The organism is Propionispira raffinosivorans DSM 20765 (assembly GCF_000381065.1).
Lineage (GTDB): Bacteria > Bacillota > Negativicutes > Selenomonadales > Selenomonadaceae > Propionispira > Propionispira raffinosivorans.
On record NZ_KB905845.1, the window covers coordinates 1 to 57,671 of the forward strand.

General features: G+C 39.1%; 64 protein-coding genes, 1 other RNA gene, 1 pseudogene and 1 riboswitch (1 of these 67 running past the window's edge). Of the genes and pseudogenes, 1 reads left to right on the forward strand and 65 read right to left on the reverse strand.

The features are described from left to right. From F606_RS20715 to folP, 61 genes and pseudogenes are all read right to left on the reverse strand, one after another. A pseudogene (locus F606_RS20715) lies at nt 1-127 on the reverse strand (IS200/IS605 family transposase); the annotation flags it as partial. 182 nt (nt 128-309) lie between these two features. Next, a complete protein-coding gene (locus F606_RS0106915; protein ID WP_019553154.1) occupies nt 310-2,019 on the reverse strand; it encodes a proline--tRNA ligase in 1,710 nt (569 codons plus the stop codon). Then, nucleotides 2,019-3,086: a flavodoxin-dependent (E)-4-hydroxy-3-methylbut-2-enyl-diphosphate synthase gene (ispG, locus tag F606_RS0106920; protein ID WP_019553155.1), complete on the reverse strand. Its 1,068-nt coding sequence runs from the start codon at nt 3,084-3,086 to the stop codon at nt 2,019-2,021. Before ispG ends, F606_RS0106915 begins: the two co-directional genes overlap by 1 nt. 39 nt (nt 3,087-3,125) lie before the next feature. Further along, nucleotides 3,126-4,145 carry an RIP metalloprotease RseP gene (gene rseP / locus F606_RS0106925; protein WP_019553156.1) on the reverse strand — a complete coding sequence of 340 codons (1,020 nt, stop codon included), beginning with the start codon at nt 4,143-4,145 and terminating at the stop codon, nt 3,126-3,128. 26 nt (nt 4,146-4,171) lie between these two features. After that, nucleotides 4,172-5,320, reverse strand: coding sequence for a 1-deoxy-D-xylulose-5-phosphate reductoisomerase (locus F606_RS0106930; RefSeq protein ID WP_019553157.1), 1,149 nt, complete (start codon nt 5,318-5,320; stop codon nt 4,172-4,174). A 12-nt stretch (nt 5,321-5,332) separates the two neighbouring features. After that, nucleotides 5,333-6,160: a phosphatidate cytidylyltransferase gene (locus F606_RS0106935; protein WP_019553158.1), complete on the reverse strand. Its 828-nt coding sequence runs from the start codon at nt 6,158-6,160 to the stop codon at nt 5,333-5,335. Between the two features lie 21 nt (nt 6,161-6,181). After that, nucleotides 6,182-6,958 carry an undecaprenyl pyrophosphate synthase gene (locus tag F606_RS0106940; protein WP_019553159.1) on the reverse strand — a complete coding sequence of 259 codons (777 nt, stop codon included), beginning with the start codon at nt 6,956-6,958 and terminating at the stop codon, nt 6,182-6,184. Nucleotides 6,959-7,021: 63 nt separating this feature from the next. Beyond that, a complete protein-coding gene (locus F606_RS0106945) occupies nt 7,022-7,192 on the reverse strand; it encodes a 4Fe-4S ferredoxin (protein ID WP_019553160.1) in 171 nt (56 codons plus the stop codon). 1 nt (nt 7,193) lies between these two features. Then, nucleotides 7,194-7,397: a hypothetical protein gene (locus F606_RS0106950; protein ID WP_019553161.1), complete on the reverse strand. Its 204-nt coding sequence runs from the start codon at nt 7,395-7,397 to the stop codon at nt 7,194-7,196. A 4-nt stretch (nt 7,398-7,401) separates the two neighbouring features. Beyond that, nucleotides 7,402-7,959 carry a ribosome recycling factor gene (gene frr, locus F606_RS0106955; protein WP_019553162.1) on the reverse strand — a complete coding sequence of 186 codons (558 nt, stop codon included), beginning with the start codon at nt 7,957-7,959 and terminating at the stop codon, nt 7,402-7,404. Continuing rightward, nucleotides 7,959-8,699 (reverse strand): UMP kinase, encoded by a 741-nt coding sequence (gene pyrH / locus F606_RS0106960; protein ID WP_051083324.1) that lies wholly within the window; start codon nt 8,697-8,699, stop codon nt 7,959-7,961. The genes frr and pyrH overlap by 1 nt, the downstream gene beginning before the upstream one ends. A gap of 95 nt (nt 8,700-8,794) precedes the next feature. After that, nucleotides 8,795-9,445, reverse strand: a complete 651-nt coding sequence (gene tsf / locus F606_RS0106965; RefSeq protein ID WP_019553164.1) for a translation elongation factor Ts — start codon at nt 9,443-9,445, stop codon at nt 8,795-8,797. 89 nt (nt 9,446-9,534) lie between these two features. Continuing rightward, nucleotides 9,535-10,272: a 30S ribosomal protein S2 gene (gene rpsB / locus F606_RS0106970; RefSeq protein WP_019553165.1), complete on the reverse strand. Its 738-nt coding sequence runs from the start codon at nt 10,270-10,272 to the stop codon at nt 9,535-9,537. Between the two features lie 295 nt (nt 10,273-10,567). After that, entirely contained in the window at nt 10,568-11,104 is a 537-nt protein-coding gene (locus F606_RS0106975; RefSeq protein ID WP_019553166.1) for a DUF6115 domain-containing protein, read from the reverse strand. Between the two features lie 27 nt (nt 11,105-11,131). Next, nucleotides 11,132-11,473 carry a hypothetical protein gene (locus F606_RS0106980; protein ID WP_211210042.1) on the reverse strand — a complete coding sequence of 114 codons (342 nt, stop codon included), beginning with the start codon at nt 11,471-11,473 and terminating at the stop codon, nt 11,132-11,134. A gap of 22 nt (nt 11,474-11,495) precedes the next feature. After that, nucleotides 11,496-13,202: a flagellar assembly protein A gene (locus tag F606_RS0106985; RefSeq protein ID WP_019553168.1), complete on the reverse strand. Its 1,707-nt coding sequence runs from the start codon at nt 13,200-13,202 to the stop codon at nt 11,496-11,498. Between the two features lie 110 nt (nt 13,203-13,312). Then, nucleotides 13,313-14,074 (reverse strand): FliA/WhiG family RNA polymerase sigma factor, encoded by a 762-nt coding sequence (locus F606_RS0106990; RefSeq protein WP_019553169.1) that lies wholly within the window; start codon nt 14,072-14,074, stop codon nt 13,313-13,315. Nucleotides 14,075-14,096: 22 nt separating this feature from the next. Then, entirely contained in the window at nt 14,097-14,468 is a 372-nt protein-coding gene (locus F606_RS0106995; protein WP_019553170.1) for a hypothetical protein, read from the reverse strand. 10 nt (nt 14,469-14,478) lie between these two features. Next, nucleotides 14,479-14,964 carry a chemotaxis protein CheD gene (locus F606_RS0107000; RefSeq protein WP_019553171.1) on the reverse strand — a complete coding sequence of 162 codons (486 nt, stop codon included), beginning with the start codon at nt 14,962-14,964 and terminating at the stop codon, nt 14,479-14,481. A 2-nt stretch (nt 14,965-14,966) separates the two neighbouring features. Continuing rightward, entirely contained in the window at nt 14,967-15,584 is a 618-nt protein-coding gene (locus F606_RS0107005; RefSeq protein WP_019553172.1) for a chemotaxis protein CheC, read from the reverse strand. A 24-nt stretch (nt 15,585-15,608) separates the two neighbouring features. Next, nucleotides 15,609-16,088: a chemotaxis protein CheW gene (locus F606_RS0107010; RefSeq protein ID WP_019553173.1), complete on the reverse strand. Its 480-nt coding sequence runs from the start codon at nt 16,086-16,088 to the stop codon at nt 15,609-15,611. A 19-nt stretch (nt 16,089-16,107) separates the two neighbouring features. Next, the gene (locus F606_RS0107015; RefSeq protein ID WP_019553174.1) at nt 16,108-18,192 is read right to left on the reverse strand and encodes a chemotaxis protein CheA; all 2,085 of its coding nucleotides are present in this window, start codon (nt 18,190-18,192) and stop codon (nt 16,108-16,110) included. A gap of 26 nt (nt 18,193-18,218) precedes the next feature. Beyond that, entirely contained in the window at nt 18,219-19,313 is a 1,095-nt protein-coding gene (locus tag F606_RS0107020; RefSeq protein ID WP_019553175.1) for a protein-glutamate methylesterase/protein-glutamine glutaminase, read from the reverse strand. 13 nt (nt 19,314-19,326) lie between these two features. Next, entirely contained in the window at nt 19,327-20,004 is a 678-nt protein-coding gene (locus tag F606_RS0107025) for a flagellar brake protein (protein ID WP_019553176.1), read from the reverse strand. A gap of 40 nt (nt 20,005-20,044) precedes the next feature. Next, entirely contained in the window at nt 20,045-20,950 is a 906-nt protein-coding gene (locus F606_RS0107030) for a MinD/ParA family protein (protein WP_019553177.1), read from the reverse strand. A gap of 4 nt (nt 20,951-20,954) precedes the next feature. After that, nucleotides 20,955-22,214, reverse strand: a complete 1,260-nt coding sequence (flhF, locus tag F606_RS0107035; RefSeq protein WP_019553178.1) for a flagellar biosynthesis GTPase FlhF — start codon at nt 22,212-22,214, stop codon at nt 20,955-20,957. Further along, nucleotides 22,215-24,281, reverse strand: coding sequence for a flagellar biosynthesis protein FlhA (gene flhA / locus F606_RS0107040; protein ID WP_019553179.1), 2,067 nt, complete (start codon nt 24,279-24,281; stop codon nt 22,215-22,217). A 37-nt stretch (nt 24,282-24,318) separates the two neighbouring features. Next, a complete protein-coding gene (gene flhB / locus F606_RS0107045) occupies nt 24,319-25,470 on the reverse strand; it encodes a flagellar biosynthesis protein FlhB (protein WP_019553180.1) in 1,152 nt (383 codons plus the stop codon). Continuing rightward, nucleotides 25,424-26,206, reverse strand: coding sequence for a flagellar biosynthetic protein FliR (gene fliR, locus F606_RS0107050; protein WP_019553181.1), 783 nt, complete (start codon nt 26,204-26,206; stop codon nt 25,424-25,426). The genes flhB and fliR overlap by 47 nt, the downstream gene beginning before the upstream one ends. A 15-nt stretch (nt 26,207-26,221) precedes the next feature. Further along, on the reverse strand, nt 26,222-26,491 hold the full coding sequence (fliQ, locus tag F606_RS0107055; protein ID WP_019553182.1) for a flagellar biosynthesis protein FliQ: 270 nt from the start codon (nt 26,489-26,491) through the stop codon (nt 26,222-26,224). Between the two features lie 11 nt (nt 26,492-26,502). Then, a complete protein-coding gene (fliP, locus tag F606_RS0107060; RefSeq protein ID WP_051083327.1) occupies nt 26,503-27,234 on the reverse strand; it encodes a flagellar type III secretion system pore protein FliP in 732 nt (243 codons plus the stop codon). Between the two features lie 44 nt (nt 27,235-27,278). Next, nucleotides 27,279-27,839: a flagellar biosynthetic protein FliO gene (gene fliO / locus F606_RS0107065; protein WP_026329292.1), complete on the reverse strand. Its 561-nt coding sequence runs from the start codon at nt 27,837-27,839 to the stop codon at nt 27,279-27,281. Continuing rightward, nucleotides 27,839-28,201, reverse strand: a complete 363-nt coding sequence (locus tag F606_RS0107070; RefSeq protein ID WP_019553185.1) for a response regulator — start codon at nt 28,199-28,201, stop codon at nt 27,839-27,841. The genes fliO and F606_RS0107070 overlap by 1 nt, the downstream gene beginning before the upstream one ends. Before the next feature lie 106 nt (nt 28,202-28,307). Then, nucleotides 28,308-29,489: a flagellar motor switch phosphatase FliY gene (gene fliY, locus F606_RS0107075; protein WP_019553186.1), complete on the reverse strand. Its 1,182-nt coding sequence runs from the start codon at nt 29,487-29,489 to the stop codon at nt 28,308-28,310. Then, nucleotides 29,482-30,489: a flagellar motor switch protein FliM gene (fliM, locus tag F606_RS0107080; protein ID WP_019553187.1), complete on the reverse strand. Its 1,008-nt coding sequence runs from the start codon at nt 30,487-30,489 to the stop codon at nt 29,482-29,484. The genes fliY and fliM overlap by 8 nt, the downstream gene beginning before the upstream one ends. A gap of 60 nt (nt 30,490-30,549) precedes the next feature. Continuing rightward, on the reverse strand, nt 30,550-31,029 hold the full coding sequence (locus F606_RS0107085) for a flagellar basal body-associated FliL family protein (RefSeq protein WP_019553188.1): 480 nt from the start codon (nt 31,027-31,029) through the stop codon (nt 30,550-30,552). 90 nt (nt 31,030-31,119) lie between these two features. Next, the gene (locus tag F606_RS0107090) at nt 31,120-31,317 is read right to left on the reverse strand and encodes a flagellar FlbD family protein (protein ID WP_019553189.1); all 198 of its coding nucleotides are present in this window, start codon (nt 31,315-31,317) and stop codon (nt 31,120-31,122) included. A 68-nt stretch (nt 31,318-31,385) separates the two neighbouring features. Continuing rightward, the gene (locus F606_RS0107095; RefSeq protein WP_019553190.1) at nt 31,386-33,170 is read right to left on the reverse strand and encodes a flagellar hook-basal body complex protein; all 1,785 of its coding nucleotides are present in this window, start codon (nt 33,168-33,170) and stop codon (nt 31,386-31,388) included. Nucleotides 33,171-33,250: 80 nt separating this feature from the next. After that, nucleotides 33,251-33,649, reverse strand: a complete 399-nt coding sequence (locus F606_RS0107100; RefSeq protein ID WP_019553191.1) for a TIGR02530 family flagellar biosynthesis protein — start codon at nt 33,647-33,649, stop codon at nt 33,251-33,253. 52 nt (nt 33,650-33,701) lie between these two features. Next, entirely contained in the window at nt 33,702-34,175 is a 474-nt protein-coding gene (locus tag F606_RS0107105; protein ID WP_019553192.1) for a flagellar hook capping FlgD N-terminal domain-containing protein, read from the reverse strand. A 15-nt stretch (nt 34,176-34,190) separates the two neighbouring features. Next, entirely contained in the window at nt 34,191-35,702 is a 1,512-nt protein-coding gene (locus F606_RS0107110) for a flagellar hook-length control protein FliK (protein ID WP_019553193.1), read from the reverse strand. A 140-nt stretch (nt 35,703-35,842) separates the two neighbouring features. Continuing rightward, complete coding sequence (locus F606_RS23140; protein ID WP_019553194.1) at nt 35,843-35,980, reverse strand: hypothetical protein; 138 nt, start codon at nt 35,978-35,980, stop codon at nt 35,843-35,845. Between the two features lie 37 nt (nt 35,981-36,017). Next, entirely contained in the window at nt 36,018-36,674 is a 657-nt protein-coding gene (locus F606_RS20720) for a MotE family protein (RefSeq protein ID WP_019553195.1), read from the reverse strand. A 28-nt stretch (nt 36,675-36,702) separates the two neighbouring features. Further along, entirely contained in the window at nt 36,703-37,275 is a 573-nt protein-coding gene (locus F606_RS0107125; protein ID WP_019553196.1) for a lytic transglycosylase domain-containing protein, read from the reverse strand. A gap of 17 nt (nt 37,276-37,292) precedes the next feature. Beyond that, entirely contained in the window at nt 37,293-37,742 is a 450-nt protein-coding gene (locus tag F606_RS0107130; RefSeq protein WP_019553197.1) for a flagellar export protein FliJ, read from the reverse strand. Between the two features lie 25 nt (nt 37,743-37,767). After that, nucleotides 37,768-39,078: a flagellar protein export ATPase FliI gene (gene fliI / locus F606_RS0107135; RefSeq protein WP_019553198.1), complete on the reverse strand. Its 1,311-nt coding sequence runs from the start codon at nt 39,076-39,078 to the stop codon at nt 37,768-37,770. After that, nucleotides 39,075-39,851 (reverse strand): FliH/SctL family protein, encoded by a 777-nt coding sequence (locus F606_RS0107140; protein WP_019553199.1) that lies wholly within the window; start codon nt 39,849-39,851, stop codon nt 39,075-39,077. Before F606_RS0107140 ends, fliI begins: the two co-directional genes overlap by 4 nt. After that, nucleotides 39,844-40,860 (reverse strand): flagellar motor switch protein FliG, encoded by a 1,017-nt coding sequence (gene fliG, locus F606_RS0107145; RefSeq protein WP_019553200.1) that lies wholly within the window; start codon nt 40,858-40,860, stop codon nt 39,844-39,846. The genes F606_RS0107140 and fliG overlap by 8 nt, the downstream gene beginning before the upstream one ends. A 25-nt stretch (nt 40,861-40,885) precedes the next feature. Continuing rightward, nucleotides 40,886-42,469, reverse strand: a complete 1,584-nt coding sequence (gene fliF, locus F606_RS0107150) for a flagellar basal-body MS-ring/collar protein FliF (RefSeq protein ID WP_019553201.1) — start codon at nt 42,467-42,469, stop codon at nt 40,886-40,888. A gap of 34 nt (nt 42,470-42,503) precedes the next feature. Further along, entirely contained in the window at nt 42,504-42,803 is a 300-nt protein-coding gene (gene fliE / locus F606_RS0107155) for a flagellar hook-basal body complex protein FliE (RefSeq protein ID WP_019553202.1), read from the reverse strand. Between the two features lie 15 nt (nt 42,804-42,818). Then, nucleotides 42,819-43,262 (reverse strand): flagellar basal body rod protein FlgC, encoded by a 444-nt coding sequence (flgC, locus tag F606_RS0107160; RefSeq protein ID WP_019553203.1) that lies wholly within the window; start codon nt 43,260-43,262, stop codon nt 42,819-42,821. Between the two features lie 20 nt (nt 43,263-43,282). Beyond that, nucleotides 43,283-43,699: a flagellar basal body rod protein FlgB gene (gene flgB / locus F606_RS0107165; RefSeq protein ID WP_019553204.1), complete on the reverse strand. Its 417-nt coding sequence runs from the start codon at nt 43,697-43,699 to the stop codon at nt 43,283-43,285. A gap of 293 nt (nt 43,700-43,992) precedes the next feature. Then, complete coding sequence (gene codY / locus F606_RS0107170) at nt 43,993-44,772, reverse strand: GTP-sensing pleiotropic transcriptional regulator CodY (protein WP_019553205.1); 780 nt, start codon at nt 44,770-44,772, stop codon at nt 43,993-43,995. A 158-nt stretch (nt 44,773-44,930) separates the two neighbouring features. Further along, on the reverse strand, nt 44,931-46,316 hold the full coding sequence (gene hslU / locus F606_RS0107175) for an ATP-dependent protease ATPase subunit HslU (protein WP_019553206.1): 1,386 nt from the start codon (nt 46,314-46,316) through the stop codon (nt 44,931-44,933). A gap of 13 nt (nt 46,317-46,329) precedes the next feature. Then, the gene (gene hslV / locus F606_RS0107180; RefSeq protein ID WP_019553207.1) at nt 46,330-46,863 is read right to left on the reverse strand and encodes an ATP-dependent protease subunit HslV; all 534 of its coding nucleotides are present in this window, start codon (nt 46,861-46,863) and stop codon (nt 46,330-46,332) included. A gap of 46 nt (nt 46,864-46,909) precedes the next feature. After that, entirely contained in the window at nt 46,910-48,220 is a 1,311-nt protein-coding gene (gene trmFO / locus F606_RS0107185) for a methylenetetrahydrofolate--tRNA-(uracil(54)-C(5))-methyltransferase (FADH(2)-oxidizing) TrmFO (RefSeq protein ID WP_019553208.1), read from the reverse strand. Nucleotides 48,221-48,245: 25 nt separating this feature from the next. Further along, the gene (gene topA / locus F606_RS0107190; RefSeq protein WP_019553209.1) at nt 48,246-50,525 is read right to left on the reverse strand and encodes a type I DNA topoisomerase; all 2,280 of its coding nucleotides are present in this window, start codon (nt 50,523-50,525) and stop codon (nt 48,246-48,248) included. Then, on the reverse strand, nt 50,522-51,607 hold the full coding sequence (gene dprA / locus F606_RS0107195; protein WP_322786210.1) for a DNA-processing protein DprA: 1,086 nt from the start codon (nt 51,605-51,607) through the stop codon (nt 50,522-50,524). Before dprA ends, topA begins: the two co-directional genes overlap by 4 nt. 281 nt (nt 51,608-51,888) lie before the next feature. Beyond that, on the reverse strand, nt 51,889-52,374 hold the full coding sequence (gene folK / locus F606_RS0107200; protein WP_019553211.1) for a 2-amino-4-hydroxy-6-hydroxymethyldihydropteridine diphosphokinase: 486 nt from the start codon (nt 52,372-52,374) through the stop codon (nt 51,889-51,891). Continuing rightward, a complete protein-coding gene (folB, locus tag F606_RS0107205) occupies nt 52,375-52,737 on the reverse strand; it encodes a dihydroneopterin aldolase (protein WP_019553212.1) in 363 nt (120 codons plus the stop codon). Next, nucleotides 52,737-53,942 (reverse strand): dihydropteroate synthase, encoded by a 1,206-nt coding sequence (gene folP / locus F606_RS0107210; RefSeq protein ID WP_245542094.1) that lies wholly within the window; start codon nt 53,940-53,942, stop codon nt 52,737-52,739. The genes folB and folP overlap by 1 nt, the downstream gene beginning before the upstream one ends. Before the next feature lie 119 nt (nt 53,943-54,061). Between folP and F606_RS0107215 the strand changes: the two genes are divergently transcribed. Beyond that, on the forward strand, nt 54,062-55,114 hold the full coding sequence (locus F606_RS0107215; protein WP_019553214.1) for a nicotinate phosphoribosyltransferase: 1,053 nt from the start codon (nt 54,062-54,064) through the stop codon (nt 55,112-55,114). A gap of 204 nt (nt 55,115-55,318) precedes the next feature. On the opposite strand, the gene F606_RS0107225 is transcribed toward F606_RS0107215, so the two are convergent. From F606_RS0107225 to thiF, 4 genes are all read right to left on the reverse strand, one after another. Further along, nucleotides 55,319-55,981: a C40 family peptidase gene (locus tag F606_RS0107225; RefSeq protein WP_019553216.1), complete on the reverse strand. Its 663-nt coding sequence runs from the start codon at nt 55,979-55,981 to the stop codon at nt 55,319-55,321. Between the two features lie 5 nt (nt 55,982-55,986). Continuing rightward, nucleotides 55,987-56,148: riboswitch (cyclic di-AMP (ydaO/yuaA leader) on the reverse strand. 198 nt (nt 56,149-56,346) lie between these two features. Then, an RNA gene (gene rnpB / locus F606_RS22255) (RNase P RNA component class A) lies at nt 56,347-56,700 on the reverse strand. Between the two features lie 66 nt (nt 56,701-56,766). Beyond that, nucleotides 56,767-57,420 (reverse strand): thiamine phosphate synthase, encoded by a 654-nt coding sequence (gene thiE, locus F606_RS0107230; RefSeq protein WP_026329293.1) that lies wholly within the window; start codon nt 57,418-57,420, stop codon nt 56,767-56,769. A gap of 13 nt (nt 57,421-57,433) precedes the next feature. Then, nucleotides 57,434-57,671: the final stretch of a sulfur carrier protein ThiS adenylyltransferase ThiF gene (thiF, locus tag F606_RS0107235; protein ID WP_019553218.1), read on the reverse strand. It continues 365 nt past the right edge of the window; 238 of the gene's 603 nt are visible here — the last part of the coding sequence; its start codon lies off the right edge, out of view — the gene reads right to left on this strand; its stop codon occupies nt 57,434-57,436.

Sequence of the window (57,671 nt, forward strand, 5' to 3'; positions counted from 1 at the left end):
ATATCCAACCAATATCTTTTTTCAGTTCTCCATAAATTTCCATCCGACGATATTTAGGCGCAAAAACAATATGATATTGACATCTCCACTTAGTATGTTCTAAACTTTGTATATCTTTATCTTGCATGATAAAGACCTCCCTGTTATTTTTTATGCGGTTGGCTAGACCTGCATTTATTGTAACAGGGATTTTTTTTCGACTAAAGTCAAAACCGTCGATTCCGCCGGCTAAGCCGGTGGTTTATTTCGAACAGTTAAATAAAATCAAAAAATACGGCTGGGAGACTTAAATCTCCCAGCCGTATTTTTTTATAGATTTCTCAACATACTCAAAACATTTTCGAGATAATCCACTTTCCCATATGTAAAGACTTCACCAGAACGCCTTATTTTTATCTCAATCGAATCTTCTTCAACAGATTTTGGTCCAACTGTAATGCGAATTGGATAACCAATAAGATCCGCATCTTTAAACTTTACACCAGCACGTTCTTTGCGATCATCCAAAACAACTTCCACTTTTGCCGCCTGAAGTTCTTGATATAAAGTTTCGGCAATACTAAACTGTTCCGTATTTTTTGCATTAACAGGTACAACTACCACTTGATATGGGGCAATCGCAGCTGGCCATACAATACCATACTCATCATTGTTCTGTTCGATCGCTGCAGCCATAGTACGACTTACACCGATACCATAACAGCCCATAACGAGGGGTTTTTCGCGACCATTTTCATCAAGGAATGTAGCTTTTAATGATTCACTATACTTCGTACCGAGTTTAAAAACCTGCCCGGCTTCTATGCCACGAGTCATTTTAACAGCTGCACCACAATGCGGACATGGGTCGCCTTCGCACATCAAACGAAGGTCAGTGACCAAACAGTCTGTAAAATCACGTTTTGGATTCATATTACAATAATGTTTATCAATTTGATTGGCTCCGCCAATGGCATTTGTCATTTCCATAACAGATAAATCAACAACAACTTTCGCATCTTTTGTAAGACCGATCGGGCTCATAAAACCAGGAACGCCGCCTACAGCCTTAATTGCTGTTTCATCGGCCATGCGAAGAGTCACGGCTCCCACTGCATTTTGAAGCTTAACATCATTAACATCATGATCGCCACGTACAAAAGCCAAAATCACTTCATCTTTTTCATTTTGAAATGCCACAGCCTTAATGCTTTGCGTGCTGTCCATCCCCATAAAGTTTGTCACAGCTTCAATCGTTTTCATGTCTGGCGTATCAACCAATTTCAAAGGAAGCTCCGCTGCGATATTTTCCTGCACACTAGCTTTTAATTCGGCTTTTTCCACATTCGCCGCATAATCACATTTCGAGCAATAAACAATTTCCGATTCACCTGAATCTGCAAGTACTGTAAATTCGTGGGTAAATCCACCACCGATAGATCCACCATCTGCTTCGACTGGTCGAAAAATCAACCCACAACGCGTAAAGATATTAGTATAGGCGTCATACATTTTTTTATAAGAAACATCTAACCCTGCTTCATCTTTATCAAAAGAATATAAGTCTTTCATAATAAATTCGCGCCCACGCATAAGTCCAAAGCGAGGCCGGATTTCATCACGATATTTATTTTGAATTTGATAGAGCATGAGTGGCAATTGACGATAAGAACGCACTTCATTTCGAATCAAAGACGTAATCATTTCTTCATGTGTTGGTCCAAGACAAAAACTGCGATCATGCCGATCTTTCAAACGAAACATTTCTTCACCAAAAATATCCCAACGCCCTGTTTCATGCCATAATTCAGCTGGTTGAATTATGGGCATCGACAGTTCCTGTCCACCAGCAACATCCATTTCTTCTCTGATAATCGTTTCAATTTTTCTAAGCACTCGCCAAGCAAGTGGCAAATAAGTATATACACCACCAGCTGCTTTTCGAATCATACCCGCCCTGAGCAAAAGCTGATGACTCATTACTTCCGCTTCAGCCGGCGTTTCGCGCAGCGTCGGCGCATAAAGTTGTGTTGTACGCATTAATTCTTGTCCTCCCCTAAAATGTCATCAATCTCTTTAAATAATTCTTCGACCAAAATAGCTTCTGGTACCTTACGAAGAATCTGCCCTTTTCTGAAAACAAGCCCTTCGCCTTTGCCTCCAGCAATGCCAACATCAGCATCACGAGCTTCGCCAGGGCCATTGACCACACAGCCCATAACAGCCACCTGAATAGGACGCTTGACATCACTGAGTTTTTTTTCAACCTGATTCGCAATTTCAGCTAAATTAATATTGCAACGTCCACAAGTCGGACACGAAATCAACGTTGGACCATATTCTTTCAACCCCAGTGATTTCAATATTTCATTCGCAACCTTAACTTCAACAACAGGGTCCCCCGTAAGTGAAATACGGAAAGTATCTCCTATGCCTTGTGTTAAAAGCGAACCAATTCCTACAGCTGATTTAATGACGCCGCTCTTTACTGTTCCTGCCTCCGTAATGCCCAAATGCAAAGGATAATCCACCGTTTGTGACATTAATTGATAGGCTGCAATCGTAAGTGGTACATCATGCGCTTTTAAAGAAATCTTCATATCATAAAAATCAAGTTTTTCCAATATACGTACATGCTGCATCGCGCTTTCCACCATTGCCTCTGGCGTAGCATGCCCATATTTTTCCAATAAAACCTTGTCAAGCGATCCTGCATTGACCCCAATACGGATTGGAATATGATGCTGCTTTGCTGCTTGTACAACAATCTTAACCTTCGTTTCATCACCGATGTTCCCAGGATTTAACCGTAATCCATCGATTCCTTGCTCTATAGCTTCCATTGCTAACCGATAATCAAAATGAATATCTGCCACAAGTGGTATATTTACCGCATTTTTAATATTTGCCAAATTTTTAGCTGCATCCATATCAGGAACTGCCAGCCGAACAATATCACACCCAGCAGCTTGCAAACTTTGGATCTGGGCTACGGTCGCCAAGGTGTCTGTCGTTTTTGTATTCGTCATCGACTGCACAGCGATTGGTGCACCCGCACCAATCTGTACGGAACCAATCTTAATTGCCCGTGTTTTTTTTCGTTCCATCTATTTATTCCCCACAATCAAATGCAAATTTCCCTATCCCTATCGAGTAATATCATTCAACGTTGCAAAAATCATCAAAGCCATTAATAAGGCAAACCCAATGATTTGGGCATACTGGATAGCTTTCGGCTGCAAGGGTTTACCACGCACGGCCTCTATCAGTAACGTAATAAAATGACCACCATCAAGAGCTGGAATTGGAAAAAGATTAATAATCCCCAAATTTATGCTTAAAAAAGCTGCAAATTGCAAAAGTGGAACAAAACCAATTTGTGCAACTTCACCTGCCATTTGTGCAACGCCAAGTGGTCCTGCTAAATCAGCCGCCGTCTTTCCCATAATGATCGAACCAAGTGTTTCAATCATTTTGTAAGTCACAAATCCAGTATTCTTAACAGCTAATACACCTGCTTCAAAAAATCCTGGCTGATATGTCGTAACTGAAGAAACAACACCGATCATAGCCCGTTTTGCAGTATCATCATATTCAGGAATTAAACTTGTTGCCAATTGATTTTCATCACGCTTAAAATCTATCTTTAAAACTTTTCCATCACTTACTTGCACGATCTCAACAAATTGCTGCCACGAATCTATAGCCTGATCATCAATTTTTAAAATACGATCACCCTGCTTAAGTCCAGCCTCTGCCGCTGGCTTATGTGCCATCACTTCACCTAATGTTGGATCAACGGATGGTGTATGAATTCCAGAAAAAAAATATATGCCAAAAAATAAAAGAATTGGCAAAATGAAATTCATTACAGATCCAGCCAATATTACAATCATTCTAGCCCAAACAGGTTTACTCGAATAAGAACGTTCATCAGGCTCGTCTTCTGGGTCCATACCAGCAATTTTATTAAATCCTCCTAGAGGAAAAACTCTAAGAGAATAACTTGTTTCACCATATTTTATGCCGACTAATTTCGGACCAAACCCAATTGCAAATTCATCTACACGCATACCAGTCATTTTTGCTGTAATAAAATGACCTAATTCATGAAATAAAACCAACAACCCAAAAACGAAAACTGCTGAAACAATTGTAAGCAGCATCTGCTCACCTCCACACTTTGTATTTTTTACTTACTAAATAAATCAGCTGCATAGGATCGAGCCCAGCTATCATTTTCATACAAGTCTTGTAATGTCGGATTCATTTTCACATGATGCGCCGTCATTGTTTTTTCAATTATATCATAAATCTGCAGAAAAGATATTGATTCCTTTAAAAATGCATCGACAGCAATTTCATTGGCAGCGTTAAATGCACACGGCATCGTTCCACCAATCCGACCAGCTTCATAAGCCATTTTCAATCCCAAAAATGTATCCATATCCGGTTTTGAAAAAGTTAAGTCCTTACAGTTCCAAAAATCGAGTTTAGGGAAGGTTGCGTCAATTCGCTGCGGATATGTCAAAGCATACTGAATAGGAAGTCTCATATCGGTTGATCCGAGCTGTGCCATAACAGTACCATCGATGTATTCAACCATTGAATGAACAATACTCTGCGGATGAACAACAACTTTGATTTGATTATAGTCAACACCATAAAGCCATTTTGCCTCAATCACTTCAAGTCCCTTATTGACAAGGGATGCTGAATCAATACTGATTTTCTTCCCCATAGACCATGTGGGATGGTTAAGACAGTCTTTTATTGAAACTGCCGCTAACTCCTTGCGTGTTTTACCACGAAATGGTCCTCCTGATGCTGTCAGTAGGATTTTATGAACCTGACGTCTATCCTCACCTTGCAAACATTGAAATATTGCACAGTGCTCACTGTCGACTGGTAAGATGGATACGCCCTTTTCTTTAGCAAGTTTCATTACCAGTTCACCAGCAACAACTAGTGTTTCCTTATTGGCTAAAGCAATATCTTTTCCAGCCTCAATAGCTGCAATCGTTGGTTCTAGTCCAGCAAAACCGACCATCGATGTAACGACGGTCTCCACGACTTCATAGGTTGCTGCCTCTAGCAGCCCCTCCTGCCCAGCCAAAATTTTTGTTTTTCCGACAAAACGTTTTTGCAAGCGTTTTGCTGCTTCCAGATCAACCAGCACGGCAAGTTCCGGTTCAAATTCTTTAATTTGTTGTTCAAGTAGTTGATCATTCGTATTTGCCGCTAATGTCATAACTTGAAACTTGTCACGGTTAGCTGCAACCACAGCAAGCGTTTGTGTACCAATAGATCCTGTTGACCCTAATATTGCTATTTTTTTCATTACGGATGCCCCTTAAAAAATCTTAAAGATTTGTACATAATAATAAACAAATGGAACTGTAAACATTATACTATCAAACCGATCTAATACGCCACCATGCCCTGGTAATATTTGTCCAGAATCTTTAATACCAGTGAACCGTTTAAAAGACGATTCTACCAAGTCGCCAACTGTAGCAACCAATGCAATCAAAACACCTAAGATCGCCATATGAATAAGTGAAAAATTAAACAACATGCCAAGCCCCATTAATGATAAAGATGTCCCTAAAACACCCCCAATAAAGCCTTCCACAGTTTTTCCGGGGCTGATCTGCGGACACAATTTTGTTTTTCCAAAAAGTGACCCCGCAAAAAAAGCAAACGTATCACTTGCCCACGTGCCAATAAATGCCAACCATATGAAAGAGCAACCTAATGATACATTCCCTAATGTACTATGTACGAAAACTTCCGAACCCGTAAAACGCAATAAGATTAAGTGTGAAAAAGATAAAGCAACATAACAAATTCCAGCAATGGAAATACAAGCCTCCTGTATCGTAAATTTGTCATGGTATAAAACAGCTTTACTTAAAATGAGCAAGGTAGCAAACATTATTACTGCCAATAATTCATCCGAATTCCCCTGCCAGGCACAGGCAAGCGTAAAGAAAACCGCCGCCATACCACCAAAATAAGTAAGTTTCATTCCCATATAGGAAAATGCCCGATAATATTCATGCCAAGCAGTCAATGCTAAAATCACAATAGCTGCACTAAAAACCCAATCACCAAAATTTATCACATACACGGCCATAATCATGCCAATGAGTCCGGTAATGATTCTTTTAACTAACAATACTCCACCTACTATGCTATATTATTTTTCTGACAAACCGCCAAATCTTCGATCACGATTCTGAAAATCAAGCACGGCTTGAAAAAAACAGTCTGGTGTAAAATCTGGCCAATTGACCTTTGTAAACCAAAACTCAGCATAAGCGGCCTGCCATAACAAAAAATTGCTCATTCGCAAGTCACCGCTGGTGCGAATCACTAAGTCAACAGGTACCTGTCCACCCGTATATAAATTATCATCAATTATTTCTTCTGTAATCTCAGTTATAGGTAACTTCTGATCAAGCACTTTTTGCGCTATTATTTTAACAGAACGCGTAATTTCATCGCGGCTGCCATAATTGACAGCAACATTAAATTGAACTCCTGTATTCGACTTGGTACGTGTCTGAGCATTTTCAATCTGATCATACAATGTAGTAGGTAATTCATCAAGTCTCCCCAAAAATTGTATTTTTACATTATCTTCATCCATTTCATTAATTTCGCGTTCTAGGTATTCCGCGAATAACGCCATTAAAAAATCAACTTCTTTATGAGGTCTCTTCCAGTTTTCTGTAGAAAAAGCATATACTGTTAGAACCTTCACATTCAACTTAATGGCCGCCTTCAAAATTTTTTTCAAAGTATCCACACCAGCTTTATGACCAAATGTACGCATGAGACCTTTATTTTGAGCCCATCTGCCATTTCCATCCATGATAATCGCTATATGAGCTGGTAGCCGCTTCTGATCAATTTGGTCATATAAATCTGTTGAAGTTTCTTTTTTTACGGTACCAAATATTTTTTTCCACATAACGTACCTCCAATTATAAAATATAAGAAACAAACCCCCTCTTCTAGCAAGAGGGGGCTTAAATCAAGGAGCTGAAATAGCACCTACCGGGCACACTGCTGCGCAAGCACCACATTCAACACAATCATCAGCTGAAATCTCATAACGAGAATCGCCTTCAGAAATAGCACCCACTGGACATGTTCCAGCACAAGAGCCACAAGAAATACATTCTTCACTTATTGTGTAAGCCATATTAAGACACCTCCTTTCGCATTTTTGCTGCAACAATAAACTGCCATGAGCCGTCTTCGAGTTCTTTTTGACGAACTACATACAAATTATCTTCATCAACCTTGAAAAAATCACGCGTAGGAAGTGTATTTTCAACTGTATATTGACAGTTTGCAGCTATTAATTCATTTTTTACAACCTCAAATCGGCGTCCCACAGCATTCATTTGGTTATACTTCCATGATTTCTGTTTCTTTAGCTGCACGTATTCGATCAATATCTTTAATGTATTGGTCTACCAATTTCTGCATATCTTCTTGAGCTTTTTTATTTTCATCTTCCGTGATTTCCTTGCTTTTTTCTAATTTTTTAATGGCTTCATTTGCATCACGGCGAATATTGCGAATAGCTATCTTAGCATCTTCGGCTTTTTTATTGACAGACTTCACTAAGTCTGCACGTCTTTCCTGTGTTAATTGCGGAATTGACAGGCGAATTGCCGTACCATCACTATTTGGATTAAGACCAAGATCCGACTTCATAATAGCCTTTTCGATATCATGCAGCAATGCTTTTTCCCACGGTTGAATCACAATCATTCTAGGCTCTGGTACGGACACATTAGCCACCTGATTTACTGGTGTAGGTGTACCATAATAATCAACCATAACACGATCCAATAACGCTGGTGTAGCACGTCCAGCACGAAGCGAACTATATTCACGCTTCAATGACTCCATCGACTTAGTCATACGATCAGTATGAGAAGCAAAAATTTCTTTTACCATTATGCTTTACCTCCTACTGTAGTACCAATATTCTCACCAAGTGCTACTTTTAAAATGTTTTTATGATCATCAATATTAAATACAACAATTGGTATATGGTTATCCATACATAAACTAGTTGCTGTTGAATCCATCACAGCAAGTCCACGCTGCAACACTTCAATATACTCCAAAGTATCAAATTTCTTCGCATCTGGATTATGATTTGGATCTGAATCATAAACTCCATCCGTATTTTTTTTCGCCATTAAAATTACATCAGCTTCGATTTCAGCGGCACGAAGAGCAGCTGTAGTATCTGTTGAAAAATATGGATTACCCGTTCCAGCTCCAAAAATAACAACTCTGCCTTTTTCCAAATGGCGAATTGCCTTACGTCTGATATAAGGTTCTGCAACCTGTCTCATTTCAATAGCACTTTGCACTCTGGTATCAACATTCAGTTTTTCTAAGGCATCCTGCAATGCCAGTGCATTCATAACCGTTGCAAGCATTCCCATATAATCAGCCGTAGCACGATCCATACCATTTGAGCTTCCAGCAAGACCACGCCAAATATTGCCACCGCCAACCACTGCTGCAACATCAATATTTTGCGCTCTAACAGCTTTTATTTGTAATGCAATTGATTCAACCACTGCTGGATTAATACCAAATCCTTGATCGCCGGCGAGAGACTCCCCACTTAATTTCAAAACCACACGTTTATACTTCGCTGTTTCCAAAGACAAAACCTCCATCCAGACTATGTACTACTTTGCTATAGTTCGACAAGAACATCAATATTCCTGTCATTATATATTTTTAAAAAAGAGAACACAAAGTGTTCTCTCTATTATTTAGCTGCAGCCATTACTTCGGCAGCAAAATCATCTGCTTTTTTCTCAATACCTTCGCCTAATTGATATCTGACGAATCTTCTAATGGAGATGTTTTCACCAACTTTAGCAATTTTAGCATTTACTAAAGCACTAATCGTCTGATCAGGGTCTTTAATAAAGCCTTGTTCCATTAAGCAAACTTCTTTATAATATTTTTCAATACGACCTTCAACCATTTTTTCAACGATTTTTTCTGGTTTACCTTCGTTCAACGCCTGTTCCCTTAACACAACACGTTCATGTTCGATATTGGCTTGATCAACTTCTTCACGACGAATGCAAAGTGGATTTGCCGCTGCAATCTGCATAGCAATATCACGCGCAAAGTCTTTAAATTCATCTGTGTTCGCGACAAAGTCAGTTTCACAATTGATTTCAACAAGAACACCAATTCTTCCACCAGCATGAATATACGAAATAACCGTACCTTCAGCTGCGACACGACTTGCCTTTTTAGCCGCCGCTGCTAACCCTTTTTCACGTAAGAAATCAACTGCTTTATCTCTATCACCATCGGTTTGAGTCAACGCTTTTTTACAATCCATCATACCTGCGCCAGTAAGTTCACGCAGCTCTTTTACCATTGCAGCTGTAATATTTGCCATATGAATCCTCCTATTGACTAAAGGAATGGTAAGGGAAAAAGATCCCTTACCATTCTTTACTTATTTAAAATTATCCAATAAATTATAATTTATTCAGCAGTTTTTTCTGCGATAGCTTTTTCTGCTTCTTCTGCTTCGCCAGCTTCACCTTGACGACCTTCAATAACTGCATCAGCCATTCTAGCCGTAAGAAGTTTCACTGCACGAATTGCATCATCATTACCAGGAATTACATAATCGATTTCATCAGGATCACAATTTGTATCCACGATGCCAACAATTGGAATACCTAATTTTTTAGCTTCTGCTACAGCAATTCTTTCTTTACGTGGATCTACGATAAACAAAGCTCCAGGAAGCTTGCTCATAGTTTTGATACCACCCAAAAACTTCTGTAATTTTTCCATTTCATGACGAAGAGCCAAAACTTCTTTTTTCGTCAAAACTTCAAATGTACCGTCTTCTTCCATTGCTTCCAATTGTTTCAAACGAGTAATACGTTTTTGGATTGTCTGGAAGTTTGTGAGCATTCCGCCCAACCATCTTTCATTAACAAAATACATATCAGCTTTGAGAGCTTCGTCTTTTACAGCTTCTTGCGCCTGTTTTTTCGTACCTACGAAAAGAACAGTTTCGCCTGCTTCAGCGACAGAACGAAGAAAATTATAAGCTTCATCCACTTTTTTAACTGTTTTCTGTAAATCGATAATATAGATACCATTACGTTCTGTAAAGATATACGGAGCCATCTTAGGGTTCCATCTTCTTGTCTGATGTCCGAAATGGACACCTGCTTCCAATAATTGTTTCATTGAAATAACTGCCATATTGGTGCACCTCCTGTTTTTTATTCCTCCGCATTTCTCATCGTTTGTTTTCACCATAATAGGCACAGTACAAACATCCAAACGCGTGCGTTTTTTACACCGTTTTAAATTATATCATACTTGTTTTATGATTACAATGATTTTTTAAGTGGCCATTCGATTAGATCTGCTATTGCTCCTGATCGATAAAAAATAAAGATTAAAATAGAACCCAAATTCATACAACAAAATAAGCCGCACAAATGCATCCACAATTTGAAACGGCTAAGCAATACTATGTAATATTTTTCTATAGTTAGACTTTTTTTTGCAATTTATACATTTCTCTAATCAAATTAATTGCACCTTTACCAATTCCAGTTTTTTTTGCAATCAATTCAATCGACTCACCCTGTTCCAGCATTTCAAATACTATTTTATTTGTTTTAGAAACTTTCAATTTAACTTGTTTAGGAAAGACTTCTTGTACCGAATCTTCTGCAATCGTTTCACCATCGCGTGTGCTTTCTTGCAAAACTTCTTCAAAACTCTTCGTTTGATTTTCTATCGGCTGTGTAGCTGTCATGTTTTGCTGAGAGTCCAAGACCTTGAGTTTTTGATCCAATTGAATTATTTTATCATCCGCTGCCTGAATCAAAAACTCCAAACGATCAATTTGACTGCCAATTCGCTCAATAATTTGATCAGCAGTCTCTTCAAACTGTTGCTGCATCTGAGTCGCGGCCGTCCCAAAATCATTTTTTTCTAATTGTTTATTAAAAAACTGACGACGAATAATAACGACAATCATCACACCGATGATAATCAAAAAACCTATCCATTCTGTAAACATAGTACACCTCTGTTAAATCTAAGACTATTACAATTTTATATCAATTTTGCGACCACGAAATGTGTCGATTGCTAAGGGAATATTTTCCTCGTCTTCCGCTGAGTCACTGAGGGTTTTTGCTTGTTTTTGGCTATTTTGTCCTTGTCTTTTTTGATGTTCTTCGTCTTCTTTAATTTTGCCGCCTTCAGCTTTGTCGCGTGATTGAACCTGCATTTGTTTTAAATTTGCTTCCTGCTTTGTTTGCAACATTCCCATGTCCTGCTGCACACCTTCCTGACGATCCCTATTATGCTGAATTTGGGCAGCATCTGTTGTTTTTGGAACAACAATTTGTAAATTCATCGGCGTGATATTCATTTTTTTCACCATCCAAAAAATTTAATTTTTAAAATCAATAAGCACCGGTCTTAATCGTCGCATCTTCTTCATCTACATAAAACACGCAGTGCTGGGCTTCGTTTTGAATATTTTTCACCAAAGATCCCATGACCAGTTTTGCCCCAGGATAAATTTTATCCAAAATCCTGATTTTTCCGCTTTTCATAACTTCAAAAGCATTTTGCATCGTAACAAGTTCCTCTTCGTACCGCTGCAATTTTCCTGCCAAAGGAAATTGTGACTGAATCAATTGTGCCAATTTTTCTTTTTTATCTTGTGACAATTTACTCTTATCGACTTGCTGCATAACAGCTAGAGCTTTTTGCACTTTATCCAGTTGTTTTTTTGTATTGCTTATATCTATTTTAACTTTTTGGTATTTCTCCCTTAGCATAGGGTTCACACCGACTTCTAATTTGGTGGCAGTATTCATAGGATTCCCTACACATTTTGCCCTAATTTCTTCACCAGCAGCAATAGAACCGCCATTAATCAGGCCCCGATGCTCTTCTACAAAAATTTTTCCACCAGCACTTAGGTTTGAGTGTAATATTACATCGCCAATATGAATATCTCTTCCAGCAATCATTTTTGCATTTTCGGCAAATGTAGCCCGAATATCTTCCTGCGCTGTTATAACCCCGCGATTCATTCCTTGAACTCCACCAAATACAGTAATATTTTTAGCTTCTACATTTCCACCACTAATCGTGCCGCGAATTTCAACATCACCATCAGCACGAACTGCAAAACCGGCTTGTACACTACCTTTAATAAGCACACTACCATTAAAATCAATATTGCCTGTTGATAAATCTACGTCGCCTTTAACTTCAATTGTCGGATCTACCATGATTTTATTACCAGTTTCCACAAGCTGCCCGTCTAAATCAGCCACAATGATATTTTCATCTACAATTTTTGTGTTTTTCCCATTTGGCAGTGGTTTTGGTTTACCGGATTTTGCTGGAACCACCCCTCCCAGAATATCCATTCCCGGAATACCGTGTGTATGGGGAATTCGTTCAGCCAAAACATCTCCCTTTTTAACAACAATAAACCAGTGCAAATTTTTATAATCAACCCGGCTGTATTCCAGATCAGATGGTTTACCGCGGTCTGCCATATTATTTTTCTTTTTAATCACAGCATCGATGCCATTAACTGGTGGATTTCCTACCGCTACAATTGCATCGGTTAGAGTTCCCTGCACAAGCTGATTAAGTGCCTCCATCTTTATGCCAAAAACAATACCAGCCTTTTGGATTAGTTCCAGTAGCATATTTTTATCTGGTTTCTTTGAATTTTCTTTCATTTCAATACGCATAGAAGCTTCCATTTTATTCTTGCTGATATCAAGCTTGACTTGTGAGTCTGCAAAATCTTCTTTTTCTGCTGCAACAATAGCTTCAGGAAGATTCAACTCTTGGCCAGTTGTTTCACGGATCATTTTGATGAGCATCTGCTCATCAAAATGATCCGCTATTTTAACTGGCAAACTCAAAGCCTCACGAATCGTCTTTGTCAACAATTCTATTTCATAAACTTTAACACCATATGCTTTTAATAATTTTTGAATATCTGTAAGCTCAAACAAAATCTGTGTATCCGAGTATGGATACACTGTGAAAAATACACCCATTGGAAAAAATTCAAATAAATAACCCTTCTCTTTGCCACCAACGGAAGCCATCGGCAAATTCATATTTTTCTCGTCCATGAGGATAACCTCCTTTTTAACCTTTTACGCATTAGTAAAATTATTCTTTTGTATATTTTGTTGTTCTTATAAATATACATACTAAGAGTATAGCAATCCAGCTGCTCTTATTATAATAAACTAGATTTTATCCTAGATAAATATCCACGTAAACGAAAAACCGCCTTCGTATGAAGCTGCGATATACGTGCCTCAGACAATTTTAAAATTAAACTAATTTCTTTCAATGTTAATTCCTCATAATAATATAAAGAAATTACTAATTTTTCTTTTTCTGGCAGTTTTTCAATAGCCGTTGCTAAACATTGCTGCATTTCTTTATATTCAATGTTTTCAGAAGGGCTAGGAATTCCATTAGAAATTGATTCAAACTGAGCGTATTCCTCTAAAGGAATGACTGTTGCAATATTCAAGTTACTTAATAAATTACTCAAATCAGCGACAGTTATTTCCAATGAACTTGCAATTTCTTGATCGTTTGCTGCCCGGCCTAATTTTGCTTCCAAACTACTGACTGTTTGTTCGTATTTTCGTATTTTTTGACGAAGCGATACCGGCATCCAGTCTTTTGACCGAAGATAATCCAATATAGATCCTCGAATCCTTACGCCTGCATACGTTTCGAATTTATTGCCCCGTACCGGATCATAACGTTCAATTGCATCCAGCAAGCCAAAAAATCCACTACTAATCAAGTCGTCGCGATCTACATGCGACGGTAAGTTAATAGCAATACGACCGGCAATTGTATTTACCAAAGACAAATAATTTTCTACTAACTTTTCCCGAATTTCAGGGCTTCTATTTTTTTGGTAAGCATTCCATAAGAGATCTATATCTACAGCAATTTTTTTTGCATTTGATCCCAACATAAACTATACCTCCACTTACCAATTATCCTCGCGGTGTTGAAACTTGATCTAAATCCTCTTTGGTCAAGGGGGCAAATTCATTGACCGTATCTGTATCCAAAACAGCTTCACTTACTACTTCTTCTGAATTAACCAAATTTTGCTGAATGGAGGCATCACTATTTTCTACTTGAGCATCTTGCTGCTGCCCCTGGTTTTTTTTGAAAAAATAAGGGACAACATACAGTATAAGAAACGATTCCACAAGATACCATAAAACCCCAATAAGAAAAAATGTGATCGCAGTACGATACAATATAACTTCGATTCTAGCCTGATGCAAAATCCCCATAAATATTACGATCAAGGCCGTAACGGAAGCAAGACCCACAGCAAGCCATATTTTAAACACCATGATCACCTGCTTAAATTTCTTTTTCACCTTTATCAATTGTTTTAATTCGATACACACCCGTGTCTAATTGGAGCTCAACAGTTCGTCCATAGTTACCGCCAGTATCATCGGCTATGATTCGAATATTTAAGTCTTTCAATACAACTTTCACTGCTTGTGAATTTCGTTCTCCCACACGCATAATATCCGTCGCATTCGCAAATTTAAACATTTGCGAGCCACCGGCAATTTTAGCTATCACCCGAGAGCGCACAGCGCCTAAGGCTATAATTTCCTTAAGCATTAATGGTATTCCAGTATCAGCAAATTTAGCTGGATTTTCATTGGATCGTGCCTGTGTACTATCTGGAAGCATGATATGCAAAAGTCCTCCGACTTTCATGGCTGGATCATATAGCGTAACACCTACACATGACCCCAGTCCATAACTAATGAGCGATGCTGGCGCGCGTCCAACTTTATAATCAGCCATCCCTACCCGTATCAATTCTGACATATTTATTTCACTCCTACCGCGCCCAAAATCGTATCTAATGATCCAGGGTCAGGGACCAAGAAAAAATGCCCTTTTATGCCATCATCTTCTGATAAGAATTCAGTTTCAATAACCAGTGCATGATCTCCCATTTGTCCAAGCTGTACTAATACAACACTCAAAATAGCCCCAGCCATATCCATTGCCAATGCAGGAATTGATGGTAAAAGCGTCAACTTCGTAAAATGTGATAACGCGTTTAAATACGCTCCCGCCAAAATATTCCCGATTTCCATCAAAGCAGATTCATCCATAAAATCCAAAGTTTTGGTAACGCCGCGTTCTTTTCCCATCAGCGTATCGACTAAATAAAATGCACTATCCTTGGGAAGCAAAAAAAGAACGCTTCCTGGTGCTTTCCCATATACTCTTAAAAAAACACCTACGACCATAGCATCAGCGCCACCGACAACATCCGGCACATCCCCAAGTGGTAATATAGCCACTTTAGGCACATTCATATCAATCTTACGATTGATAATTTGGGACAGCGCAGTGGCCGAATTACCGGCCCCTACATTGCCAATTTCCCTGAGTGCATCCAATTGCATCGCTGATAATTTCAATACATCCTCTGACACTATTGACACCTCATTTATTTCATCCTATTTTGATTCTCCAGTCAATCCAACAATCTCATTCAAGTTCAACATGATTACCAACCGATTATCAAGATTACCGACACCACTAATAAATTTACCATTTTCTTTACTATCTGAGCTATCACTGACTGTTTTTGGTGCATCAATATGATCTATGCCAATCGTCAACACTTCTGTAACCGCATCAACAATCATCCCAATGGAAATTTCTTCAACTTTAACAATAATAATTCGCGTATCTTCAGAATAGTCCCCTTCGGGCAGACCCAAGCGTTTTTTTAGATCAATAACTGGCAAAACACTGCCGCGTAAATTCATGACGCCTTTAAAAAAGTCAGGCGTGAATGGAACACGGGTTATATCAGTCAATCGTTTGATTTCCTGTACATTTAAAATACTTACACCATATTCTTCACGTTTTAACTTAAACGCAACCATCTGGATTTCCTGATTCACAGAATCTGTTTTTTCCATTTTTTCCATAATAGCATCCCTCCTCAACTTATTGCATTAAAGTTCCAACATCCAGAATCAATGCAACTTGTCCGTTGCCTAAAACAGTTGCACCCGAAATCACTTTGAGACCTGATAAAAGCTTACCTAAAGTCTTAATAACAATTTCTTGCTGCCCAATCAGATTGTCGACAATAATCCCTGATTTACGTTCACCCATATGAACAACAACAACAAATAAATCTTCTCCGGATTTTTCTTGTGTCTGAGGAACATTTAATACATTATCCAGCCGAACAATCGGGATGATTTGACCACGCAGCAAAATAACTTCCTTATTTTGTACCGTCTTAATATCATCTGGCGTAATGTTAATCGTACTATCAATAGAGCCAAGTGGAATCGCATAAATTTCTTCTTGTACTTTGACCAGCAGTGCTTGGATGATTGCTAGTGTCAATGGTAATTTTATTTTGAAAATACTGCCTTCGTCAATTTTTGTTTCAACATCAATTAAACCACCCAAAGCTTCAATTTTGCTTCTAACAACATCCATACCGACACCACGGCCTGATACATCAGTAACAACATCCGCCGTTGAAAAACCTGCTAAAAATACAAGCCGTACAGCTTCTGCATCATCCATAGCATCCGCATCTTCTTGTGTAATCAACCCTTTTTCAGCAGCTTTATTTTTAATGACTGTTGGATTAATCCCTTTACCATCATCCGTTACCATTATAATAACATTATTGCCTTCATGACGTGCAACTAACCCAACTTCACCAACTTTTGGTTTACCTTTCGCTTGACGGTCTTCCGGATGTTCAACACCATGATCGAGCGAATTACGAATCAAATGAACCAGCGGATCGCCAATTTCATCGATAACAGTCCGATCCAGCTCAGTCTCTTCTCCCTCAATTGTCAAATTAATTTCTTTATTTAATTCCTTAGCCAAATCACGAACCATCCGAGGAAAACGATTAAAGACCTGACCTACTGGAACCATCCGAACTTTCATAACAACGGACTGCAAATCTGTCGTAACACGATCCATTTGTTCAATTGTTTCTACCAATTCCGTTATACGATGTGTATTACCAATTTGTTCCAGTCTGGTTTTATTGATTACCAGTTCTCCAACTAAATTCATTAAGGAGTCAAGTTTATCAATATCTACCCGTACGGATTGTCCACTTTTTAATTTTTTATCATGAGCTCCATTATTAGAAGAATTTGCTGTCACCTTTTTTTCAGTTGATTTTTCGACCGTTTTCGCAGCCAACTTTTCGGGTGTCGGAACAGCAGTAACGGCTTTATCGACGGAATCTATCGCTGTGGATGAATTAACTTCGATAATTTCCGTAGCAACAGTTTCAATTTCGGAAATAGATAATAAGATATCTTCAATTTTTTTTGTCTCCATGCCAGTTAAAAAGACAATATCAAAGCTATGCTCAAATTTTTCTTGTTCAAGATCATCAGCTGGGGGAACCGATTTAACGACTTCGCCCACTTCATCCAGCGCATTCATGACCATATAAGCTCTGGCAGATTTCAAAAGACAGCTTTCTGCTAAAGTAACTGTAATATGGACTGCCTGTAGACCAGATATATGTGCACTGTTAATCACAGCAAGATCCGTTGTATTTAAACTGATCGTATTTTGATTGCTTGTAGTTTGTGCTAAGACCGAAGCTGCAAATGCAGCTGAATCAGCTGGTGATACAGTTGCTGCTTTAGGAGCTGCTTCTCCATTGGCTATTGCATTTAATTTGTTAACCAAAGTAGACACATCAACTTTACCATTTTCTCCACCAGCAACATTTTCAATCATTTGTTCCAGCGTATCCACACATTTAAAAATAGTATCTACAATATCTTCATCGGCTTTCAACTGCTCTTTACGAAGCAAATCCAAAACATTTTCCATCTCATGAGTCAGCTCTGCAATTTCAGTAAAACCCATAGTAGCCGACATACCTTTAATTGTATGAGCACTACGAAAGATTTCATTTAAAACCGCTGCATCCTCAGGGTTATGCTCGAGCTCAAGCAGACAGTCATTCAGTGATTGTAAATGTTCACGAGACTCTTCCAAAAACATTTCCATGTACTGATTTGTGTCCATTTCTATTCCCCCTATTTTCTACTTCATTATTTTTTCACTACATTGACTAACACATCAGCAATTTGGTCCACTGGTAATACCTGATCCGCTATACCAAGTTCAACAACAGCTTTTGGCATCCCATAGACTACAGACGTTGTTTCATCTTCAGCGATTATATAACCGCCAGTCGATTTTATCTTAGTCATACCTTTGGCACCATCTGATCCCATCCCTGTCAAAATAACCGATACAACCCGATTGCCAAGTTTCGCAACAGAATCAAACAAAATGTCTACAGCCGGTCTATGACTAGATAGTGGTGGGTTTTGATTTAAAGCAATAACCCTTGACCTGCCTTGCAGTTCAACGGTCATGTGATAATTCCCCGGTGCTATATAAACTTTTCCCGGAGCAACGACATCATTATGTTCTGCCTCTTTCACTTCGACATCTGAAAGTGAATTAAGCCGCTCTGCTAAAGATTTTGTAAAACCAGCCGGCATATGCTGGACAATCACTACCCCGCAAGGTAAATCACGAGGTAATTTTGTAATAACCTGCTGCAAAGCTCTTGGTCCTCCTGTAGAAGTACCAATGGCAATTATTTTTTCACCATCCAATCCATTAACACCCTTTTTAAATATATTTACATCAACCGGAAATTTAGTATAAGTTGGATTTGGTGGTTTTAGTACAGCAGCTGGAGGATACAAACGTAAGCTGCTTGCTTGCAAATAATTTCTTACATTTGCCGTCACTGCAGCTCTGCATTTTTCTAAAATCTCAGTTTGAATCTTTGTTATACTCGAAATTGGTCCGGAAACTTTCTCTATAAAATCAACGGCTCCAAGTGACAGAGCTTTAATTGTTGCATCAGTCCCTGTCTTCGTTAAGCTGCTAATCATAACAACTGGAATTCGGCACTCTTTCATCAATATTTCAAGGGCTTCCAATCCATCCATTATCGGCATATTAACATCCATCGTAACTAAATCAGGTTTAAGTTCACGAATCTTTTCAATTGCTTCTTTACCATTGCGAGCTGTATCTATAACCATAAAATCCTTTTGCTGTGTGAATAAATCCGACAATAACTTCCTCATAAAAGCCGAATCATCCGCAATTATCATTTTAATCATTTGCTCACCCCATTTACTCGCTTATACCTTTTGCAATCATTTCTCGTTGTTTTTGAAAAATAAAGCGAATCAAACTCAACTGCGTTTTTTTTGGCAATGATATGAACTTACTGGCTATCCAAAAAACAGGTTCATCAAAACGTGGTTTTTCCGAACGTACCACTTCGCAGCAAGCTTGGACAGAGCCTACAATAGGCAAATCTTCCGTTTTAATCAAGACTTTTGTTCCCTGCGAAATATGGCGATTCATAAAAAATCGAATTCCATTGCCACTAACATCGATACTCTTTGTACGATATGGGGGCATCCAGTCACCACTTTCAACATCTTCCACCTGAACTTGCAGGGGAAAAGTTATCGGAATCCTGACAAATTCTCTCGTTTGATGTTTTTCAATTTTTTGCGGCATAGAAACAATCCATACGGGAATCGGCTCAGATGCTTTATCCTGATATACAGTATTAAATTTATACATACTGTATTTTGCTGCAACACGTCCTGAGATGGAAGTTCCAGCAAGAGGAATAATGGGTCGCCGCTTTTCGTCCATTGGCATTGCTAAAATTAAATGTTTTTCATCCAAATCTTCAATTCTGCTTACATAGGACATTTCCGCATCACCCACAAACAAATCCACTTTTTTGCCAATGAGCAATACCTGATTTAATTTAATTTTATCATTTTCACCCACAAGTAAAGACCTCCAAAATACATCTTATTTGCTAGTACTTCTAGCGGGGAAAAACAATAAATTTTTGTAAAAAATTTTTCCAGCCTCTAGCAATTGTTATGGTCCCGCCATGAAGTAAACTAATGGCAATCGCCCTAATACATTTCGCTGCAAGGGTATTAGGATAAGAAATCATCAGCGGATTTTGCCTCTTGACTGCATTCATCATGTTTCGATCTTCGTAAATTTCCCCTAAAACTTCAACCTCTAAATTAAGAAATCGTCTTGCTGTTTTCACAAGTTTTAGTATCACATCTTTCCCTTCGTATTCATCATACACACGGTTTACAACCAATTTTATATTCCGCTGAGCAGCGTAAATACTATAGGCTTTCATGACTGCATATGCATCCGTCATAGCTGTAGGTTCTGGTGTTGTTACCAAAACAACCTCATCCGCTGCCACCAGAAAATCAAGAACGTTATGACCCAGTCCAGCACCGGTATCCACTAAAATGATATCAGCAAATTTATCACAGTCATATAATTTCCCCATTATTTTTTTTCGATCTGTTTCGGACAAATTAGTCAGTTGCTCAATACCGGACCCACCTGAAATAAAATTAACACCATATGGACCCGCCGATAAAACATCCCGTATTGTGATATCATCACGAAGCAGATGCATTAAATTATATTTGGCGGCTGCCCCCAGTACAACATCCACATTTGCCATACCAAGATCAGCGTCAATAATTAAAACTTTTTTTCCTATCATCGATAATGAAATCGCTAGATTGACCGTTAAATTGGTTTTACCAACACCGCCTTTGCCACTTGTAACAGCGATAATCCTTGTCTTTTGATCGTTTAAATTCAGCTCTGGAATATTTTCAAAAATAGCCTGCTGATTAAAAGACTGTTTACTCTCCACTAATTTTCTGAGCATTGCTGCCTGATCATGCATGCAGTTACCTCAACAATAACTCTGCCAGACCACGAGAACTAGCAGGAATTATATCATCTGGTACACTTTGCCCATTCGTAAAATAGGATAGTGTAATCGGATATTCATGAATTAAATTAACTACTGTGCCAATACTACTCGTTTCATCTACTTTTGTAAACAAAACTCGATCTGGTGCACACAAAGAAAATTTTCGGATAATATCTACTGCATCTTTATATTTTGTAGTGGCACTAAGCACAAGATGTTTTTCAATATTTGGATCAACAGCCAATAATTCACGCAATTCATTGAGCTGGAAATCATTGTGCTGACTGCGCCCTGCTGTATCAATTAAAATCAGCTGTTTATCGCGATGTTTGTCTATAGCAGCTTTAAGATCAGTAGGAGAATATACGGTCTCCAATGTTAAACCTATAATATCGGAATATGTTTTTAATTGTTCTACCGCTGAAATGCGGTATGTATCTGCTGTAATCAATGCAACATTCATTTCTTTTTCTAATACAAAACGAGCAGCGAGTTTTGCTAAAGTCGTCGTTTTTCCAACACCGGTTGCACCGATCAAAGCAATAATTTTTGTTTTTTGAGGTTTTATGATAATATCGTTGCCCGAATGCATTATATGATCAAAGTATGTCGTTAGGTGTTCTAAAACTTCAGGTGCATCTTTGTTTTGTAACATTTGTTTTTCCGAAATGCCTTTTAATATATCATGAATAATCGTATCAGCCACTTCATGCTCGGCCAAAATTTCAGGTACGGAAACAAATTGAGATGAATTTATCGGATCTGGCAGAGTCTGTTGCAGCATCATTTTAATCTGACTTAACTCTGCTTCTAACTGTTTGATTTTTTGCTCTTGCAAATCATCGTTCACTGTAGGCAAAAACCTATTTTGCCGTGTATCTTTTTGCAGCTTCGTACTCGGTGCAGTTTCGCTGTCAGACATTCGATCAAGATTACCAGCTGATTTATATTGCGTAACAATATTGCGCGGTACAATTGGATCTTGGCTAAAAACTCTATCAGCTTGATTCGTTTCATTACCTGCAAAATTTTTATTTTCTCTTTCCGGTAATGCTTTCCTTGGTACATCATCAACGGCTGCTGTTAACTCAACAACCTCTTTTCCTTTGTACCCCAAAAATCCACCTTTATGATATTTTTTTGTATGCAGAATTACCGCATCTATTCCCAATTCTGATTTAACTTGAAGCATTGCTGCCTGTATTGTAGCAGCCTTAAACACTTTAATTCGCAATTATATCTTCACCACCCCTAGAACCTGTATCTCTACACTTTGTTCTATTTCTGCATGCGACAATATGATAATACCCGGGACAGATCTTTCAACTAGTTTCCGAAAATACAAGCGTACCGCTGGACTTGTTAAAACAATCGCCTGATAGCCCATACTTGTTAAATTTTGCAATGCTTCATTAAGGGCATTCAGCAGTCGCTTCATACTGTCTGGTTCTAAGTTCACATAAGAACCATGCTCTGTCCGTTGCACAGCTGCGGCAATCATATTTTCCACCTGAGGATCCACCGTAATACAAGGTAAAACATTATTTTGGAGGTTCTGCTGAGTAATCTGACGAGCCAAAGCATGTCTCACATATTCTGTTAAAATGTCAGTGTCTTTCGTTGCTCTGGCATAATCAGCTAAAACTTCTAAAATGGTTGCCATATCACGAATTGAAACCCTTTCGCTGAGTAAATTTGCCAAGACTTTTTGTATCTCCCCAACCGACATCAAAGCTGGAACAAGTTCTTCTACGACAGAAGCACTTGTTTTCTTAACATTGTCAACCAAATTCTGTGTTTCCTGACGTCCCAAAATTTCATCCGCATGCGATTTGATCACTTCTGTCAAATGCGTTGCCAACACTGAAACCGCATCGACAACCGTATAGCCATTAAGCTCTGCTTGTTCACGCTCGGCCTCTGGTATCCAAAGTGCCGGCAGTCCAAATGCTGGCTCCACGGTATCAATTCCGGCAACTTCTTCAAAGACTGTACCTGAATTCATTGCTAAATAGTGATCAAGTAATAATTCTCCCTTAGCTATTTCAATTCCTTTTAATTTTATAATATATGCATTCGGTTTTATTTGAATATTATCCCTGATGCGAATTGTAGGAACGACAAGTCCTAATTCCAGCGCACATTGACGACGAATCATAACAATACGTTCTAATAAATCTCCGCCTTGACCTGTGTCTACTAAAGGAATCAAACTATAGCCGATTTCAAGCTCCATCGGATCAACCTGTAAAAGGGAAATAATGTTTTCAGGTTTTTTAATATCTTCTTTTTCCTGTTCTTCTTTTTGCACCGATTCCGTTTCCACTGATTCTTGCTCTGATTGTCGTAAATTATAAGCAATCACAGCAGCAATAACTGCTAAAGAAAAAAATGGTATTCCAGGCAGTCCTGGCACAATTGCCATAAGTGTAAGAACGCCAGCTATAATAAAGAAAATACGAGAATTTTTAAAAAGCTGTGTAACTAAGTCATGCCCTAAGTTTTCATCTGACGCAGCACGTGTAACAATAATACCAGTAGCTGTTGATACCAAGAGGGCTGGGATTTGATTGACCAGTCCTTCGCCTACCGTCAATAACGTATAAGTCTGCAACGCTTGGGTCACATCTAAATTACGTTGAACCATACCAATAATAAATCCGCCAAGAATATTGATAATAATAATGATGATAGCGGCGACCGCATCCCCCTTGACAAATTTACTGGCACCATCCATGGCACCATAAAAATCAGCTTCACGCTGAATTTTAATACGACGATCTTTTGCTTCAAGATCCGTGATGGCACCTTGATTCAAATCTGCATCAATTGACATCTGCTTACCAGGCATTGCATCCAAAGTAAAACGTGCCGAAACTTCGGCCACACGTTCGGCCCCTTTTGTGATAACGATAAACTGAATAATAATTAAAATAACAAAAATGATAAACCCTATTACAGCATTACCACCAACAACGAAATTACCAAATGACATGATGACTTCACCAGCATAGCCTTCTAACAAAATCAAACGAGTCGATGATACATTTAATGCTAAACGAAATAATGTTGTAACCAACAATAAAGATGGAAACACGGAAAAATCCAACGGCTCCACATTATAAACAGAAACCATGAGAACAACCAAAGCTAACGTAATATTAAGACATAATAATAAATCCAGTAATATCGTTGGCAACGGAATAATCATCATGATTACAATCATAATAATTGCTAAAGCAATTACTATATCACTGTACTTTTTTATAGCTCCTCCAATTGAAGACGTTTGTACTGTCATCCTGTACGCTCCTTATTTTACTGATTACAAAAAATGTTTAAGCCAATTTTTTATTTTTCAAACGATATACATAAGCTAAAACTTCCGCCACTGATTTATATAAATCTTGCGGTACAACATCGCCTATATCAGCAGTTGCATATAATGCTCTTGCCAGTGGTCTGTTTTCTACAATAACAACCCTGGCTTCTTTGGCAATTTCCTTGATTCTCTGAGCAATCAAATCTTTTCCTTTTGCCACAATAACTGGTGCGGTCATTCCTTGCTCATATTTAAGCGCTACGGCAAAATGTGTAGGGTTTGTGATAATAACATCTGCTTTAGGCACTTCCTGCATCATTCGCTGCATCGCCATTTCGCGCTGTTTCTGCTTGATTTTTCCTTTGATTTGAGGATCTCCTTCTGACTGTTTGTTTTCATCTTTTACATCTTGCTTACTCATTTTCAGTCCCTGCAGATGCTCCCATTTTTGATACATATAATCAATAACAGCTAGCACAAACATAACACCACAAATTTGAAAAGCCAGCGTAAACACGAGGTCTGAGGTTAAATGCAAAACAGAGTTAAGATCCGCATAAATTAATTTTGGCAGCTGTGTGATTTCTTTTGCTAAATATCTATAAATAAAAAACCCAACAACAAGAATTTTTAGAATAGACTTTGCTAATTCAACCAGTGATCGTTTCGAAAACATTCGGCCAAATCCAGTAATAGGATTCAATTTTTCCAATTTGAATCCTATAGCCTCTGTAGAAAATATAATGCCAACTTGAAAATAATTTATAGTAAGCCCTGTGATTGTAATAACTGCCATAATCGGCAGAGCTGTTTTTGCCAAAACCAATAACATTCCTAAAAATAAATGCATCACAGATTCAACATCTACGGGTTGATCAAGATGACTAAAAATATAAATCATATAACCAACAATTTCATTATAAATCGAACCGCCAAATACTTTAAGGGCCAAAAATCCACTCAAAATAACAAATGTTGAATTAATTTCCTGACTTTTTCCGACTTGCCCTTTGTTTTTAGCATCGGATTGTTTTTTAGCTGTCGGATCTTCTGTTTTTTCACCAGCGAAAAGCTGTAAATCAAATTTTTTATCTATGGATTTATTTGCTACAGGGAAATGCTTATTGCAAAGCTCGTAAAACAAGGAAGATATTCGCATACATTTCATTAAACATCACGCCCAAAAACAAAATATAAAATGGCAAGGCCATCGACAAGACAAATAAACCAATGATAATTTTGGCTGGTATCCCTACAACATAAATATTCATTTGCGGCATGGTCCGTGCGAGCACTCCCAAACCAACATCCGTCAATAAAATCGCAAACAAAACTGGTAAGGCAATCTTCATACCGGTTATGAAAATCCCCCATGTTAAATCAACAATGATAGCTGTCAAACTAAGATTAAAAGTAGCACCTAAAATAGGAACTAAGTTAAAGCTCTCAAACAACCCTGACAAAACTAAATGATGACTATTCGTTACCAAAAAAATAATAAGTCCTAAATTATACTTAAAACTTGCAATCAACGGTATTTGCTGACCGGATGTAGGATCCACCACATTTACAATCGCAAAGCCAACCTGCATATCCAATAATTTCCCAGCCATATTAATTGCAGAAAAAATAATCATCGCTGAGAAACCAATGAGCCAGCCAACAATCAATTCTGTAATCACAGCGAGGGCATAGCCCAATAAAGTTTCTGGAATCTGCAGGGAACTTTGTGCATCAACAATCGGAAATAAAACTAACGAAATAGCAAAACTCGCACCAACTCGGAGATAAATAGGAATATTTATACTGCCGAAGAAAGGTGCGATCATAAATACGCCGCTGATTCTTGTCAAAATCAAGAAGAATAAACCTACATGATTTTGCATTATATCATACAAATCCAACTTATTTTCCCCTTATCAGCCAATATATGCGGGCAAATTTGAAAAGATATTTATCACATAATCAACCATTAAACGAAGCATCCATGGTCCAAATACCAAAATAGCAACAAATACAGCTACGATTTTTGGAATAAAGGCTAATGTCTGTTCCTGAATAGAAGTTGTCGCCTGAAAAACACTTACTAGTAACCCAACTAATAAGCCCAAGCCCAGCATCGGTGCGGAAATCAGCATTACCATCATCAAAGCTTCCTGCCCAATCTGTATTACAAGATCACCAGACATTTTCTCATCTCCTATTTAAAACTTACAATTAATGAATGTATTAAAAGATGCCAGCCATCTACCATGACAAATAATAAAATCTTAAATGGCAGCGAAATCATAACTGGCGGCAGCATCATCATCCCCATTGACATCAGTGTACTTGCTACAATCATATCAATAACAATAAAGGGAATATAAATCATAAAACCAATCTGAAATGCTGTTTTAAGCTCACTTATAATATAAGCTGGAATCAATGTGAACGTCGAAACCTGTTCTTGTGTTTCAGGGCGCTCTGCCTGAGATAGATTAACAAACAACGCTAAATCGGATTCACGAGTCTGCTTAAACATAAAATCCCGCAAGGGATTTACCACTTGAGTCAGAGCCTCTTCCTGGGTAATAGTTCCAGCTAAATAAGGCTGAAGCCCATTATCATTCGCCTGGCTCCAATACGGCGACATAATATAAAACGTTATAAACATCGATAGTGCGATAATAATCTGATTCGACGGAACATTTTGTGTCGATAAGGCATTTCGTAAAAAAGATAAAACTACAACAATCCGAATAAACGACGTCGTCATAATCAAAATTGATGGTGCAATTGTTAAAATTGTAAGTCCCGCCATAATTTGCAGCGTAAGGGCAAGATCTTTTGGATTATCAGATGTGCCTAAACCAATATTAACATTTGGAACTAAAGGCGCTGCAAAAGCGCCTTCCGGTATACATAAAATCAAAAGCAGAACCCCTGCTATAAAAACAACATGTTGTTGTTTGAACACCAAAACAACCTCTTCCCTTATCTAGGATCTCTTTTATCTTTAAAAATTGCAGGAATTCGTCGCGATATTTGCTCAAGTGAAGATAATTGCTCTGAGAAAATTGTTTGCAGCTCTTTATTTACTCTTTTATCAACCGCTTTGCTGTGCAGTTGCTGAATTTCAAATTCATCCGTAATTTCTTGCAATAAAGTAATAGAATGATCTGTTACACCCATCACCATGACTTTTCCCGCAATTTCAATTACGCAAACCGCTCGATTGGGTCCTAAGGGCAAATTATCAAGAATTTTCCCTTCACTTTCTACCCCGATTTTTGCGTATTTACCACCCAAAAATCGGGAAACAAAATAAGCAAGTCCTAAAACAAAGGCAAACACCACTATCAAACTTAACAGATATGCCATGGTAGACCACCAAGACGATGGTGTCGGCTTAGCATCATTGACTTGATATGCCGACAGATAACCACCACTACCCGAAGAGGCTTCCTGCATCGATTGTGCAAAAGTTGGTTCTACACAAAAGACAAGAAGTGCAATCAAGAGACAAAAGCAACACCTATATTTCTGTTTATTCATTACCCTACAGCTTTACGCACTGCTTCTAAAACACGATCTGGTTGGAATGGTTTTACAATAAAGTCACGTGCTCCAGCCTGTATTGCTTCAATAACCATGGCTTGCTGTCCCATAGCACTGCACATAATAACTTTTGCATTGGGGTCAATTTTTTTAATTTCTTTTACTGCACTAATACCATCCATTTCAGGCATAGTAATATCCATCGTAGTTAAATCTGGTTTAAGCTCTTGGTACTTTTCCAAGGCTTTCAAGCCATTTTCTGCTTCACCAACTACCTCATATCCGTTCTTACTTAAAATATCCTTTACCATCATTCTCATGAATGCTGCATCATCTACAACTAAAACTTTTATTGCCATCGTGCATCTCTCCTCATAATTAATTTTGTTTTCATAATGAAACTATTGGCTATCTATACCAATTATATAGTAACAATACAATTTACTCAACACAATTCACACTGGCTCACTGTAGATTTTGTGCTCTTTCCATTGGGCTTACGATATCAGTAATGCGAACACCAAAGTTTTCATCAATAACGACCACTTCACCTTTGGCTAATAACTTACCATTGACCAAAATATCAACCGGTTCACCAGCTAATTTATCAAGTTCAATGATAGAACCATTTGCCAGCTCTAAAATATCACGAATTCGTTTTTTAGTTCGGCCTAATTCAACCGTAACTTGAAGTGGTACATCTAAAATAAGTCCAATATTAGCATCATTAACCGTTACCGGCTCTGTGGAAAGTGGTGAAAATTGTGCTGGTTGAACCGGTATATTTGATGCCACACGTGCCTGCTGCTGCATAGGCGCAGTTGCATAAGTTTGCTGCTGCGCTGGCTGCTGTTGAGGTGGTGCTGCGTAAGTTTCCTGCACCGGAAGCTGCACTTGCTGCTGCATGACTGGTGGCGCAGTCACTGCTGGCTCAGGTGCAGCTTCTGGCATTGATCCGGACATCAAATTACTTACCATATCCTTGGATATATCAATTGGTAAAATCTGCATGATTTCACTGTCAATCAAGCCCTCTACTTCCATGCGGAAAGAAACTCTGACGACTTTTTCTTCACTACCAACAAGGTCAGTTACTTTATCTTCTTTAGCAAGATCGATTAAATTGACTTTCGGTGGTGAAATATCAATTTTTTTGTTAAACATCGTTGATAAGGAAGTCGAAACAGCCCCCATCATTTGGTTCATTGCTTCACCAACTGCACTCATATGCAGTTCATTTAATTCCTCAGGGGGTGCTGTTCCCTCTCCCCCCATCATCAAATCAGCAATAATTAAAGCATCCTGAGCCTGAATTGCCAGAATATTATTACCTTCAATTCCATGTGTATAGCCAACTTCCACAATTAAATATGGCATTGGATAATGATCCTTAATCGAAGCTAACGTATCAATTGAAACTTGCGGTGTCGTAATGGAAACACGATGACCTAATAAAACGGACAAAGTTGTTGCCGCACTTCCCATTGATATGTTTCCTATTTCCCCTAAGGCATCTCGCTCTATATCAGAGAGCCGTTCTGCTACATCCGAATTGGAACTCGTATCTGCAGACGCTGAATCGTTGTTATCAATTCCACCTTTAAGTAATGCATCTATCTCTTCTTGAGAAATAAAATCATCATTCATCGTCGCCCTCATCTCCTTCCGTCATCACTCTGGTAATCTGTACTGCCGCCTTTTTCCCTGAGGTTCCAGGCCTACAAAAAAACTTTGGTCTTTTACCAACAAAAAGCTTCAACTCATCACTTACTTTTGTATCCAATTGCAAAACATCACCAAAACCCAAAGTCAAAAATTCTTGAATCGTAATATTAATAGAACCAAGTTCAATACTCACGGGAACAACTGTCTTTCGAATCTTTGCCTGCAAAAGTTCAATTTGTTCAGGATGATCTTGTTTTGCAACGGAAGAAGCCACCCAAAATGTCGTAGTAAGTTTCGACATAATTGGTTCTAGAACCAAATATGGAATACAGACATTTATAAGACCTTCAACTTTACCAATTTTAACCTGTAAAGTAACAATGACAACCATATCGCTTGGCGGAACAATTTGTGTGAATTGAGGGTTTGTCTCGATAGTTTCCAATTGCGGTTTTAATTTGATAACATTCGCCCAAGCATCACGGAAATTTTCAATCGCTTTATTTAGAATTTTACGTATCACCGCTTCTTCAATTTCCGTCAACGCTCTAATCTTCATAATCGTTTCGCCAGTGCCACCGAATAGGCGATCAATAATGGCAAATGCAATACTTGGATTGATTTCCATTATGACATTCCCCTTCAATGGTGGAACCGTTAAAACGCCAATAACACTCGGATTCGATAAAGAACGGACAAATTCTTCATATGTCAGTTGTTCTACCGAAGCCACGTCAACATTGATCATTGCTCGTAAATACGTTGATAAATAAGTATTCAAAAGGCGGGCAAAGTTTTCATGCAGCATATATAATGTACGGATCTGATCCTTCGAAAACTTATCAGGGCGTTTAAAATCATACATCTTAACTTTTTTTTGTAATTCTTCATCTTTCATTTCTTGTGCTGAAACAACACCTGTAGACAATGCTGATAATAGTTGGTCTATTTCAGATTGTGATAATACATCAGCCCCTGACAATCGTTTTCCTCCTTTCATACCCTTTATCATATTTGTTATTATATTGTATTGCTGAAACTATCATTGTAAAACAAAGTTTGTTATATATACATCGTATACTGATCCATCACCAATCGTCTGGTTCACCTGATCCTTAATTAAAGACTTCAAAGAATCTTGTTTTGCTGGATCAAATTCCTCTACTTTTTGAGAGCGTAAAATCTGCAGCACTGTATCCAGTATTTTTGTTTCCACCGCTGGTATAATTTTACCGTCTTTGAGATTTTTCTCATTACCAGGGTTCATTTCCAATACAATACCAACTTTTAAAAAGCGCCCGGACTTCACTCCACCGACATTGACAATAATACCATCCTTCGCATCACCAAGCTTAACAAAAATACCTGGATCTTTTCTTTGTACTTTCCCCACAGAATCCGTCATAACTTTTGTTGTCACAAAATAAGATATGCCTCCTGCAAAAATGAGACCAATAACAACTAAAACGATAATCAGTAGAATGGGTGATTTTTTCTTTTTTTCAACCTCTTCGTCAGCCACGTCTCTCTACACCTCCATGATGTCCCTTTGCAACTTTATTTTATAAAAATGCCATTAAAAATTTTATTCAAAAGCATTGATTCTTCAATTTTAAAATTTATGTAGAGCCCGACGATATGTCATTACCTGTCGTACAACCTCTTCCATAGTTTCTTCAACAATAAGTTTTTTCCCATTAATTAAAGTTACCACAGTATCAGGTGTCTGTTCGATTGTTTCGATAATCTCAGCATTTAAAATAAATTCACCTTTTTTATCCTCAGAGTTAAACTTTGTTAATTTTATCATGAAATTTCACTCCTTATTTTTAAAATAAGAGGGGGAGAAGTTATGATTCCCCCTCTATTTCAAACTATTTATCGTTTCATATTTACCAGTGTTTCAATCATTTCATCGGCTACCGTAATCATTTTAGAATTGGATTGGAAGGCACGCTGCGTCACAATCATATTACTAAACTCGGTGGACAAGTCAACATTTGACATTTCCAAAGCGTATGGAGTCAAGGTACCTGCACCACCATGACCAACTGTTGTCACTTGAGATTTGCCTGAATTTTGTGACTCTGCATAAAGACTTGACCCAGATTTGGTAAGACCAGCCGGATTATTAAATACGGCAAGGGCAATCTGCCCTTCTTTTTTTGTTTTAGAATTATCATAAGACCCAATAAGATAACCATTGACATCAATTGATACCGACGTAAGCGATCCCGCTGCATTACCATCTTGATCGGTAACCTGCGCTTCAGTCGATCCTGAGTTTTGGGTTACAGCTGAGAAATCCATCGCCATACTAACAGTCCCCGCCTGCGTCGTTGCGAACGAAGCCGCGCTGATACCTGTTTTATAAGAACTAGTCGTTGCATCCCAAGTCGAACCTGTACTGTATTTACCAGCAGTATCAAAAACAAGTTTATAATTCAAACCAGATACATCGTAGCCCGTATCTGTTTTTCCACTGCTTTTCACCGTCCAGGTATTATCTGCGACCTTAGTCATCGTTACAGGAATCTTATGTTCCACCCCTTGACTGTCATAGGCACTAATCGTAGAGGAGACATCCGTTTGCGCCACGCCAGTAATCGTCAACGGATACGTAGCACCAACAGCCAAAACCGTAGCTGGTGTTGTTGTATCCGTGACACTTGCGCCATCACTTAACGTGTAGGTTCGGGAATTCACTGTTTTTATCTTAGCTGTAAAGGAATCGCCAGAAGCATACGTTATCCCCGTTGCTGGTGTAACCGTAGCACCGTTTGATAATGCGGTTGCCGAAGTGAACGTAACACCAGTACCATCTGGATACGTAGAACCAACAGCCAACCCACTTGTCGCACCTGTAACGGTTGAGCCATCTGATAATGTGTAATTTCCTGCGGATCCACTTGCAATGGTAAGTGCAGCTGCGGTCGTTGGAAAATTATTAGTAGCTAGTGAACCTGTATCTGTTACCGTCGTTCCATTTGACAAAGTATACGAACCACTATCAACAGACTTGATTGTAGCCCCCGTATAAGAGTCGCCTTTTGCATACGTCGTTGTCAATGAATTATAGGTCACTTTTTTTCCATCAGATAACGTAATCGTAGGATTTGCCGATGCTGCTGATAAATTTTTACCATAGTTTACATAGGTTGTGGCCGTTGCAGGCATCGACTGTCCCATTTTAACAACAAGATCTTGTGTAGCACCCGTTGGATCAATTTTCCCCGTTGAATCAGCCATCCAGCCTTGCACTTTCAAACCAGTTCCCGTTACACCATAATTGCCATTCGTATCAAACTGAAAAGCACCATTACGGGTATACGATTGATTTGACCCATCGGATACAATAAAGAATCCGGCTTTAGATATGCACAAATCTGTATTTGCAGAAGTCGCCTGCACATTCCCATCGGTAAAGATTGTATCAATACTGGCAACACCGACCCCCAAACCGACCTGTTTAGGATTTGTACCGCCCAATGCTCCACTGCTTCCCGATGCAGAAGCCAGCATCTGATTGAATGTATCTTGATAAGTTACCCGTCCTGCCTTAAAACCTGTTGTGTTGATATTGGATATATTATTACCAGTTACATCCATTCCCGTCGTATAAGCCTTTAGTCCAGATACACCGGAATATAAAGAACGCATCATAATGAATCCACTCTCCTCTTAATATGTGCAGCAAGACTGCTTCTGTCAATCCACAGTCTTAAACTTCCCGAAGGTCCAGTTTAAATGATTACTGCACTATCTATATTCGTAAATATTGTATTTCTTGCACTGTTGCCATCCATGGCGGTAATCACTGTTTTATTTTGCACACTTACAACCAATGCAATATCATTGCAATAAACGAGCGATTCTTTCGCACCTTTTTGGGCAGCCCGCTTGACTGCATCATTGATTTTTGTTAAATCCTGATCACTCAATTGTAAATCACGGCTGCGAAGTCGTTCGATTGCATGCTGTGAAAACGTCAATTTATCCGTTTCTTTTGCTAAAAGCAACGCAAATTGATTTTTCTCAGAACTTTTAATATTTGACTCATGTACATTGGTATGTTGGTTTACAGTTGAATTGCCAATGGGCATCAGCGGCTGTGTTTGAAGATATATCATATGATCAGCCATACCCTTTATCCCCTTTTCAAAACTGCATAATCTGTATTTTTCCTCTTACCATTTAACTGATTTTTGTAATATTACCAATCGCGACTTCATGTTCTGTATTATCGCCAGTAACTTTCGTTAAAATCGTTGGTACACTACCAGCAAGACTCACACTCTGCACGACGCCAGTTGAAGATGTTTTGCCCGCGTCATCTGTCCACGTTACGGTTTTCCCAATCATGGAACTTACTTGTCCAACTAATACAGAGGTATCCATATTTTGCACCAGCGCCCCCACCTTTGTTATAGCCGTAACCATATTTGTCATCTGTTCCAACGATGAAAACTGTGCTAGCTGCGCAATTTGCTCTGAATTGTCTTGTGGATTGAGCGGATCTTGATTTCCCATCTGTGTTACGAGTAATTGCAAAAAAGTATCTTTATCCAATGTCCCCCCCGCAGTAGTTGATTTTGTTGATTTCGTTGCACTCGATGCAGCTACGCCATCAACAGTATTTAATGCGGTATTATCAATTGTAGTTGCCATAAAAAATCCCTCCTTTTAAATTCGATAATCTACACTGTCTTCTGTAATATTTCCATTGGTCAGATTGATTTTGTCTGCTTCTTCTTCAAAATCAGCTAAATTAATTTTTTGATTTTTAAAATGCGTATTTTGCTGTTGGCTATTGGTCTGATTATTTTGTCCATTCGACATAAAATCACCAAGCCCTGCATAAACCTCAACATTATCCACTTTCATGCCTTTGGCCTCAAGCTCCTGTTTTAGCTGTATCATGGAATTCTCCAGTATGGTTCTGACTTGGGCATTATCGCTATGAAAGCTTGCTGTCACCGCACCACCATTTGCCACGGATACTTTAAGTGTTAAATCACCAAGATGTTCTGGACTTAGTTTTATAACCATCTGTGTATCTTCTGTTGTCTTAATTAAACGAGCTTGATCCACGATTTGTCCAGGAATATCGTATTTTGCCAGCTGCTGTGTCTCCGTTGTTGCTGCATTTACTGCAGGTCCAGCCGATGCTGTGGTATTTAATGAGTTTAAAAACAATTGTTCAAATGCTGGCGATGTTTTTGTCTCTGGATTAGCTGGGACTTGCTGCTTGTCATGCGGTGCTTCATTTACCATTAAAGAAATTTTCTCAACTGGTTTTTCCAGCATACTTACTTCCATTGGCATATTCGGCTTAGATTGTCCAGCATCCGTTGCAACGACCTGCATCGGATTCACTGAATCCAGGCTTGACTTCGTCAATATAGTTGTTTTATCAGCATTACTTGCTGTTGACGGCACATCTGTCTTCTTGTCCGGTTTTCCACTGGCAGCATTACTGGTTAACTTGCTGATTTTTTCCATGAGTGCTGTATTGATTATAGGAATCGTACTATCCTCTGTTTTTCCAGTCACCGCATTCAGCATAGCCTGGCCGGCTGCTTTTTGTGTATCTTGGGCAGTGGTTGGCAAAATTTGCTGTTGTACTATTGTTGCCATCTTGGCAGACACGACTGGATTAGATGCAAGATTCGCTGTAGCAGAAACACTTGGCAAGACTTGCTGCTGATCTATTGTTTCCATCTTTGTCGACACGACTGGATTAGACGCAAGATTCGTAGCAGAAAGGGCAGACAATGCTTGTTTTTGATCCAGTGCCGAAGTCGCACTTAGTTTGCCATTTAGCATATTGAACAGAGATTGCTGATCATTTTGTATTCCAACACCTACTGCCGTTTTAGTACCTTCTGAAGCAGCTCCAGCTTGACTTTGCTGTGCTATATCTGCTGTCAATGTGCTGCGTACATTTTTCCCATTCAGCATATTCATCAGGTCTTGATTGGGAATCTGTACTTCACCATTCTTTGGCAAAAGCTGCTCAAGGGATGATAAATTTATCCCAGATGCTGCCGTCGTACTTGTCTGTAGAAATTTAGAAAAATCCACCGTAGACATAGCCTTTACCTTACTACGGCCCTGTTCATTCGGTTGTGCTAAATCTGCTGGATTTGACTCGGCAAGAATCTGCACATTCGGCAATGATGCTACATTAACCATTAAAACAGCTTGTTGCGCAAGCAGATTGTCAGCACTCTGTCCTTTGGGCTGATCTTTTGTGTCATCTGTTAGCGTCTTTACATCCGTTTTATCCGTATCTTGAGTTTGATCAGAATCTGATTTTTGTTGCTGTGCCTTACCTAGTATATCACTAAAATTTTTGCCATTTTTTTGTCATTTGTACTTGATACATTGTTTTTTGCTTTTGGACTAGTTACTGTCACAGGCGTATCATTTGCAACCGAGACAGAACTACTCAAATTCGTTGCTGCATTCATTCGTATTCACCTCCTTTCTTCACTATACAAACTGCACTTATTGAATCTGTGTAACTGGTGGCTTGCCATTATACATACTTTGCGTAAGTCTTGCACTTTTTGATGGATCAAATCCAGCTAAAATTTTAGCTGATTGCGACTCATCCATCTTTTGCAGGATTTCAATGATCATATCATCATTTAAATCATCAAGAATAGCCACCGCATCTTTAGGTTTCATCTGTTCATATAAACGAGCTAATTTTGAAATACGTTTTTTTTCTTCAGCCTGACGAAGTTTCATTTGTTTTTCGACTTCATCCTTACTCAAAACGACCGGTTTCGATGGTTCTAATTTAGACTCCGTATTCAGTTTAGCATCCGTAACTTTACCATCTGTTTTTGCTGTTGTATCAACTTTCATATCCGTTTGTTTCTCTGTACTGCTATCCTTAGCTGTTCCAGCTGGTTTAACAAAATAATCACCAATAATCGGATATTTATAGAGTTCCATTTTTTCATTGATCGCATTGGCATCAAAAATTCTAAGGTAGATTCCTAAAAAAAATCCTCCTACAATTAAAATCAAAAGCAGTAGCGCTATGGAACTAATTTTTAAGATTTTTTTGAATTTACTTGGTTTTTTTCCTGCGTTGCCTGACGGACCAGCTGAGATTGCTGACGCTGCAGGTTTACTAACTTTTTTCACTGCCATTTCACTACCTACTTTCGGGGATTATAGCTTATTGGTAAAGATCCAATACTTTACTTACATAATTTTGAGTTTCTGCATAAGGCGGAACACCATTATAATTTTTCACGGCTTGAGGTCCTGCATTATATGCCGCTACCGCTTTGGAAACATCACCATGAAATGTCGTCAGCATTTGTTTTAAGTACTTAGCTCCACCATCAATATTTTGCGCAGGATCATAGACATTATTGACGCCAAGTTCTGCGGCAGTTTCTGGCATCAACTGCATGACGCCCACTGCTCCAGAACCTGAAACTGCATCCTCGCGATACCCAGATTCAGTCTGCGCCACCGCCGAAACAAGTTTTGGATCAAGTCCATATTTGTTGGCAGAAGCTGAAATCAAGCCGCTGATATTGGCTCCCGGACTCGTAAGTTGACCCGATGATCCAGTTTTTTTGCCAGTCGTAGAAGTTACTACGCCACCAAATTCCCCTGTTTTTGTTTGTAGTTCAGACTCAAGTAATTTTGAAAAGTTAGCAGTTCCCACTGCTGCGGAACCAAAACGTGCTTGTATATTCTGGATTCGCTGAATAATTTGTGTAACACCACTACTACCCATATCCACTCTTCTTCACCCTACTTTGCTGCTCTTGTATAAATTTGCAAACCTATTTCATCAAGCTGTTTTTGTTCTTCGGCTAAAGCTTGTTGTTTAAATTCATCAAACCGTTTTCCCCTAAGCTGTTCAATACTTTTAAGTTTATTCATAACAATCTTAAGTTCTTCAAGTCTTTGCATTCTTTCTTGCGCTGCTTTGATTATTGCTTGCTTTTGCTGTTCTATTTGCGACCGTTTCCAAGCAAAAAAGCTGCTATATGTCGTAAGCACCGTAATGTTTATTTTCGTACGAGCTGTCATTACTTCATACTCTTGCAATCCAGCCTGCATTTCTTTTTCAAGATTTGTTAAAGCGTTTTTTTGATTTATTAAATGCTGCGTAGCTTGCGCCAGCTTAACCTCTGATTTATCTTTGTTCATTTTTGTGACTTTGAGTAATGCTGCTAATTGGAATTTAAATTTTTTCATGATATAACCTCAGCTTACTTCCAAATTACAAAGTAAGCAATGCCTGTTTTGTTTCCTCAAATGTATTAATTTCAAAAACATCCTGACATAAAAATCGATTGATTCCCTCTATTTTTTGAATAGCACGATCAATTTGTGGATTAGAACCCGCTACATAGGCTCCAATATTAATCAAATCAGCTGCTTCGCGATAAACTGCCATTGTAGAACGCAATTGCTGGGCTGCCTGATAATGTTCTTTGGAGACAACTTCCATCATAACCCTGCTGACGCTCGATAAAACATCAATTGCCGGATAATGATTTTGTGCGGCAATCGCTCGTGAAAGAACAATATGTCCATCCAGAATACTTCGTACAGCATCGGCAATCGGTTCATTCATATCATCCCCATCAACGAGTACCGTATAAATCCCCGTAATTGACCCCTTATCATTCGTCCCTGCTCGCTCTAAAAGTCTTGGGAGTAAAGCAAAAACAGATGGTGTATAACCACGTGTCGCTGGTGGTTCACCTATCGTAAGCCCAACCTCACGCTGGTCCATTGCAAAACGAGTTACAGAATCCATCATCAAAATAACTTTCATGCCTTGATCGCGGAAATATTCAGCAATTGCTGTTGCTGTCATCGCACCTTTAATACGAACCAACGCTGGTTGATCTGATGTGGCAACGACCACTACAGATCGTTTAAGCCCTTCTTCACCTAAATCACGCTCAATAAATTCCTTCACTTCACGACCACGTTCACCAATCAAAGCAATGACGCTGACATCGGCTTCCGTATTTCTTGCAACCATACTTAAAAGCGTTGATTTTCCAACACCACTGCCTGCCATAATACCAATACGCTGTCCAGAACCGATGGTCATTGCACCATCAATAGCTCGCACCCCAACATAAAGGGACTCTGTGATGCGTGGTCTGGACAATGGATGCGGCGGTGTCGCATGCAGCGGATATTCCTGAGCTGCACTTAGAGGACCTTTACCATCCATAGGATTGCCTAAACCATCTACGATACGACCTAATAGCTGCTTGCCAACCTTAACTTTAAGAACTTTCTGAGCAGAGATAACTTCACAGCCTGGTCCAATCCCCTGCATTTCACCAATTGGCATCAATAAAACAAAACCACCACGAAAGCCTACCACTTCAGCGGGAATCGGCTCTATATTATCGAGACGTGAACAAACGTAACATAACTCACCAAGACTTACATTTGGTCCCTGCGACTCAATGACCAGCCCAATAACTTGTGTAATCTTACCATTCATTTTAATTGATTCACACGACTGAATAGCATCCATAAATTTTTTCGTATTCATTTCCATCATTGTAAAACTTCCTGAATTGATTTTTTTACGATTTCAAGCTGTGTAGCTAGTCTTGCATCCACATTGCCATTGGCCGATTCAATAATACAGTCACTATCGCCAAGTGCCGGGTCCGAGGAAATTTTCAAAGTTCCTTGTCCGTCAAGCATAGACTGAAATTCATTTTTCCCCATTAAAACAAACTCATAATTGGGTGGCGACACGCGAATAACAATATTGTTTTGGTCTTTCACTTTATTAAGCGCAGACCGAACCATCGGCAGGATAAGCTGTGGTGCATCAATAAAATGCTGTGGCAGTACTTTATCAGCAATTGCCATGACTAACTCGATAATTTGTTTTTCTGCTTGTTGTACACAATTTTCTTTTTCAGTTTCTGCCAAAGCAATGGTCGATTCTGCTTTTTTATTAGCCGTCTCAATAATACCCTGTTGTTCTTTTACAGCAGCTTCGTAGCCTTCGTTGTGCCCCTTGTCATAACCATCTGCTTGTCCTGCTGCCTGTGCTGTTTGTTTCATCTCTTCAGCTTCAAGTGCAGCTTGTGCAAGGAGGGATTCAACGTGGCGCTGTGCCTCTGCAATCATTGCATTACGTTCCAGTTCTGCATTTTCAAGTACTTTTTGTGCCTTTCGTTCTTCTTCCAGCACAAAAAGCTGAGCAGCGGTTGATAGATCCGTGGCTTTCTCTAACCCAGCCGCCATATGAGTTACAGCCGGATTTTTTACAAGTCGTGGTTCTTCATGCCATACAGCACCTTTAATTACCCTAGACAATCATTTCGTCTCCCTTGCCGCGTGCTACAACAATTTCACCTTTTTCTTCAAGACTCCGGATGACATTTACCACTTTTTGCTGTGCTTCTTCTACATCGCGAATCTTGACAGGTCCCATAAATTCAATTTCTTCTCTCAGCATATCGGCTCCACGTTTTGACATATTTTTATAAACTTTTTCGCCAACTTCCGGAGCAGTTGCTTTGAGTGCCAGTGATAAGTCTTTGGTATCAACTTCTCGCAAAACCATTTGCAGTGAACGATCATCAATCATTACAATATCTTCAAATACAAACATGAGACGTTTGATTTCTTCAGCAAGTTCTGGATTATCAACTTCGAGACTTTCAATAATCGTGCGTTCGGTTGTTCTGTCCACACGATTCAATACTTCAACGATTGAGCCAATACCACCAGCTGTTGTAAAGTCTTGATTAACCAGTGAAGAAAGTTTCTTTTCTAAAACGCGTTCCACATCACGCAAAACATCCGGTGACGTTCGATCCATGGTAGCAATCCGTCGTGCCACTTCAACTTGGCGTTCCGGGGCTAAAGAGGCGATAATAGTGGCCGCTTGGTCTGGATCGAGATAAGCCATGATTAAAGCAATCGTTTGTGGATGTTCATTTTGAATAAAATTCAGCAATTGACTTGGATCTGTCTTACGTACAAAATCGAAAGGTCTGATTTGCAAGCTGCTTGTCAAACGATTGATAATATTTAACGCTTTTTCTGCCCCCAGAGCTTTTTCGAGTACACTTCGAGCGTAATCCAGACCACCAGCTGAAATATAACTTCTAGCCATTGCTAATTGATAAAATTCGCTTATCACTTGTGTTTTTTGCTCTTGCGTCACTTTTCTTTGGTTGGCTATTTCCAACGTAAGTTTTTCTATTTCATCTTCACTGAGATGTTGAAACAAAACGGCTGAATTTTCGGATCCTAATGCAATAAAAAGTATTGCCGCCTTTTGTTGATTTGTCATTTCTTTGGAACTAGCTTCATACATATTTGCTCACACCCATATTATCAAATTAGTCTTCCGACAACCAGGTCTTGACCAATTGAGCCATTTCATCCGGTTTGTTCCTGATCAATTCTTCGAGCGCCTGACGTTCTGTCATTTGTGTCTGTTCTTCTTCAGTCAAATCACTATCGGTAACCTTGCCAGCGGCAATTGCTGCGGCACGTTTTTCTTCAGAGATTCTGATCGCCTCCGCTTCTTGTCGAGCTGCTTCTTCAACAGCTTCCAATTCGAGACGTTTTTTACGACGATACAGATATATTGCTGTAGCGATAAGTGCTAAAACTAAGACAACAGCCGCAATCTGTAAGTAGAATATCCTCTGTTCTTTATCACGCTGATCTTGTTCTTCTTTGGCTCTTTTATCCATCATTTCAGTGCTAAATGGCAATGTTTCAACCGAAATTGTATCACCGCGCACTGTATTTAAACCTACAGCCGAAGATACAACCCGTGAAATACTATCTTGCTGCGCTCCAGTAACCTGATCGTCAACAAGAACAGCAATCGTCAGACGCTTTACAGCTCCGGGCGATGCAATGATTTTTTGTTTTTCTTCATTTATTTCATAATTTTTTGTCGCTTCTTTTTTTTCATACTGAGACTGCGCATTATTAGCTGCAACATAACCTGGTATATTAGAAGTAGTACCCGCAGGTCCACCAGGGGCCCCGGAAGTACCATTATATGTTTCTGCTGTTTCTTGCGAACTGCGAATAATACCCGAATCATCTACGACTGGTGTAAACGTCTGCTTATCTGTTGTTTTTTGATCAAAATCCAGTTCTACATTCAAACGAACAACTGCTTTTCCTTCACCTAATGCCTGATCAAGTAAGGTTTGCACATTTTTTTGCAATTGATCCTGCACTTTTTTAGCCATATCAATTTGCGTCAATGTAGTATTGCCTACATTTTTCTCATCACTTTCATCCGGGTCATTCAAGATTTTCCCCATATTATCAACAATCGTAATATTTTCTGCCTGTAACCCTTGAACACTATGAGCGACTAAATTAACAATCCCCTTTACCTGGCTTTTTGATAACTGTGCATTTGGTTTCAGTTTTAACATAATGGAAGCCGTTGCTGGTTTTTCATTTTTTTTATATAAACTGTCTTCCTGCAAAACAATATGGACTCTTACTTTATCAACTTCTTCAAGCTGCTCAATCGTCCTGGTCAATTCACCTTGTAAGGCCTGTAAATAATTTACTTTATTTTGAAATTCTGTAACCCCAAGCTTCGTATCCTCAAAAATCTCAAAACCTTTTTGACCTCGAGGAAGACCCTGCGTTGCTAAGTTCAACCTAGCATTATGAACGTCTTTCGACGAAACTAAAATTGCTGTACCATTTGGACTTTCCTGTACTTCATAAGCAACCTTTGACTCTTTAAGTTTAGCTGCTACTTCACCTGCGTCTTTGGTTTCCATACCAGTAAACAGCGGAACCATATCTGGCTTGCTGCCATACCAATAACTCCATCCCAAGAGTGATATCATTAAAAGTGCTGCCACGCCGATAATCGTATAACGTTGTCGTTTACTTAGTTTATTCCAAAGTTGCAGATACTGTTCCTTCCAGTCTGCCATCGTCTCAATCCTTTCGCCCAATAAAAAGTATCAATTAAACCTGCATACGCATAATTTCTTGATAAGCCTCTACTGCTTTGTTACGGACCTGCATTGTAAGTTGTAAAGCAATATTAGCTTTTTCCGTAGCTATAACAACTTGTGAAATATCCTGAACCTGTCCAGCCGCTAAAGCTTTATCTGCAGCAATAGCCTGATGCTGCAAATCATTTGTCTTTTGTAGCGCATCGCCTAAAAACTGTCCAAAACTTTTCTGTACAACCTGCTGATTTTCACCGAGATGACTTACTGCGCTCATCGCTACCGGTGTTAACTTCAACGCCTCAATCTGCATGTTTTTCACACCTCATCATTTTCCAATATCAAGCGCTTTCATTGCCATACTTTTCGCTGCATTAACAGCCGTAACATTGGCCTCATAAGCTCGCGAAGCCGTAATCATATCCACCATTTCTGAAACAATGTTCAAATTTGGCATTTCAACATATCCATTTGCTTTTGCATCCGGATTTGAAGGATCGTAAACGAGACGTCCAGGCGTTGTATCCGCTTCAATCCCAACCGCTCTTACGCCATCACCTTTTTGGCTATCGGCTGTACTTGACAGAATATTAGCAAATGAGTCTCCATTACCAGTTCGCGGTTCGAACACGACAAATTTCCGACGGTATGCACCACCCTCGGTTGTTCGTGTTGTATTCGCATTTGCAATGTTATTCGATATAACATCCATTCGTAAACGTTCAGCAGTCATACCAGACGCAGAAGCGTCAATTGCTCCAAACATACTCATATAATACCCTCCTCCTTGATTTATTTTTGTCCAGCAATGACTGACTTCAAACTAGACATGTAATCGCCAATCTGCCTGACCATTGCATTATAATAAATATTATTTTTAGCAAGATCTGCCATTTCTATATCAACATCGACATTATTGCCATCCGTACGCATCGTAGTTGTTCCTATTTCTTTAATTTGCGGAGCAATCTCACCATTCAATGAACCCATCGGTAAATGCTTATCATTTGTCCGCACTACATCTAAATCTCCGCTGCCCGGATCAAGCTGTTTTGCCAATAAACTTTCAAATGTGACTTCACTCTTTTTAAAACCAGGCGTATTGACATTGGCAATATTATTACTGATAACCTGGTGTCTCGTATTGGCAGCATGCAGCCCTTGTGCTAATATATTGATGGTTGATGAACCAACGACTTCATTTATCATGTTTTTCCTCCATCTCCAACATATTTATTTACATAACATATAAGTGCATAGCGATAATAGTCTAAAAAACAAATTTATCTATATAAGTTTCTACCTTTCCCTATTTTTAGCTAAAATACCTTTAAAATTCGCAAATTTTTTCCTATTTATATTGTCGCTAAATTCAGAGTAAAACTCCATAGTTAATTCGTCCTAAGTTTTTCCAGAATCAAATCAAAACAACTACTTTTTTAAAGAAAACAGAAAGAGAGCACCATCAATTTCATGGTACTCTCTTTCTGGTATTCTAAAATTTATCGTTTTAATTTTTGAACTTCTTCCAAAAGATGTTCATTCAAAACTTTGATATAGGTGCCTTTCATGCCAAGAGATTTGGATTCAATAACTCCCGCCGATTCAAACTTTCTAAGCGCATTTACAATAACCGATCTCGTAATCCCTACACGATCGGCAATTTTCGATGCCACAAGTAGGCCTTCAGTCCCATCAAGCTCACCAAGGATGTTAATAGCCGCTTCTACTTCGGAATACGACAATGTTGCCAAAGCAATTTGTACTGTAGCTTTTTTGCGAGCTTCCACTTCAATTTTTTGTGTATGGTCCCTAAGCATCTCCATGCCGACGACGGTTGCACCATATTCAGCTAAAATCAAATCTTCATCGGTAAACTCTTCATTGAACTTCGCTACAATCAATGTCCCAATACGTTCCCCAACACCATAAATCGGTACAATCGTTGTATTTTTCCCATTAAACATGCATTGTGTTTCTTCACTAAAAGCACACATGCCGCTTTTTGTTCTGAGATTCGGTGATGTTTCATCCACTTTTAGTAACCAATTTACATAATGCTTCGGAAATTCTCCCGGGGTAATGACTTTATCAATCATAAGATCACATTCAAAATCATCAATAAAAGCATAGCCAAAAATTTTACCTTTTTTGCTGGCAATATAAACATTTGCCCCTATCACATTGCTGAGCACACGAGAAATACCATCATACTCCACGCTCTCGGATTTTTGTAATAATTTATTAATTTTTCTTGTTCTTTCTAATAATGCACTTGCCATAAATAAATCTTCCTTTCAAACTTCAACGTCAATAGATACGCTCAATTCATACTTATTATTTTCTATTTTATCATACTTTTCTATACAATTGTAGATAAGTAGTGTTATTATTTATAAATTTTTTGAAAATTCATGCAAACCGTACAATTTAATCAGTTTCATAAAATGAAATGACTTAAGTCTTGATCCACTACAATATGAGCCAATTTGCTCTGCACATAAACCAAATCAATCTTAATGCATTTCACTTCAAGTTCCGGTGCATCAAACGCTAAATCTTCAAGCAGTTTTTCCAAAATCGTATGCAGACGTCTCGCGCCAATGTTTTCTGTCTGTTCATTGACCTTACAGGCTATATCAGCCAATTCATCAATGGCCTCAGCCGTAAACTCAATCGTCAGACCTTCTGTTTCAAGTAAAGCAGCATATTGCTTAAGTAATGCATTAGCCGGTTCCGTCAAAATGCGCTTAAAATCGTCTTTCGACAACGCCGTAAGTTCAACTCGAATTGGAAAACGTCCCTGTAATTCAGGAATCAAATCCGACGGCTTAGTTGTATGGAATGCACCAGCTGCAATAAACAATACATGATCTGTTTTAAGCGGACCATATTTCGTAACAACGGTCGACCCTTCGACAATTGGCAAAATATCGCGCTGGACACCTTCTCTAGATACATCCGGGCCAGAAGAGTTGCCTCGGCCTGCTACCTTATCAATTTCATCGAGAAAAATAATCCCGCTGTTTTCTGCCATTTGAATCGCATCTGTTGTAATCTCATCCATATCAATCAACTTTTGCGCTTCTTCCTGAATGAAAACCTTACGTGCGTTTTCGACGGTCACCTTACGCGTTTTTTTCTTTTTTGGTAATATACTGCCCAGCATATCTTGAATATTGCTGCCCATGTCTTCAATACCAGATCCAGCAAACATCCCCACCATCGGGGCAGTATCTTCCACATCAATTTCGATGATTTCTTTTTCCATTTCGCCGGCAGCCAGACGTTTTTTGCACCAGTCACGACCAGCCTGATATTTCGGTTTCTCTTCCTGCTGCGGATCCGGCTGAGCATCTGCGGTTTCTTTGTTGAATAACTGGGCTAATGGATTTTTGTTTTTCGTTGTCTGATCTGGAACAAAGTAATCTAAGATTCGTACTTCAGCTAATTCTTGCGCTTTATCATCAACGGCAGCCATTCTTTCTTTTTTGAGCATCCGGACTGCCACTTCAGCCAAATCGCGTACCATGGATTCCACGTCGCGTCCAACATAGCCAACTTCGGTAAACTTGGTCGCTTCAACTTTTACAAAAGGTGCTTTAACCAACTTAGCCAATCGCCTGGCAATTTCTGTTTTCCCCACACCAGTCGAGCCAATCATCAGAATATTTTTAGGAATTATATCTTCCTTCATTGATTCTGGCAGCCGTTTACTACGCCAGCGATTACGCAGTGCAACAGCAACTGCCCGTTTTGCCTGTATCTGCCCGACAATATATTTATCGAGTTCTTTCACAATTTCTCTTGGTGTCTGTTCATTCAAGCTGAATAACCCCCTAATCCAATTCTTCAACTTTGATATTATGATTTGTATACACACATATATCAGCAGCAATTTCTAATGCTTCTTGCGCAATTTCAGCTGCTGAAAGCTGTGAATGTTTTACCATTGCTCTTGCTGCCGCCAATGCATAAAATCCGCCGGAACCAATTGCAGTCACACCTCCATCAGGCTCAATTACTTCCCCATTACCTGATAAAATAAGCATCGTTTCACTATTAACAACAATCAAAAGAGCTTCCAATTTACGCAGCACACGATCCGTACGCCAGTCTTTCGCCAGTTCAACCGCAGCTCGCATCAGATTTCCATTAAATTCTTCCAATTTTGTTTCAAACTTTTCAAACAAGGTAAATGCATCGGCCACTGATCCGGCAAAACCTGCCAAAACAGTGCCGTGATAAAGTCGGCGGACCTTTCTTGCATTGGCTTTCATAATAGTATTTTGACCAAAGGTAACTTGCCCGTCACCAGCTATTGCTGTCTTCCCCTTATGTTTTACAGCAACAATCGTTGTAGCATGAAACATAAAATCATTCCTCCTATTTCAAGACACAAGTAAAATGAGCTCCGTTTTATAACTGTGTTTTAAAGGCAGCGATAGATTGCAAAGCTCGTTCAGATATCGCCTGTTTTTTAAGTTTTTTATCTTTCATCCGCTCGCCCAATTCCGGCAGCAAGCCAAAATTGACGTTCATCGGTTGAAAACGCTTCATATCTGCACTTGTAATGTAATGGCAAAGAGCTCCATGTGCTGTTTCCTGAGGGAAAGCAACCATTGGTTTCCCTTGTATCAAGCGGCAGGCATTTAACCCAGCTACAAGTCCAGAGGCTGCTGATTCAACATATCCTTCAACGCCTGTCATCTGCCCGGCAAAAAAAAGCATTGGATTGGTCTTACTTTGCATCGTTGGCAGCAAGACTTGTGGTGAATTTATAAACGTATTACGATGCATGACACCATAACGAACAAACTCTGCTGTATCGAGTCCCGGGATCAAACCAAAAACCCTTTTTTGTTCAGGCCATTTCAAATGTGTCTGAAACCCAACAATATTGTAAAGACTGGCTGCAGAGTTATCCTGACGAAGCTGCACGACGGCGTGAGGACGCACACCCGTTACCGGATGTTCAAGGCCAACAGGCTTTAAGGGTCCATATAAAAGAGTATCAATGCCACGACTAGCCATTTCTTCTACCGGCATACAGCCCTCAAAGAAAATTTCTTTTTCAAAGTTTTTCGTCTGTGTTTTTTCTGAATTTACCAATTCCTGCCAAAAATATTCATATTCTTCTTTATTCATTGGACAGTTTATATAATCATCATCACCTTTGCCATAGCGCGACGCTTTATAAGCTTTATCCATATTCAAAGAATCCTTCATAACAATTGGTGCTGCTGCATCATAAAAATAAAGATAGTCCTGCCCTAAAAGCGCAGCAATTTTTTCCGAAAGCGTTGGTGCTGTAAGCGGACCTGAGGCAATCAAAATAATTGCCTCATCAGTTTGTGGAATATCATTTATTTCTTGGTGAATGACATTAACCAGTGGATGATTCATCAATTTTTCGGTAACATACGTACTAAAACCTTCACGGTCAACCGCTAAAGCGCCGCCAGCCGGAACTTTCGTAGCATCCGCTGCTTCTATAATTAATGAGTTCATTTGGCGCATTTCTTCTTTTAGCAAACCCACTGCATTTTCAAGCCCGGCCCCACGAAGAGAATTACTGCAAACAAGCTCAGCAAAACCAGCTGTTTTATGGGCCGGTGTAGATTTTTCAGGACGCATTTCATATAAATCAACTTGTGTACCGCTATTGGCAATCTGCCAGGCAGCTTCGCTGCCGGCGAGACCAGCACCAATCACAATTACTTTCTTCACTCAGTTTCCTCCATCTGCATAAATGTTATTCTTTTGTTTCAATTTTTTTCTTTAGTATCGGCTTCTTATTCGCTGGTTTTTTCACAGCTGTTTTTTTTGCTTTACTTCTCGTTTTTTTCGGGGCTGCCTTTACAGGCACAGCAGCGGACTCAGGTTCGGTTTTAGCTGCCTCTTTTGCCGCTGCTTTTTCACGAAGTTTTTCAAGTTCTTTGTTAATTGGATGATCCACGCGGGTTTCACAAGCTTCATTACTGCAATACAGCAATGCCCGACCATTTTTATAATGATGTTTCAACATAAATGACGTACAAGTGGGACAAGTCTCTTTCAGCGGCGTATCCCAAGTAACATAATCACAATCAGGATAATTTTTGCAGCCAAAGAATACACGACCGCGTTTTGTACGACGTTCCACAATATTCCCACCACATTTCGGGCAAGATACACCCATTTCCTTTAATAGTGGTTTTGTATTACGGCACTCTGGAAAACCCGGACACGCTAAAAACTTGCCATAACGACCTTGTTTTACAATCAGCATACGACCACATAGTTCACAAGGTATATCCGATACTTCAACAGGAAGTTCAACGTGACCAATGGCTTCTTCAGCATGTTCTAATGTTTTGGCAAACGGGCCATAAAATTCCCTTAATAAATGGTTTTTTTCCACTTTTCCTTCGGCAATTTCATCCAGCTCATTTTCTAGGGTTGCCGTAAATTTTGCATCAACAATAGATTTGAAATATTCTTCCAGCATATCAATCACAACAAAACCTAGTTCTGTCGGTTCAAATTTCTTTTCCACGCGTACAACATAACCACGTGCTAAAATCGTTTCGATAATCGGCGAATACGTACTTGGGCGGCCAATCTCTTTTTCTTCCAGAATTTTAACCAGAGATGCTTCATTATAACGTGGTGGTGGTTCAGTAAAATGCTGTTTTGGCAAAACTTCTTGCAGCACAAGCTTCTGATCAATTTTCAGTTCTGGTAAAAATACATCCTTGTCTTTCTTTTCTTTACCTTCTGTATAAACTGCCGTAAAGCCTGGGAATATAAGCTGCGATCCCGCTGCCCTTAGTCCATATTCTCCTGCCTTGATTGCAATTGTCAATGTATCATAAATAGCCGGATTCATTTGACTGGCAATGAAACGTTCCCAAATCAATGTATAAATTTTCAGTTGATCTTTGGCTAAATATTTGCTGATTTCAGCTGGTACAAACTCGACGCTTGTTGGCCGAATAGCCTCATGTGCATCCTGCGACTTTTTCCCCACCGCATAAACTGGTGGCTTTTCAGGTACATAGTCTATACCAAATTCCTGTTCAATATAGTCTCTAGCTTCTTTTTGCGCAATTTCAGAAATTCGTGTTGAATCCGTACGCATATACGTGATTAACCCAACCGGACCTTTACGACCGAGATCAATGCCTTCATAAAGCTGCTGCGCCAGCATCATCGTTTTTCTAGATGTAAAGCCAAGTTTACGCGATGCATCCTGCTGCAGACTACTCGTAATAAACGGTGGTGCCGCTTTACGCTGTCGCTGCCGTTTTTTTATTTCCTGAACACAAAATGTTTCTTTTTCCAAAGCATCCGTAACAATTGCTGCTTGTTCTTCATTGCCAATTGCCAGTTTTTCACCCTGAGCCGTAATCAATTCCGCATCAAATAGAACAGATTTAGGTTTTTCGCGAAGCTGAACACCAATTGTCCAATATTCTTCTGATATAAAATTTTGTACTTCTTTTTCGCGGTCGCAGATTAGCTTAACCGTTACAGATTGTACACGCCCCGCGCTAAGACCTTTTCTTATCTTACGCCAAAGCAATGGGCTAAGCTTATAGCCAACAATTCGGTCCAGCATTCTTCTTGCTTGCTGCGCATCAACACGATCTAAATTAATCGGATGCGGGCTTTTTATAGCTTCTTGAATCGCTGGTTTTGTAATTTCATTAAACACAATTCGGCAGGCTTCATGTTCTTCTATATTCAATATATGTGCCAAATGCCAGGCAATCGCTTCACCTTCACGATCCGGATCGGATGCCAGATATACTTTATCGGCATGTTTGGCTTCTTTCTTTAATGACTTAATTAAATCACCTTTGCCACGAATATTAATATATTTAGGCATAAAATCATTTTCGACATCAATGCCGAACTGACTTTTCGGCAAATCACGCAAATGTCCCATGGATGCCCTTACAATATAATTTTTTCCTAAATATTTTTCTATAGTTTTGGCCTTTGCTGGTGATTCAACAACAACCAGTGTTTTTTCCTGTGATTTACTCACAAAACGCCCTCCTTAACAGCACGAACATAACAATGCGGGGCGTGCTCTACCACTAAACCACGCAATTCCATTTGTAATAATATACAAGTGATATTAGATGCATCACTTCTTGATTTTAAAATAATTTCATCAATTGACAATGGCTGATCATATGATAAGTTTTCATAAACAACCTTTTCTTCCTTTGATAAATTTATCACATTCTTATCTATATTACATTTCGATTCATTCCATGAATATTCTTCCAAAACATCTTTCGCACAAGAAACAAGTTTCGCCCCTTGTTGAATCAGCTTGTGGCAGCCTTTGCTTTGCTCAGAATAAATACTCCCCGGCACGGCAAATACATCCCGTCCTTCACTAAGTGCCATTTCGGCTGTAATCAGTGAACCGCTTTTAATTGCCGCTTCAACGACGATAACACCCCTGGACAAGCCGCTGATAATACGGTTTCTAGCCGGAAAAAACTTAGCATTCGGAGTCGTTCCCGGTGGATATTCAGATACAACTAGACCCGATTCCACAATTTCTTCTAATAAATGTTTATTTTCTATTGGATAAGCGACATCAACACCGCAGCCTAATACGGCAATTGTCCGCCCTTTTTTCAATGCACCTATATGCGCTGCCGTATCAATACCGCGCGCTGCACCACTTATTATTTCTATACCCGTCTCAGCCAGATCACCAGCTAGATTTTCTGCCGCAGCTTTGCCATATGCAGAAGTTTTTCGTGAACCAACAATTGCAACTCTTTGTTTTTCTCCAGACAGTATGCCTCGATAAAATAAAACAGAAGGTGGATTAAATATATTTTTTAATAGTTCTGGATATTCTGCATCTAGGTATGTACACAATTTTATTTTTTTCTTGCGCCATTTTTCCGCCAGCAGATCTATATCGATTGGATTTTTCTTAAACTCGCAAAAATTTTCATAACTGCCACGATCCAAACATTTGCTCTGCCATACATCTTGCACCGAACTTTTCCAAATCGTTTCTCCATTGCCAAAATAAGAAACCAGTCTGCGCAAACGCGCATTACCTATCCCGGGTATCATCTGTAACATCGCCAAAAACATTTTTTCCAAGCTCATCGCCGCCCAGCAATATTTTTACACTACATTTATTTACCCACTAAAATTTATGGCATTATCTTATAATACAAAGAACTTGCATAATTTGCAACACACGAATTGATATTTTTTCATTAATTTTCATATTATAATTGCATTATTGTCTATTCTGAATCTTTTGTTAAATTTTTTTGCTTAAATATAAAATAAAACAAAAGTACTCTTTTTTCTTTAGTGATTCTTATTTTTTAAGAAAAAAGAGTACTTTTATAAATTTATCGGGAAACTTATAAGACTTCTGCTTTATAGATTTTTACTTCACCATGATCTTTGCACCTCAGCAATAAATCTGTCGCTGTAAAATTATCTAAAATTATACTTTGACTAATTTCAGCCAAAGGAACCAAGACAAATCGCCGCTCGGCTAAAAAAGGATGCGGTAAAATCAAATCTGCTGTATTTAGTATAATACCGTCGTAACTCAGTAAATCTATATCAATATTTCTAGGACCCCAATGGATTATTCGCTCACGCCCCATTTGTGCTTCTATTTCTTGACAAATGGTCAAAATTTCCCGTGGTGACAAACGACTGTCAATTTGAACAACCGCATTCAAAAAAGATGCCTGTTCAACATAACCAACCGGTTCCGTCTCGTACAAGGATGAACTGTGTACAACTGTAACATTGGGATTTTGAGACAAATTTCGAATTGCCGTCTTAATATTCTCTTCTCGATTTCCAACGTTAGAACCCAATCCTAAAAAAATCATTTATTTACGGCTCCGCGTCGTTTCTACTTGAACAAAATCAATTGGACCTGATATTGGAACAGATGGTTTTCGCACACGTGTTGTCACTGAACTAACCACCGAATAGACTTTTAATATTTCATCATCAATATGCCCTGTTAATGCTTCCAATAATTGAAATCGTTTATTTTCAACTATTTCTTTGACAAACTGATATACCGACGCATAATCTACGGCATCTTTTAAATCATCAGTTAACGAAGCTTTATCGTTTTCTGTCGTCATTTCCACATCAAAATAAAATTTTTGTCCTTGTTCTCTTTCATATTCATATACCCCATGGAACCCATAAAACATAAGATTATTCATTAATATTTTTGTCATTATATTTCACTCCTTATCATTGCATCCATCATCATCAAAGTACGTTTCACAGCTTTGACATCGTGAACTCTATGGATTTGCACACCCTTGATTTTAGCAAGCGCCGAAGCAGCAATCGTTCCCTCAAGACGTTCATTGACAGGTAAATCCAAAACATGTCCAATAAATTTTTTTCGCGAAACTCCTAGCAGTATTGGACAGTTTAATTTTTTGAATTGATCTAGATGACCCATGATTTCAATATTGTCTTCAACTGTTTTAGCAAAACCAATGCCAGGATCAATGATTATATTTTCGCCCTTAATTCCTTTTTCTATACCAATTGCAATACTCCTGCTTAAAAATTGCTGGATATCAGCCATTACACCCATTGGATAAGAATTTTCCGCTTTATTATGCATAACAATAACCGGAACATCGTATTTTGCCACAACAGAAGACATTGAAACATCTTGTTGCAGTCCCCAAATATCATTGATTATATGCGCCCCCATGGCAAGAGCTGCTTCTGCTACTTCTGCTTTGTAGGTATCAATCGACACAGGTACACTGCAATGCGGTAAAATTTTTTGCAAAAAAGGCAAAAGACGTTCCTGCTCTTTTACCGCTGAAATCTTTTGTCCACCATCATAAGGCCGAGTTGATTCAGCGCCAATATCAATGATATCAGCTCCATCCGCTTGCATATTTTCGACATGTTGAATCGCTGCATCAATTTTATTATAGGAACCACCATCTGAAAAAGAATCTGGCGTAAGATTCAAGATTCCCATGACGAGACTTGTCTCACCATCTAAAACCAACTGCCGATCTTTCCATGAATAAATACGTTTTGGTAAGGTATTGGCATTTTTTAAAATATTTTCTATTTTTTCACCAATCTGTTTAAGACCCCATGGCTGCATTTTCAATTGAATAAGTGCCTGCTTATACTGCTTTAAAGTTGCCATAATCAGCACGGACGTATACTCCTGACTTAAATCCGCAGAATGGCCAGACACTGCCACATCGCCGCCTTTCCCCAAAAAAGTCTGCTTTAATATATTAGCCGCCTTGCATTTCATTTTTTCAATCTTAATTATTTTAAAAACGGCTTTATCCTGCATAAGTTTTACTCCTGCAGGATCGCAGTCAATCTTTTTCAACTCAGTAACAGCCTGCTTCAAACTACATATTTCTAAAATATTAATTTGTATATTTTCCACCAATTTCGCTCCCCCTATTGCTACTCAATACACTTTTATTGTATCATAACTAGGATACATAATTAAATCTTTGCAAATCAAATATATTTACGCATATCATTTCCAGGAGGAATTTTAAAATGAAAAAAAGATTAGATCCAAACTCATTCGATTTCCCTGTCGAAAAAATCCGCAGTGGATTCTACAGCGATATTTATTTTTTACGAACACAGGAAATCTTAAATCAAGCCAATCATCACCCTCGTGTTACGGTGCAGATTTTCCAGCGTGATTATGCCACCTTGTGCGGTATAGATGAGGCAATCGCTATCATTAAACGTTGTGCGTATCACCCTGAAAAACTCACAATCAAAGCCCTGCATGACGGCGATCAAATCGTTCCATGGGAAACAGTTATGACCATTGAAGGTGATCTTGCTGATTTCTCCCATCTTGAAACAGTTTATCTGGGCACACTAGCCAGGCAAACAAAGGTAGCAACCAATACCAGACGTACCGTCGAGGCATCTAACGGAAAGCCAGTTTTATTTTTTCCATCAAGATTCGATCATTATGCAGTCCAAGAATCAGATGGCTATGCTGCTAAAATTGGTGGCATGAGCGGCATTTCCACACCTGCCAATGCCGTTTCCTGGGGTATCGAAGCCGCCGGAACGATTCCACATTCTCTCATTGCTGCTTGTGGTGGCGATACCTTAAAAGCAACACGTGCTTTTGATAAATATATGGATCCAAATATCAGCCGCGTTGCACTTGTTGACTTTAATAATGACTGTGTCAATACAAGTCTTGCTGTCGCCAGAGAACTAGGCGATAAACTTTATGGCGTGCGTTTAGATACATCCGATAAAATGGTCGATGTTTCCTTGATCGGACAAATGGGACACTTTAAACCAACTGGCGTGAACGAACAGCTTGTGCGTAATGTTCGTGAAGCACTTGATAAAGAAGGATTTCAACACGTGAAAATCATGGTTTCCGGTGGGTTTAACCCCGAACGGATTCGTATGTTTGAAGAAAAAAATGTACCGGTTGATGTCTATGCTGTTGGCAGCAGTATCTTTGCTACCAGCGTTGACTTTACCGCTGATATTGTTTTAGTCGATGGCAAGCCATGTGCTAAAGCTGGTCGTCATTTTATTTTAAATCCACGATTGGAATTTGTGGAGTAAATTTTCTAAAGGAGGCTCTTATAGATGGAAATTTCTCTTGGTGATATATTTCTGTTTTTTTTAATTGTACTTGTATTTACCTATTCTTTTTGGGATACAATTTTTACAAATTAAGAACAATGTGCCTCAAAAAGCACCGCACCATTTATGGCTGCGGTGCTTTTTTGCATAAAAAAAGAGGAGACAACTGTCTCCTCACAACAATCAAAGCACTCGACGTGCCCCAACATAACATGAACTCCAATAGGAACTCGACAAAGAATCAACCGCAACACCACGACTGGAAGATGCATTGATGAAATTTCCATTCCCAAGATATATGCCAACATGGGAAACCCCGTAGTCATATGTAGAAAAAAACACCAAATCTCCTGGTATCAGATCACCATACGAAACTGGACTGCCAACTTCATATTGTGCGTCTGCTGTGCGTGGTAAAGAAATACCGGCATTAGCAAAAACATAACTCACATAGCCCGAACAATCAAAACCATTTGGTGAAGTTCCCCCAAAAACATAAGGAACCCCCACATATTGCAGTGATGATTGAATCACGCGACGTGAAATGTAGTTTGATCCACGGCTGACTTCTGGAATGGAACGCCCCATCAACGCACGATATGTTGAATCTCCGACAAGTCCATCCACAGACAAACCTCTAGATCGCTGAAATTCTTTGATCGCGGCTGCTGTAGCTGGTCCAAAAGCACCATCCGCTACTACATCATAACCTAAATTTGCTAATTCCCCTTGGATTCCTGCTACCTCATCGCCCTGGTCACCAACGCGAAATGCGGATGCATTTGCAATCGAAAACCAGCACACCATCACTAAAGACAGCATTAAAATACGTAACACTTTACTCAAAAGGTCACTCCTCTCTTAATTAGCCTACGAGGTTAGCTGACGGGTTAGGGTAGAGAAGAAGACCACCCTTGCTGTTATATTCATAACTCCTTATGAAAGCAACAAAATTCACCCCAAAACACAAATTGGTTTCCCCGTTCCTGAGTTAGATTCGGCTTATTTATCCTCAGCCTACTCAATTCGACAATAAATACATTTATCCTTCTTTATAAGGATATTTTTTGTATTTCTTCAACTTTTTTCTTACGTATTAAAAATATTCTGTTTTTTATAAAAGCGCTTTTGCTTACATTTCCGGCTTTATCTTAGCACAATTGCATAAAAAAACTGCCGGAAAATCCGACAGTTTAATTTTTGTTAAGCAAACTATGAGCAATCATTAAGCCGAGTTTTGTTCCGCTTACGCGGCAATAATCATTTATCTAGATCAGCCGTTGCCAACTGATTCAAGCGACACAACCCGGAAGGTTCCGCGGGCAGCATCATCCCTTCCCTATTCGGTCTTGCTCCGTGTGGGGTTTACCTAGCCAGTTAGTCACCTAACTGCTGGTGCGCTCTTACCGCACCTTTCCATCCTTACCTGATAAAATCAGGCGGTTTAAATTTCTATAGCACTTTCCCTAAGGTCACCCTCGCTGGACGTTATCCAGCACATTGCCCTATGGAGCCCGGACTTTCCTCAAATGCCTCGAGGCACTCGCGATTATTTTTCATACTCACAGTCGTTTGATAACTATGTGATTATATCACTCGGCTAAATAGATGTCAAACTAAGTTTCATACTGCTAACATGAAATATTCATAAGGCTTTGCAAACTCTTGACTTTTGCTCCAATATCTTCTGCACCAACAATCGCTGAAACAACTGCCGTAGTTTGAGCACCCGCAGCACATACCTCTGCAATATTATGCTCTTTTATGCCCCCAATTGCAACAAAAGGAAGTTTCCCCTGGGTCGCGGCATATTTGACAAAAGCCAAACCAACCGGTGCACTGACATTCTTTTTTGTTTGTGTTGCAAAAACAGGACCTACACCTACATAATCAACATACCCCAATGCTTCGGCTAAGCGGAGCTGCTCGGGGCAATGCGTTGAAAGTCCCAATATTTTATCTGATCCAATCAGTTTGCGCACGATCTGTGCAGGTAGATCATCCTGTCCAATATGAACACCATCTGCATCGACGGCTAATGCCAAATCAACAAAATCATCAATAACAAATGTAACATTGGCATCTCGTGTCATTTTGCGTATGGCAGTGCACTGTTCATACATTTCTTTGGCTGTTTTTTCTTTTTCACGATATTGCAAAAACGTAATACCTGCTTGAATTAGTTGATCTACAACCTCTAAATTACTGCGACCTTTTGACAAAGCTTCATCCGTTAAAGCATAAATCTTTGTTTTTTTGAAATTTTCCATTCCTAAAGAGCGCATACGTATTCCCCCATTATCCAATAACATGTTCTAACACCAAATCCACCTGTTTCGCAGCTGCAATCGTTACGCCGGGTGCCAGCGGCGGCAAATGATCAATGTCGCTGTTAAGATCTCCCACTATACAAAAATCATTGCGGATTTTATGAGTTTTAATTCGATCACTATTGCCAAAACCTGCTAATCCTGATACCGCTACGACAAATTCTTTTTTACCCACAAACGTTTCGACAAATAGAGTTTTATACGCC

Coding starts and splice junctions, on each gene's coding strand:
- F606_RS0106915 (WP_019553154.1), bottom strand. CDS start 2,019: ATGCGTACAACACAACTTTATGCGCCGACGCTGCGCGAAACGCCGGCT.
- ispG (WP_019553155.1), bottom strand. CDS start 3,086: ATGGAACGAAAAAAAACACGGGCAATTAAGATTGGTTCCGTACAGATT.
- rseP (WP_019553156.1), bottom strand. CDS start 4,145: ATGCTGCTTACAATTGTTTCAGCAGTTTTCGTTTTTGGGTTGTTGGTT.
- F606_RS0106930 (WP_019553157.1), bottom strand. CDS start 5,320: ATGAAAAAAATAGCAATATTAGGGTCAACAGGATCTATTGGTACACAA.
- F606_RS0106940 (WP_019553159.1), bottom strand. CDS start 6,958: ATGTGGAAAAAAATATTTGGTACCGTAAAAAAAGAAACTTCAACAGAT.
- F606_RS0106945 (WP_019553160.1), bottom strand. CDS start 7,192: ATGGCTTACACAATAAGTGAAGAATGTATTTCTTGTGGCTCTTGTGCT.
- F606_RS0106950 (WP_019553161.1), bottom strand. CDS start 7,397: ATGAATGCTGTGGGACGCCGATTTGAGGTTGTAAAAAATGAATTAATA.
- frr (WP_019553162.1), bottom strand. CDS start 7,959: ATGGTAAAAGAAATTTTTGCTTCTCATACTGATCGTATGACTAAGTCG.
- pyrH (WP_051083324.1), bottom strand. CDS start 8,699: ATGGAGGTTTTGTCTTTGGAAACAGCGAAGTATAAACGTGTGGTTTTG.
- tsf (WP_019553164.1), bottom strand. CDS start 9,445: ATGGCAAATATTACAGCTGCAATGGTAAAAGAGCTGCGTGAACTTACT.
- rpsB (WP_019553165.1), bottom strand. CDS start 10,272: ATGGCAGTTATTTCAATGAAACAATTATTGGAAGCAGGTGTCCATTTC.
- F606_RS0106975 (WP_019553166.1), bottom strand. CDS start 11,104: ATGTTTACAGAATGGATAGGTTTTTTGATTATCATCGGTGTGATGATT.
- F606_RS0106980 (WP_211210042.1), bottom strand. CDS start 11,473: ATGGTGAAAAAAATGAATATCACGCCGATGAATTTACAAATTGTTGTT.
- F606_RS0106985 (WP_019553168.1), bottom strand. CDS start 13,202: ATGGACGAGAAAAATATGAATTTGCCGATGGCTTCCGTTGGTGGCAAA.
- F606_RS0106990 (WP_019553169.1), bottom strand. CDS start 14,074: ATGTTGGGATCAAATGCAAAAAAAATTGCTGTAGATATAGATCTCTTA.
- F606_RS0106995 (WP_019553170.1), bottom strand. CDS start 14,468: ATGGTGTTTAAAATATGGCTTGCTGTGGGTCTTGCTTCCGTTACGGCC.
- F606_RS0107000 (WP_019553171.1), bottom strand. CDS start 14,964: ATGTCAGAATTGATACGGGTAGGGATGGCTGATTATAAAGTTGGACGC.
- F606_RS0107010 (WP_019553173.1), bottom strand. CDS start 16,088: ATGGAAAAAATGGAAAAAACAGATTCTGTGAATCAGGAAATCCAGATG.
- F606_RS0107015 (WP_019553174.1), bottom strand. CDS start 18,192: ATGGACACAAATCAGTACATGGAAATGTTTTTGGAAGAGTCTCGTGAA.
- F606_RS0107020 (WP_019553175.1), bottom strand. CDS start 19,313: ATGATTAAAATGATAATTGCGGATGATTCGGCTTTTATGAGGAAGTTA.
- F606_RS0107030 (WP_019553177.1), bottom strand. CDS start 20,950: ATGCATGATCAGGCAGCAATGCTCAGAAAATTAGTGGAGAGTAAACAG.
- flhA (WP_019553179.1), bottom strand. CDS start 24,281: ATGACAGTACAAACGTCTTCAATTGGAGGAGCTATAAAAAAGTACAGT.
- flhB (WP_019553180.1), bottom strand. CDS start 25,470: ATGAAATGTATGCGAATATCTTCCTTGTTTTACGAGCTTTGCAATAAG.
- fliQ (WP_019553182.1), bottom strand. CDS start 26,491: ATGTCTGGTGATCTTGTAATACAGATTGGGCAGGAAGCTTTGATGATG.
- fliO (WP_026329292.1), bottom strand. CDS start 27,839: ATGAATAAACAGAAATATAGGTGTTGCTTTTGTCTCTTGATTGCACTT.
- F606_RS0107070 (WP_019553185.1), bottom strand. CDS start 28,201: ATGGCAATAAAAGTTTTAGTTGTAGATGATGCAGCATTCATGAGAATG.
- fliY (WP_019553186.1), bottom strand. CDS start 29,489: ATGAATGATGATTTTATTTCTCAAGAAGAGATAGATGCATTACTTAAA.
- F606_RS0107090 (WP_019553189.1), bottom strand. CDS start 31,317: ATGATAAAATTAACAAAGTTTAACTCTGAGGATAAAAAAGGTGAATTT.
- F606_RS0107095 (WP_019553190.1), bottom strand. CDS start 33,170: ATGATGCGTTCTTTATATTCCGGTGTATCTGGACTAAAGGCTTATACG.
- F606_RS0107100 (WP_019553191.1), bottom strand. CDS start 33,649: ATGGCTGATCATATGATATATCTTCAAACACAGCCGCTGATGCCCATT.
- F606_RS0107105 (WP_019553192.1), bottom strand. CDS start 34,175: ATGGCAACTACAATTGATAATACCGCATTAAATACTGTTGATGGCGTA.
- F606_RS0107110 (WP_019553193.1), bottom strand. CDS start 35,702: ATGGTTAATGTAGCATCATTGCCGAATGTGCAGATTCTTGCCGAGTCA.
- F606_RS23140 (WP_019553194.1), bottom strand. CDS start 35,980: ATGAATGCAGCAACGAATTTGAGTAGTTCTGTCTCGGTTGCAAATGAT.
- F606_RS20720 (WP_019553195.1), bottom strand. CDS start 36,674: ATGGCAGTGAAAAAAGTTAGTAAACCTGCAGCGTCAGCAATCTCAGCT.
- F606_RS0107125 (WP_019553196.1), bottom strand. CDS start 37,275: ATGGGTAGTAGTGGTGTTACACAAATTATTCAGCGAATCCAGAATATA.
- F606_RS0107130 (WP_019553197.1), bottom strand. CDS start 37,742: ATGAAAAAATTTAAATTCCAATTAGCAGCATTACTCAAAGTCACAAAA.
- fliI (WP_019553198.1), bottom strand. CDS start 39,078: ATGATGGAAATGAATACGAAAAAATTTATGGATGCTATTCAGTCGTGT.
- fliG (WP_019553200.1), bottom strand. CDS start 40,860: ATGTATGAAGCTAGTTCCAAAGAAATGACAAATCAACAAAAGGCGGCA.
- fliF (WP_019553201.1), bottom strand. CDS start 42,469: ATGGCAGACTGGAAGGAACAGTATCTGCAACTTTGGAATAAACTAAGT.
- fliE (WP_019553202.1), bottom strand. CDS start 42,803: ATGCAGATTGAGGCGTTGAAGTTAACACCGGTAGCGATGAGCGCAGTA.
- flgC (WP_019553203.1), bottom strand. CDS start 43,262: ATGAGTATGTTTGGAGCAATTGACGCTTCTGCGTCTGGTATGACTGCT.
- flgB (WP_019553204.1), bottom strand. CDS start 43,699: ATGATAAATGAAGTCGTTGGTTCATCAACCATCAATATATTAGCACAA.
- codY (WP_019553205.1), bottom strand. CDS start 44,772: ATGGCAAGTGCATTATTAGAAAGAACAAGAAAAATTAATAAATTATTA.
- hslV (WP_019553207.1), bottom strand. CDS start 46,863: ATGTTTCATGCTACAACGATTGTTGCTGTAAAACATAAGGGGAAGACA.
- dprA (WP_322786210.1), bottom strand. CDS start 51,607: ATGTTTTTGGCGATGTTACAGATGATACCCGGGATAGGTAATGCGCGT.
- folK (WP_019553211.1), bottom strand. CDS start 52,374: ATGATTTTTTTAGGATTGGGTTCTAACGTTGGAAATCGAGAAGAGAAT.
- folB (WP_019553212.1), bottom strand. CDS start 52,737: ATGACAAAAATATTAATGAATAATCTTATGTTTTATGGGTTCCATGGG.
- F606_RS0107215 (WP_019553214.1), top strand. CDS start 54,062: ATGAAAAAAAGATTAGATCCAAACTCATTCGATTTCCCTGTCGAAAAA.
- thiE (WP_026329293.1), bottom strand. CDS start 57,420: ATGCGCTCTTTAGGAATGGAAAATTTCAAAAAAACAAAGATTTATGCT.